The sequence below is a fragment of the Rhizobium sp. 25PS6 genome, assembly GCF_032464655.1.
In the GTDB taxonomy this organism is placed as follows: domain Bacteria; phylum Pseudomonadota; class Alphaproteobacteria; order Rhizobiales; family Rhizobiaceae; genus Rhizobium; species Rhizobium laguerreae.
This window is the reverse complement of sequence record NZ_JAWDIV010000034.1, coordinates 1-53,896: the sequence shown is the minus strand read 5'-3', so window position 1 is coordinate 53,896 and position 53,896 is coordinate 1. Positions and strand designations below refer to the sequence as shown.

Annotated in this window: 52 protein-coding genes; 34 read left to right on the top strand and 18 right to left on the bottom strand. The window is 61.6% G+C overall.

Annotated elements, in window-relative coordinates:
* Window positions 1-53: 53 nt before the first annotated feature.
* The 3 genes from RWK44_RS33470 to RWK44_RS33460 form a co-directional block, all read right to left on the bottom strand.
* Window positions 54-2,297, bottom strand: a complete 2,244-nt coding sequence (locus RWK44_RS33470; protein WP_316030042.1) for a glycoside hydrolase family 2 protein — start codon at window positions 2,295-2,297, stop codon at window positions 54-56.
* Between the two features lie 203 nt (window positions 2,298-2,500).
* Window positions 2,501-3,499 (bottom strand): LacI family DNA-binding transcriptional regulator, encoded by a 999-nt coding sequence (locus RWK44_RS33465; protein ID WP_025396137.1) that lies wholly within the window; start codon window positions 3,497-3,499, stop codon window positions 2,501-2,503.
* A 9-nt stretch (window positions 3,500-3,508) separates the two neighbouring features.
* The gene (locus RWK44_RS33460; protein WP_131664497.1) at window positions 3,509-4,516 is read right to left on the bottom strand and encodes a Gfo/Idh/MocA family protein; all 1,008 of its coding nucleotides are present in this window, start codon (window positions 4,514-4,516) and stop codon (window positions 3,509-3,511) included.
* A 202-nt stretch (window positions 4,517-4,718) separates the two neighbouring features.
* Between RWK44_RS33460 and RWK44_RS33455 the strand changes: the two genes are divergently transcribed.
* The 5 genes from RWK44_RS33455 to RWK44_RS33435 all read left to right on the top strand — a co-directional run bounded on the left by RWK44_RS33455 (window position 4,719) and on the right by RWK44_RS33435 (window position 9,827).
* Window positions 4,719-6,011: an ABC transporter substrate-binding protein gene (locus RWK44_RS33455; RefSeq protein WP_316030041.1), complete on the top strand. Its 1,293-nt coding sequence runs from the start codon at window positions 4,719-4,721 to the stop codon at window positions 6,009-6,011.
* A 106-nt stretch (window positions 6,012-6,117) separates the two neighbouring features.
* Window positions 6,118-7,005, top strand: a complete 888-nt coding sequence (locus tag RWK44_RS33450) for a carbohydrate ABC transporter permease (RefSeq protein WP_168256430.1) — start codon at window positions 6,118-6,120, stop codon at window positions 7,003-7,005.
* 1 nt (window position 7,006) lies between these two features.
* Window positions 7,007-7,918, top strand: a complete 912-nt coding sequence (locus tag RWK44_RS33445) for a carbohydrate ABC transporter permease (protein WP_027689374.1) — start codon at window positions 7,007-7,009, stop codon at window positions 7,916-7,918.
* 19 nt (window positions 7,919-7,937) lie between these two features.
* Window positions 7,938-9,020, top strand: coding sequence for an ABC transporter ATP-binding protein (locus RWK44_RS33440; protein ID WP_168283037.1), 1,083 nt, complete (start codon window positions 7,938-7,940; stop codon window positions 9,018-9,020).
* A 57-nt stretch (window positions 9,021-9,077) separates the two neighbouring features.
* Entirely contained in the window at window positions 9,078-9,827 is a 750-nt protein-coding gene (locus tag RWK44_RS33435) for a ThuA domain-containing protein (RefSeq protein ID WP_168283038.1), read from the top strand.
* 1 nt (window position 9,828) lies between these two features.
* Here RWK44_RS33435 and RWK44_RS33430 read toward each other — a convergent pair whose 3' ends face one another.
* The 3 genes from RWK44_RS33430 to RWK44_RS33420 form a co-directional block, all read right to left on the bottom strand.
* Window positions 9,829-10,740 carry an SMP-30/gluconolactonase/LRE family protein gene (locus RWK44_RS33430; protein ID WP_168283039.1) on the bottom strand — a complete coding sequence of 304 codons (912 nt, stop codon included), beginning with the start codon at window positions 10,738-10,740 and terminating at the stop codon, window positions 9,829-9,831.
* A 95-nt stretch (window positions 10,741-10,835) separates the two neighbouring features.
* Window positions 10,836-11,657 (bottom strand): SDR family oxidoreductase, encoded by an 822-nt coding sequence (locus tag RWK44_RS33425; RefSeq protein WP_168283040.1) that lies wholly within the window; start codon window positions 11,655-11,657, stop codon window positions 10,836-10,838.
* A 201-nt stretch (window positions 11,658-11,858) separates the two neighbouring features.
* A complete protein-coding gene (locus tag RWK44_RS33420) occupies window positions 11,859-13,046 on the bottom strand; it encodes a phytanoyl-CoA dioxygenase family protein (protein ID WP_316030040.1) in 1,188 nt (395 codons plus the stop codon).
* 95 nt (window positions 13,047-13,141) lie between these two features.
* On the opposite strand from RWK44_RS33420, the gene RWK44_RS33415 reads away from it, so the two are divergent.
* Both RWK44_RS33415 and RWK44_RS33410 read left to right on the top strand, forming a co-directional pair.
* Entirely contained in the window at window positions 13,142-14,167 is a 1,026-nt protein-coding gene (locus tag RWK44_RS33415) for a LacI family DNA-binding transcriptional regulator (protein ID WP_131664490.1), read from the top strand.
* A 60-nt stretch (window positions 14,168-14,227) separates the two neighbouring features.
* On the top strand, window positions 14,228-15,445 hold the full coding sequence (locus RWK44_RS33410; RefSeq protein WP_131642953.1) for an adenylate/guanylate cyclase domain-containing protein: 1,218 nt from the start codon (window positions 14,228-14,230) through the stop codon (window positions 15,443-15,445).
* Window positions 15,446-15,462: 17 nt separating this feature from the next.
* On the opposite strand, the gene RWK44_RS33405 is transcribed toward RWK44_RS33410, so the two are convergent.
* The 4 genes from RWK44_RS33405 to RWK44_RS33390 all read right to left on the bottom strand — a co-directional run bounded on the left by RWK44_RS33405 (window position 15,463) and on the right by RWK44_RS33390 (window position 18,842).
* The gene (locus RWK44_RS33405) at window positions 15,463-16,242 is read right to left on the bottom strand and encodes an SDR family oxidoreductase (protein ID WP_131664489.1); all 780 of its coding nucleotides are present in this window, start codon (window positions 16,240-16,242) and stop codon (window positions 15,463-15,465) included.
* An 80-nt stretch (window positions 16,243-16,322) separates the two neighbouring features.
* On the bottom strand, window positions 16,323-16,718 hold the full coding sequence (locus tag RWK44_RS33400) for a DoxX family protein (protein WP_025396124.1): 396 nt from the start codon (window positions 16,716-16,718) through the stop codon (window positions 16,323-16,325).
* Window positions 16,719-16,871: 153 nt separating this feature from the next.
* Window positions 16,872-18,020: a galactonate dehydratase gene (gene dgoD, locus RWK44_RS33395; RefSeq protein ID WP_011653629.1), complete on the bottom strand. Its 1,149-nt coding sequence runs from the start codon at window positions 18,018-18,020 to the stop codon at window positions 16,872-16,874.
* Window positions 18,021-18,086: 66 nt separating this feature from the next.
* Window positions 18,087-18,842, bottom strand: coding sequence for a FadR/GntR family transcriptional regulator (locus RWK44_RS33390; RefSeq protein WP_131629359.1), 756 nt, complete (start codon window positions 18,840-18,842; stop codon window positions 18,087-18,089).
* A 212-nt stretch (window positions 18,843-19,054) separates the two neighbouring features.
* Between RWK44_RS33390 and RWK44_RS33385 the strand changes: the two genes are divergently transcribed.
* From RWK44_RS33385 to RWK44_RS33340, 10 genes are all read left to right on the top strand, one after another.
* The gene (locus RWK44_RS33385; RefSeq protein WP_077979410.1) at window positions 19,055-20,038 is read left to right on the top strand and encodes an arabinose ABC transporter substrate-binding protein; all 984 of its coding nucleotides are present in this window, start codon (window positions 19,055-19,057) and stop codon (window positions 20,036-20,038) included.
* Window positions 20,039-20,108: 70 nt separating this feature from the next.
* Entirely contained in the window at window positions 20,109-21,614 is a 1,506-nt protein-coding gene (gene araG / locus RWK44_RS33380; RefSeq protein ID WP_131664511.1) for an L-arabinose ABC transporter ATP-binding protein AraG, read from the top strand.
* 17 nt (window positions 21,615-21,631) lie between these two features.
* Window positions 21,632-22,582 (top strand): L-arabinose ABC transporter permease AraH, encoded by a 951-nt coding sequence (araH, locus tag RWK44_RS33375; protein WP_131664488.1) that lies wholly within the window; start codon window positions 21,632-21,634, stop codon window positions 22,580-22,582.
* Entirely contained in the window at window positions 22,579-23,469 is an 891-nt protein-coding gene (locus RWK44_RS33370) for an aldose 1-epimerase (protein ID WP_168258617.1), read from the top strand. Before araH ends, RWK44_RS33370 begins: the two co-directional genes overlap by 4 nt.
* A 1-nt stretch (window position 23,470) precedes the next feature.
* A complete protein-coding gene (locus RWK44_RS33365) occupies window positions 23,471-24,250 on the top strand; it encodes an SDR family oxidoreductase (protein WP_131664486.1) in 780 nt (259 codons plus the stop codon).
* Window positions 24,251-24,460: 210 nt separating this feature from the next.
* On the top strand, window positions 24,461-24,892 hold the full coding sequence (locus RWK44_RS33360; RefSeq protein WP_017962203.1) for an OsmC family protein: 432 nt from the start codon (window positions 24,461-24,463) through the stop codon (window positions 24,890-24,892).
* Window positions 24,893-25,118: 226 nt separating this feature from the next.
* Entirely contained in the window at window positions 25,119-25,727 is a 609-nt protein-coding gene (locus RWK44_RS33355) for a TetR family transcriptional regulator (RefSeq protein ID WP_072640492.1), read from the top strand.
* 48 nt (window positions 25,728-25,775) lie between these two features.
* Window positions 25,776-26,915, top strand: a complete 1,140-nt coding sequence (locus tag RWK44_RS33350) for an efflux RND transporter periplasmic adaptor subunit (protein WP_316030039.1) — start codon at window positions 25,776-25,778, stop codon at window positions 26,913-26,915.
* A gap of 26 nt (window positions 26,916-26,941) precedes the next feature.
* The gene (locus tag RWK44_RS33345) at window positions 26,942-30,085 is read left to right on the top strand and encodes an efflux RND transporter permease subunit (protein ID WP_168283055.1); all 3,144 of its coding nucleotides are present in this window, start codon (window positions 26,942-26,944) and stop codon (window positions 30,083-30,085) included.
* Between the two features lie 213 nt (window positions 30,086-30,298).
* Complete coding sequence (locus tag RWK44_RS33340; RefSeq protein ID WP_316030038.1) at window positions 30,299-32,209, top strand: beta-N-acetylhexosaminidase; 1,911 nt, start codon at window positions 30,299-30,301, stop codon at window positions 32,207-32,209.
* Here RWK44_RS33340 and RWK44_RS33335 read toward each other — a convergent pair.
* The gene (locus RWK44_RS33335) at window positions 32,206-33,123 is read right to left on the bottom strand and encodes an ROK family protein (protein WP_316030037.1); all 918 of its coding nucleotides are present in this window, start codon (window positions 33,121-33,123) and stop codon (window positions 32,206-32,208) included. The genes RWK44_RS33340 and RWK44_RS33335 overlap by 4 nt on opposite strands.
* A gap of 275 nt (window positions 33,124-33,398) precedes the next feature.
* On the opposite strand from RWK44_RS33335, the gene RWK44_RS33330 reads away from it, so the two are divergent.
* The 9 genes from RWK44_RS33330 (at window position 33,399) to RWK44_RS33290 (ending at window position 43,351) form a co-directional block, all read left to right on the top strand.
* Window positions 33,399-33,977 (top strand): exopolysaccharide biosynthesis protein, encoded by a 579-nt coding sequence (locus tag RWK44_RS33330; protein ID WP_017995245.1) that lies wholly within the window; start codon window positions 33,399-33,401, stop codon window positions 33,975-33,977.
* Window positions 33,978-34,142: 165 nt separating this feature from the next.
* A complete protein-coding gene (locus RWK44_RS33325; RefSeq protein ID WP_025396111.1) occupies window positions 34,143-35,096 on the top strand; it encodes a sugar-binding transcriptional regulator in 954 nt (317 codons plus the stop codon).
* 147 nt (window positions 35,097-35,243) lie between these two features.
* Window positions 35,244-36,554 carry an ABC transporter substrate-binding protein gene (locus RWK44_RS33320; RefSeq protein WP_025396110.1) on the top strand — a complete coding sequence of 437 codons (1,311 nt, stop codon included), beginning with the start codon at window positions 35,244-35,246 and terminating at the stop codon, window positions 36,552-36,554.
* Between the two features lie 139 nt (window positions 36,555-36,693).
* The gene (locus RWK44_RS33315; RefSeq protein WP_017989489.1) at window positions 36,694-37,566 is read left to right on the top strand and encodes a carbohydrate ABC transporter permease; all 873 of its coding nucleotides are present in this window, start codon (window positions 36,694-36,696) and stop codon (window positions 37,564-37,566) included.
* 1 nt (window position 37,567) lies between these two features.
* Window positions 37,568-38,398, top strand: coding sequence for a carbohydrate ABC transporter permease (locus tag RWK44_RS33310; RefSeq protein WP_017962194.1), 831 nt, complete (start codon window positions 37,568-37,570; stop codon window positions 38,396-38,398).
* Window positions 38,399-38,416: 18 nt separating this feature from the next.
* On the top strand, window positions 38,417-39,415 hold the full coding sequence (locus RWK44_RS33305) for an ABC transporter ATP-binding protein (RefSeq protein ID WP_316030036.1): 999 nt from the start codon (window positions 38,417-38,419) through the stop codon (window positions 39,413-39,415).
* Window positions 39,416-39,499: 84 nt separating this feature from the next.
* Window positions 39,500-40,981 carry a mannitol dehydrogenase family protein gene (locus RWK44_RS33300; RefSeq protein ID WP_316030035.1) on the top strand — a complete coding sequence of 494 codons (1,482 nt, stop codon included), beginning with the start codon at window positions 39,500-39,502 and terminating at the stop codon, window positions 40,979-40,981.
* A gap of 97 nt (window positions 40,982-41,078) precedes the next feature.
* Window positions 41,079-41,768 carry an HAD family hydrolase gene (locus RWK44_RS33295; protein WP_025396107.1) on the top strand — a complete coding sequence of 230 codons (690 nt, stop codon included), beginning with the start codon at window positions 41,079-41,081 and terminating at the stop codon, window positions 41,766-41,768.
* Window positions 41,768-43,351 carry an FGGY-family carbohydrate kinase gene (locus tag RWK44_RS33290; protein WP_168258622.1) on the top strand — a complete coding sequence of 528 codons (1,584 nt, stop codon included), beginning with the start codon at window positions 41,768-41,770 and terminating at the stop codon, window positions 43,349-43,351. The genes RWK44_RS33295 and RWK44_RS33290 overlap by 1 nt, the downstream gene beginning before the upstream one ends.
* Window positions 43,352-43,409: 58 nt before the next feature.
* On the opposite strand, the gene RWK44_RS33285 is transcribed toward RWK44_RS33290, so the two are convergent.
* The gene (locus tag RWK44_RS33285; protein ID WP_025396105.1) at window positions 43,410-44,264 is read right to left on the bottom strand and encodes a MurR/RpiR family transcriptional regulator; all 855 of its coding nucleotides are present in this window, start codon (window positions 44,262-44,264) and stop codon (window positions 43,410-43,412) included.
* A 236-nt stretch (window positions 44,265-44,500) separates the two neighbouring features.
* Here RWK44_RS33285 and RWK44_RS33280 point away from each other — a divergent pair, with 236 nt between their 5' ends.
* Window positions 44,501-45,208: a sulfate transporter family protein gene (locus RWK44_RS33280; protein WP_077979424.1), complete on the top strand. Its 708-nt coding sequence runs from the start codon at window positions 44,501-44,503 to the stop codon at window positions 45,206-45,208.
* A gap of 3 nt (window positions 45,209-45,211) precedes the next feature.
* On the opposite strand, the gene RWK44_RS33275 is transcribed toward RWK44_RS33280, so the two are convergent.
* Window positions 45,212-45,637, bottom strand: a complete 426-nt coding sequence (locus RWK44_RS33275; protein ID WP_025396103.1) for a VOC family protein — start codon at window positions 45,635-45,637, stop codon at window positions 45,212-45,214.
* 82 nt (window positions 45,638-45,719) lie between these two features.
* On the opposite strand from RWK44_RS33275, the gene RWK44_RS33270 reads away from it, so the two are divergent.
* Window positions 45,720-46,298 carry a TetR/AcrR family transcriptional regulator gene (locus tag RWK44_RS33270; RefSeq protein ID WP_221985288.1) on the top strand — a complete coding sequence of 193 codons (579 nt, stop codon included), beginning with the start codon at window positions 45,720-45,722 and terminating at the stop codon, window positions 46,296-46,298.
* On the opposite strand, the gene nth is transcribed toward RWK44_RS33270, so the two are convergent.
* Entirely contained in the window at window positions 46,263-47,069 is an 807-nt protein-coding gene (nth, locus tag RWK44_RS33265; RefSeq protein ID WP_221985289.1) for an endonuclease III, read from the bottom strand. The two genes, RWK44_RS33270 and nth, sit on opposite strands and share 36 nt — an antisense overlap.
* Between nth and RWK44_RS33260 the strand changes: the two genes are divergently transcribed.
* Both RWK44_RS33260 and RWK44_RS33255 read left to right on the top strand, forming a co-directional pair.
* Window positions 47,068-47,565, top strand: coding sequence for a DUF2244 domain-containing protein (locus tag RWK44_RS33260; protein ID WP_017962185.1), 498 nt, complete (start codon window positions 47,068-47,070; stop codon window positions 47,563-47,565). The two genes, nth and RWK44_RS33260, sit on opposite strands and share 2 nt — an antisense overlap.
* A gap of 202 nt (window positions 47,566-47,767) precedes the next feature.
* Window positions 47,768-48,640 (top strand): bifunctional helix-turn-helix domain-containing protein/methylated-DNA--[protein]-cysteine S-methyltransferase, encoded by an 873-nt coding sequence (locus RWK44_RS33255; RefSeq protein ID WP_316030034.1) that lies wholly within the window; start codon window positions 47,768-47,770, stop codon window positions 48,638-48,640.
* A gap of 33 nt (window positions 48,641-48,673) precedes the next feature.
* Here RWK44_RS33255 and RWK44_RS33250 read toward each other — a convergent pair whose 3' ends face one another.
* On the bottom strand, window positions 48,674-49,699 hold the full coding sequence (locus tag RWK44_RS33250; RefSeq protein WP_131642932.1) for a sugar-binding transcriptional regulator: 1,026 nt from the start codon (window positions 49,697-49,699) through the stop codon (window positions 48,674-48,676).
* Between the two features lie 426 nt (window positions 49,700-50,125).
* Between RWK44_RS33250 and tal the strand changes: the two genes are divergently transcribed.
* From tal to RWK44_RS33230, 4 genes are all read left to right on the top strand, one after another.
* A complete protein-coding gene (gene tal / locus RWK44_RS33245; RefSeq protein ID WP_221985290.1) occupies window positions 50,126-51,091 on the top strand; it encodes a transaldolase in 966 nt (321 codons plus the stop codon).
* Between the two features lie 92 nt (window positions 51,092-51,183).
* The gene (locus tag RWK44_RS33240; protein WP_131664470.1) at window positions 51,184-51,852 is read left to right on the top strand and encodes a DUF1345 domain-containing protein; all 669 of its coding nucleotides are present in this window, start codon (window positions 51,184-51,186) and stop codon (window positions 51,850-51,852) included.
* A gap of 49 nt (window positions 51,853-51,901) precedes the next feature.
* On the top strand, window positions 51,902-52,351 hold the full coding sequence (locus tag RWK44_RS33235; RefSeq protein ID WP_025396096.1) for a DoxX family protein: 450 nt from the start codon (window positions 51,902-51,904) through the stop codon (window positions 52,349-52,351).
* A gap of 144 nt (window positions 52,352-52,495) precedes the next feature.
* Complete coding sequence (locus tag RWK44_RS33230; protein WP_260692873.1) at window positions 52,496-52,939, top strand: hypothetical protein; 444 nt, start codon at window positions 52,496-52,498, stop codon at window positions 52,937-52,939.
* Between the two features lie 80 nt (window positions 52,940-53,019).
* Here the strand turns inward: RWK44_RS33230 and RWK44_RS33225 are convergent, their stop codons facing one another.
* The 3 genes from RWK44_RS33225 to RWK44_RS33215 all read right to left on the bottom strand — a co-directional run.
* Window positions 53,020-53,193: a DUF1328 domain-containing protein gene (locus RWK44_RS33225; protein ID WP_316030033.1), complete on the bottom strand. Its 174-nt coding sequence runs from the start codon at window positions 53,191-53,193 to the stop codon at window positions 53,020-53,022.
* 4 nt (window positions 53,194-53,197) lie between these two features.
* Complete coding sequence (locus RWK44_RS33220; RefSeq protein WP_316030032.1) at window positions 53,198-53,371, bottom strand: hypothetical protein; 174 nt, start codon at window positions 53,369-53,371, stop codon at window positions 53,198-53,200.
* A 56-nt stretch (window positions 53,372-53,427) separates the two neighbouring features.
* A partial coding sequence (locus RWK44_RS33215) for a helix-turn-helix transcriptional regulator (protein WP_316030031.1) occupies window positions 53,428-53,896 on the bottom strand: 469 nt, incomplete at its 5' end.

Genomic DNA, 53,896 nt, shown 5'->3' with positions numbered 1-53,896 from the left:
TTAGAGCGCCGCACGTCTCGAAAGACGCGCTAAGGACGCTCTAACACTATCCGCTAGCCGGCCGTCACGCCGAGCGTCACCGGCGCGAACCGCGAGGAGACCGCTTCGACGGTGATTTCGCCAGTGAACCCCGTGGCCTCCAGCCAGAAACCGGCGGTGCCGCCCTGGAGTGGCACATTGGTCGGGCCGACGATCTTTGCCGGGCCGTGAACCTTCAGCGAAATGCTATCGTTCATGAAGGGCAGGCGCTGGCCGCGCTGGTCGAGGGCGCGGATGATGACGCGTGTGCTGTCGCGTTCGCGGGCTTTCAGCGTGGGGCTATCGGCAACCACTTCCAGCGTCGTCGGCAACGGATCGGCCACCAGCGTCAGGCTGGCCACCGGCTCGCCGCCGATATAACCGGTGAAGGTGCCGTCGATCCATTCGAGACCCCAGGTGCCAAGCTCATCGGCGGTAAAGTGCCGATGGTCGAGCACGACCGGCGGATGCGGCAGATGCGGGTAGTTCTCGCGGTCCGGACCGATGCGTTTGCTAAGCGAGCCATATTGCAGCTCCACCTCGTCGCAGTTGGTCAGGATGATCAGCGGCAGCACGCCGCCGATATTGCGTTCGCCGCGCGCCCAGAAGGTCACCGGCTTCATGACGATCTCCTCGGAAGGGTCGCACTGGCTGATATAGGCATAGGCCGCGAATTTCGGCTCGCGGAACATATCCATCACGCCGTGATAGCAGATGCGGTCGCCGGAGCCGAAATCCTTGTGGGTGTTGTAATCGAACATGCACCAGCCGATGGCGCCGGAGATATCGGGATCGCCATAGGCGGCATTCAGCACTTCCAGGTGCCGGCGCACATGCTCGGCCTGGCGCTGCTCCTGGTCATAGATCTTCGTCGGGTGCATGTGGCCGTTGAACTCGGTGATGAGGTACGGCACCTTGTGCGATAGTCCGGTATTTTCCTGCTGGGCGCGTAGCGCTGTGCGCGGGCGGTTGGCGCCCGGCAGCTCTTCATTGCCGAGGATGAAGTCGTTCATCGTGTAGACGTCTTCGAGTAGCTCGCTCTCGGTGAGATAACGCACGCCGCCGGTCTGGCGGGTGCTGTCGAGCTCACGGGCGAGGCGATTGGTCTCGGCGTAGAAATTGTGATCATCCTGCGATTCGTTGATGCGCACGCCCCAGATGATGATCGAGGGATGGTTCCAGTCGCGCTCGATCATGCGGCGGACGTTCTCGATCGATTCCTGCTGCCAGTCGGCGTCGCCGATATGCTGCCAGCCGGGGATCTCCTCGAAAACCAGCAGGCCGATCGCGTCGCATCGATCGAGGAACCATTTCGACTGCGGATAATGCGAAGTGCGGACGATATTGCACTTCAGCACCGTCTTCATGATGTCGGCGTCGCGCTCCTGGGCGGAGCGGCCGGCGGCATAACCGACATAGGGGAAGGCCTGGTGGCGATTGAGGCCGCGCAGCTTCAATGGCTTGCCGTTCAGGAGGAAACCTTCCGGCGTGAATTCGGCGGTGCGGAAGCCGAACCGGGTGGAAATACGGTCGGAGCCGTGTTCGGTCCTGAGCTCGACGGTGACGTCATAGAGCGTGGGATCGGTGATGTCCCAGAGGGCGATGCCGGTGAGGCCGCCAAAGGAGAGCGTGGTGCGGCTGCCGATCGTTTCGGTCGCGGCAGTGGCGACCACCGTGCCATCGGCCTGTTTCAGCGTGGCGGTGACGGTCGCCGAGAAGCTGCGGCCCTCGGGATTGGCGATGTCGACGCGGATGGTCGCCGATTTCTCCGGGCGCAGAACGTCGGTGGTTTCGATCTTGAGATTGCGGATCGAGACCGGGTCGGTGACCTTCAGCCAGACGTCGCGGTAGATGCCGGCATAGGTCAGATAATCGATGCGGCCGCCGAAAGGTGGAATGTCAGGGTTCTCGCTGCCGTCGATCTTGACGGTGACGAGGTTCTCGCCCTTGACGAGCTTGCCGGTGAGGCGGGCCTCGAAGGGCGTGTAGCCGTCCTTATGGGCAATGATTTCTTCGCCGTTCAGATAGACGACGCTGTCGGCCATGGCGGCATCGAAGACGAGCGAAACCTCGCGGCCCTCGAATTCCGGCAGCCAGCGCAGCACCTTCTGATAGGTGAAGGCGCGCTGATAGCTGGTCTCGTCGAAATAACTGAAGGGCAGTTCGACGGCGGTATGCGGCAGGCTGACCGACCTGGCAGCATCAAAAGCTTCGAGCAAACGCTGGCCGAAGCCCTCATGGAAACTCCAGCCTTCGTTGAAAGATACGACGGAACGCATTTCAGGCTCTCCAGGTTACGGCATCAGGGACATTGCGGCGCCTCTCGGCGCGTGAAAATCTGGTCATCGGTATTCCTCCTGGACGCAATGGATGAGCGAGCAGCTAAAGTACGTCACAGCGAATTCGATTCATGCGACGCGCTTTAGCTTTTTTCATGCATGTCGTCACCCCGCAACCGCTGTACAATTCCAGGCAACATGCTTCAGGCGGTCGAGCCCCAGCGGGCGGTGCAGGTGAGCGTGATGCTGTGCGGACCTTCGATCTCGGCGTCATGCCGTTCGATCAATTCGACGACGGCATCGATGAAGGCGACGTGGTCGAGGCTCAGCGTGGTCAGGTCGTTGCAATCCCAGGCGGCCATGGCAATGCCGTCCTGGCCGACGATGGCGATATCATCAGGCGTGTTCTTGCCGAGCACCCGGCGGGCTGCATCGCGCGCACCGATCGCCATGACATCGTTGCCGCAGATGATGGCGTCGACCTTATCCCTGTGCAGCAGGAGCACGGCTTCCTTGAAGCCGGAATCATAGGAGTAGTCACCGAAGGCCTGGACCTCGAAGGCAAGGCCGCGCTTGGCCAGCGCATCGGCGAACCATTTTCGCCTGAGCTTGTCGATCCAGCTTGAATTGGTGCCGGAGAGGTAGGCGAAACGCTTTTTGCCGTCGCGGACGATCTTGTCGATGATCTCGTCGGCGGCCTCAGCGCCGTCGATGCGAATGCTGGAGACGTTTTCGTTTTCGAGCGGCTCGAAGGAGACGATGATCGGCTTCGTCGTATGGAAGATATCGACGGCATCCTGCATCGACACCATGTCGGAGAAGACGACGACGTGATCGACCTGATAAGTCGAGGCAAGGCGCATCAGCTGCAGCCGGTCGGAATGATCGGCGCAGCAGAGGATGATCGGCAGCAATTGTCTCGCCTGCAGGCGGTGGACGAGAAGCTGCTGCTCCTCGGCCTCGCAAGGGTTGCCGATCGCATTGACGACCAGGGCGACGAGCCGCGAACGCTGGTTGTTCAGCGAGCGGGCGATCGCGTTCGGCTGGTAGCCATGTTCACGCGCGACGGCGAGGATGCGGTCGCGCGTGGCGCTGCCAATGCGCGAATCCGGCGAGAAGGCGCGGGAAATGGTGGCGGAGGAGACGCCTGCGAGTTTCGCCAGTTCCTTCGAGGTGATCCGCCGTCTGCTCATACCGCTCATCTTCAGCGCCTATTGGGCGACGATCCTGACGGAAGCGCCGTCGGCCGCTGCCGATTCCTTGATTGCATCCCATAGCCTAGCGAATCTGAGGCCCATTTCAACGGAGCCGGAGTTTTCCATCTTTCCCTCGCGAATGGCGAGGAAATTCTTCATCGGGTTGCCGAGAATCTCGGCTTCCTCGCGCGGCTCGGCGATCCGCCCGATACTGATCTCGCGCCAGCCACCCCAGGCGTCGATGCGCACGATCGCCTTCGAATAGAAGAAGGTGATGTAGGAGGCGCAGCCCGGAGGGCCTTCGCCGGCGGCCGTCAGTGTCGCCAGCGCACCGTTTTTCAGCCGCGCGGAGACGGCGGTGGCGATATCGACCCGTCTGCCATGGTTGTTCATGTAGGCCGACACGCTGTCGAAATCCGAATTGGCGAGTAGGCAGACGGTGTTCATCATGTGGGCGCCGGTATCGAACATGAAGCCGCCGCCGGAGATGTCAGGCTGCTGCTTCCAGTGGCCGTCGTAGTTGGACGACCAGCTTTCCCAGATCATGCCCGAAATGGCGATCAGCTCGCCGAATTCGCCGGTGAGAGCCCGCCGGCGCGTGTCGAGCACCAGCGGCGACAGGCCGCCCTGAAAGGCGGTGACGATGGTGACGCCACTCTTTTTCTGCGCGGCGATCAGCCTCTCGGCTTCAGTGACTGTCGTCACCATCGGCTTTTCCAGGAAGAGGTCGAGGCCGGCCTCGGCGACGGCGGTTGCCTGTTCGGCATGGAAGGCATGCGGGGTGGAGACGTAGACGATGTCGAGTTCGCCCCGGCATTCGGCAAGCATCTGGCGATAATCCTCGAAGCTCTTCGGTTCTGGTGCGCCAGCGGCGAGGCAGACGTCGATCAGGCGCTGGCGCGAAGCCGCCGTGGTGTCGGCGAGTGCAGCAAATTCGATCTCCGGCATCTTGACCCAGCTCTCGGCATATTCCGCCGCCTTCAAGCCGGCGCCGATGACGCCGAGGCGTAATTTCCTAGTCATGAAAATTCCTCCCTGAATGCATTGTGCACACGATTACACAAACGGTATAGTGATGGCAATATCTAAATAAATCAGTAATATCAGTATATTAAAACTCGCATTCGAATCTTTTCAAAAACCATCTTGTCAGTATTTGGAATGCGTGTACATTTTCGCAACCGGTGCTGGAGGGCGCCGTGTCTCTAAAAAGGGAGGACTTCCATTGAAGAAGATGGTTCTTGGCGGCCTGTGCGCCGTTCTGCTGAGCGCGGTTTCGACGCTGGCGCAGGCTGAAACAATCCGAATTGCAAACCACGGTCAGGCCGGCATCGATGCGATGAAGTCGACGGTCGAGCGGATCGAAAAGAAATATGGCGTCACCGTCGAGGTCATCGAATATCCGGCGCCCGACAAGGACTACCTGACCAAACTCCTGACGGAGCTCGGCGCCGGCAACGCGCCCGACCTGTTCTCCATCCCGACCACGGCTGCCGTCGCCGACATGGTGGAAGCCGGCTACCTTGCGCCTGTTACCAAGGAGTTCAAGGCTTGGGATGGCTACGCCAACCTCTATGACGTCGCCAAGGAGCTTGCCGTCAGTCCGGATGGTGAAACCTATGTGATGCCGTTCATGCTCGGCATCCAGGAAATCTATTACCGCAAGGACGTTCTCGAAAAGGCCGGCATCTCGACCGAGCAGCCGAAGACCTGGCAAGAGCTTCTCGACCGCGCGGCCGAAATCAAGCAGAAGACCGGCGCCTACGGCCTGCTCTTCCCTGCCGGCGTCTCCTGGGGAAGCGGCGCCTTCGACGAAGGCTTCCAGCATCTGCTCGTCGGTTCCAAGACGCCGCAGCTGGTCGATGCCGACGGCAAGCTCGATCTGAATGGCGAAGGCATCAAGGATGTCTTCAATGTCTACAAGGAACTGATCGACAAGGATCTGATGCCGACGCAGCCGCTGCTCGGGCCTGAGCCCTGGGTCGTGCCGAAGTACCAGATGTTCCCGGAAGGCAAGCTCGCCGCGACCACCTGCGGCTCCTGGTGCTATATTTTCGACTGGGGTCGCGAAAGCAAGAACCCAATCCCTGACGTGACGAAGGTGGTCGGCACCTGGACGGTTCCCGGCCAGAGCAGCGGCCAGTACGTACTTGCCAATCTCGCTGCGCCGTGGGCCGTCAATTCCAAGTCGGCCAATACGGAGCTGGCGATCAAGGCGCTGATGGAGATCGGCTCGATCGAGACGCAGGTTTCCTACGCCGCCCGTATCGGCAATATCCCGGCCAGCAAGGATGCGGCTGACAATGCCGAGTTCCAGAAGCTGACGGAACTGGTTCCGATCCATGCGGCGGCCGGGAACGGCGTGTTCCTGAAACAGGCCTCCGGTTTCGGTACGGTCTCGGAAGGTGTGGCGCGCGCCACCGAAGCGCTGCTCCGCAAAGAAACCGATGCCGCCGGCGCCCAGAAGATCCTCGTCGACTACGTCAAGGAAACGCTTGGCGACGACATGGTCAAGTAAGCTCCGGCACCCTCTCTTCCGCCAGGACGGGGACGCGGCGCCAACGCCCGCGTCTTCCCGCTTTCATTCGATAAGCCGGTTCCATCGATAAGGTTTGTGAGCTTCCATGGCCCGAAACTCTCATGAAAAGCGCGCCGAGCGGCAATGGCTGCTGATCCTGCTGCCCTCGCTGGTGCTGCTTCTGGCCTTCGTCATCTATCCGGCCCTCTACTCGATCTATCTGAGCTTTACCAATGAAGCGCTGACCGGGGCTGCGGCCCTTCGGCCCCGCTTCGTCGGTCTCAGGAATTACACACGGCTTTTCAACGACGCGAAGTTCTGGAATTCGCTGTTCGTCACTTTCGTCTTCGTCATCGGTTCGGCGGTGATCGGCCAGTTCGTGCTCGGCCTGATCTCGGCAATTGCGCTGCGCCGGCCGATCCGCTTTCGGCGGGTGTTCTCGTCGATCATCCTGTTGCCGAATGCAGCCCCCGAAGTCGTCGCCGGTTTCATGTGGATCTCGATGCTGGCGGGCGGTGACAATGCCACGCTCAGCCGCATCGTCAGCTTCTTCGGCATCACGCCGGCCGACTGGCTGCAGGTCTTCCCGCTGTCGATGATCATTGTCGTCAACACCTGGCGCGGCATCGCCACGGCGATGATCCTGCTAACGGCCGGCCTCAGTACCATTCCGGCGGAGATCTATGAGGCGGCGCGCATGGACGGCGCCACCCCATCGCAGATGTTTCGCCGCATCACCCTGCCACTGATGATGCCGACGATCCTGCTCTATATGCTGATCTCGGCCGTCTCCACCATCGCCGTCTTCGGCCTCGTCTATGCGCTGACGCGCGGCGGACCGGGCGGGGCGACCGAGGTGGTCAGCATCTACATCTACAACCAGTCCTTTACGTCGTTCCAGCTGGGTTATGGTGCTGCGGTCGCCGTCGTCGCGCTCGTCATCTCGCTGATATTAGGTATCGCCTATGTCCGGGCCATGAAGGTGGAGGTCTGACATGGCCGTCGTTTCCCCAAGCGAAACTGCAAACAAGGGTCGCTCCGACCTCATCGCCTATGCGACGCTGTCGCTGATCTCGATCTTCTGCGCGGTGCCCTTCTTCTGGGTGCTGCTTGCCTCTCTCGACGGCAATGCGCAGCTCTTCCTGCATTGGCCGGAGCAGTGGACTTTCGCCAACTATATCAGAGTCTTCACCAAGGAGGACGGGGCGAAGTGGCTGTTCAATTCGCTCTTCGTGGTCGCTAGCGCGACGCTGCTCGTCATGGTGCTTTCCGGGCTCGGCGGTTATGCCCTGTCGCGCACCCGGGCTTGGTGGAAGCTGCCCTTCCTCTACGCGATCCTGCTCATCCGGGTGCTGCCGCCGACGGCGCTCGTCGTGCCGCTCTACAAATTCCTGCTGACGCTGAACAATGCGGAAGCGGCGGTGCTCAGGCCGATCTTCGGCAGCTATGCCCGCGACATCATGCGCTGGACCGGCTTCATCGACGGTTATCTCGGGCTGATCCTGGTGCTTGCGACGATGCAATTGCCGCTGGCGCTCTGGATCATGAAGACCTTCTTCGACGGGCTGCCGAGGGACTACGAGGAGGCGGCCCTGATGGATGGGGCAACACTGATACAGCGCATTCGCCGGGTGCTGATCCCGCTGGCGCTGCCCGGGCTTGCCGCCGCCGGGCTCTTCGCCTTCATGTCGGCCTGGGGCGATTTCCTGCTGCCGCTGATCTTCCTGTCGTCACCGGAGCTGCAGACGCTGCCGCTCGGTCTCTTCCGCGCCTTCCTGCGCATCAATGAGATCGATTACGGCCTGCTGACCGCGCTGGCATTCATCTATCTGCTGCCCGCCGTCGTCGCCTTCGGTTTTGCGCGGCGCTTCCTCGTCCAGACGTTTTCGGGCGGCGTGAAGGGCTGAGATCAAGAAAGAGAAACAGATGATCAATCTCAGAAACGTTCGCAAATTCTACGGCGCGCTCGAGGTCATCAAGGGCGTCGACATTACCGTGGAAGACGGCGAGTTCGCGGTTTTCGTCGGTCCGTCCGGCTGCGGCAAGTCCACGCTGCTGCGGATGATCGCCGGCCTCGAAGGCATCGACGAGGGCGACCTCATCCTTAACGGCAAGCGCATCAACGACGTGCCGCCCGACAAGCGCGGCATCGCCATGGTGTTCCAGTCCTATGCGCTCTATCCGCATATGAGCGTGGCCGAAAACATCGGCTTCTCGCTCAGTCTGAAGAAGGTGCCGGAGGTGGAGATCCGCCGCCAGGTGGAAGCTGTAGCCGAAATCCTGCAGCTCACCGACTACCTCGATCGCCGCCCGGCCGCCCTTTCCGGCGGCCAGCGCCAGCGCGTGGCGATCGGCCGCGCCATCATCAAGAAACCGGCGCTGATCCTGTTTGACGAGCCGCTGTCGAACCTCGATTCGGCGCTGCGCGTGCAGATGCGCGCTGAGCTGCAACGCCTGCACCGCGAGCTGAAGGCGACCGTCGTCTACGTCACCCACGACCAGGTGGAGGCGATGACGATGGCAGACCGCATCGTCGTGCTGAACAAGGGTCTCGTGGCACAGGAGGGCGCGCCGATGTCGCTTTACCATCAGCCGGACAATGAATTCGTCGCGACCTTCATCGGCTCGCCGAAGATGAACATCATTCCCGTCACGGCGACGCGGCCGTCGGCGGGCAAGCTGCATCTCAACAGCCCGATCGGGCTTTCGCTCGATCTCGTCGATGCCAGTGGCGCGGTGCAGCAGGGCGAGGCCAAGCTCGGCATCCGGCCGGAGCATCTGAAGATCGCAGCCGAGGGCCAGGGACATTTCACCGCCGAGGTCGTCATCGTCGAGCGGCTCGGCGTCGAGACCTACATGACCGTCGGTTCGCAGCAGCAGCCGATCGTGGTGCGCGCCGAAGGCGATATCGCGGTGCGTCCGGGCGACCGCGTGCCGCTGACGGCCGATCCCGCCGCCTGCCACCTGTTCGATTCCGCCGGCCGGGTCATCCGTCCGGCAACCGCCTGACAATTTCGCCCGACACATCAAGACCTAAACATCGAGGCCCAAACATCGAGGAATGCCATGACAATCAAGGTCACCATCTGGAACGAGGGACGCCACGAGCAGCTCCATAAAGAGGTTCAGGAGATCTATCCTGATCGTATCGATGGAGCGATCGCATCAGGCATTGCCCATCCCGATTTCGAAATTCGCCGCGGCACGCTCGATGATCCTGATGAAGGCCTGCCGGACAGCGTGCTCGATGATACCGACGTGCTACTCTGGTGGGGGCATATGGCGCATGAGGAGGTCAGCGACGGGCTGATCGACCGCGTGCAGCAGCGCGTGCTGAAGGGCATGGGTTTGCTGGTGCTGCATTCCGGCCACCATTCCAAGCTCTTCCGCCGGCTGATGGGCACCAATGCCAACCTGTCCTGGCGGGAGACGCCGGAAGGCGACCTGGAGCGGGTCTGGGTGGTCAATCCCTCGCATCCGATCGCCGAGGGGCTGCCGCCCTATTTCGAGGTCAATGCCTCGGAAATGTATGGCGAGCCCTTCGATATTCCGCAGCCGGACGAGCTGGTGTTCATTTCCTGGTATTCCGGCGGCGAGGTGTTCCGCAGCGGCTGCACCTTCCAGCGCGGGCGTGGGCGCATCTTCTTCTTCAGCCCCGGCCACGAGACCTATCCGATCTATCACGACAAGACTGTGCACAAGGTGATCTCGAACGGCATCCGCTGGGCGCGGCAGAAACACGCCGATGGCCGCATCCTGGAAAACTGGCATCGGGCCGAACCGCTGCACGGCCGCCCCGACAAAGTGAAGGCCTGATCTATGGATGTTGCGCGCCGGTCGTCTTGATATAAATCGAATAGACCGAACGCGTCGCAGTGATGAAGAGCCGGTTTTTCTTGGGGCCGCCGAAGGTGAGGTTGGACACCGTCTGCGGCACCCTGATCTTGCCGAGCAGCGCTCCCTCGGGTGAAAAGCAGTGCACGCCGTCGGAGGCACTCGTCCAGAGATTGCCGGCGACATCGAAACGGAAACCGTCGGGATGGCCGACATCGAGGCTGCAGAAGTAGCTGCTATTCGCAAGCCTCCGGCCGTCGATGACGTCGAAAACGCGGATATGGCGCGGCACTTCATGTTTTGCGGAGCCGGAATCGGCAATATAAAGCTTCGTCTCATCGGGCGAGAAGGCAAGGCCGTTCGGCTGGATGAAATCCTCGACGACGGCGTCGATCGCTCCGCTTGCCGGATCGATCCGGTAGACGTTGCGCGTGGGCTGCTCGGGCTCGGCCTTGTGGCCCTCGTAATCCGACAGGATGCCGTAGGTCGGATCGGTGAACCAGATCCCGCCGTCGGAGTGCACGACGACGTCGTTCGGCGAGTTCAGCCGCTTGCCTTGGTAGCTGTCGGCGAGAACCGTGATGGTGCCGTCCGTCTCGGTACGGGTGACGCGGCGGCCGCCATGTTCGCAAGAGACCAACCGGCCCTGCCGGTCGCGGGTGTTGCCGTTGATGTAGTTGGAGGGCGAGCGGAAGACGGAGACGGTCCCATCCGGTGTCCAGCGCATCATGCGTTCATTCGGGATATCACTCCAGAGAAGGCAGTTCAGGTCGGAAAACCAGACCGGGCCTTCCGTCCAGCGGCAGCCGGAATAAAGCTCCTCGAGGCAGGCGCTGCCGATGACCATTGCACCGAAGCGTTCGTCGCGGATCTCATAAATCGGATTGTCGCCCATGCCAGTTTCCTCCCTGAATGCTGCCGTTCTTTTCCTAGCGGCAAAAAGCTGGAGGTGCCAGAGCCTGGCGATGGAAATGCCGGGCTCCGGTTTCGTCAGAGGGCCGCGACCGGATGCGGCGAGCCGTCGTAAGCGCCCCAGATCGACTGGTCGAAGCAGATGACCGAGCCGGTCATCAGACCGGATTCGCAAGACGACAGGTAAGCGCAGGCGCGCGCCACCTCGTGCGGATCGACGAGGCGGCCGAAGGGCTGGCTTGCCGCCGCCTTCTCCAGCCAGTCGGCAGGGGCATCGTGATATTCACGCTGAATCCGGTCCTCACCCTCGGAGGCCATCCAGCCGATGTTCAGACCATTGACGCGTATGCGGTTGCGCAGGAGCGCATAGGCGGTGTTCTTCGTCAGCGTTTCCAGCGCGCCCTTGGAGGCGCAATAGGCGGCGATGAAAGGCTGGCCGGCTTTGGCCGACATCGAGCCGATATTGACGATCGTACCCTCGATTTTTTCGCGGCGCATGACCTTCACCGCCTCCTGCATCAGGAAAAACGGCGCACGAACATTGACGGCGAACATGGCGTCGAAGAGTTCCGGGCTGGTATCGAGAATGGTGCCGCGATCGGTGATGGCGGCGGCGTTGACCAGCGCGTCGACGCGGCCGAAGTTCTCGTCACAGGCGCGCACGACATGCTGTGCTTCCTCGACTTTGCCGAGGTCGGCTTTGACGTAGACGATCCTGGCGCCGGTCGCAGCCGAAATCTCCGCCGCCTTCGCCTTGCCCTTGGCTTCGTTGCGGCCGCAGATGACGATGCCCTTTGCACCGCGTTCGGCGAAGAGGCGGGCAATGGTCGCGCCCAACCCTTGCGTGCCGCCGGTAACGATGGCGATCTTGCCATCGAGGCGGCCGTGGTCTGTGCTCATGTGGTTCCTCCTTTGTGATGACGTACGAATGGCCTCCCGCGGGTGCGAGAGGCTTTTATGTCGTGCGGATGCTCCCTCATCCGCCCTACAGGCACCTTCTCCCCGCTGGGTAGAAGGGGGAATCGAGACGTTGCGGCATATCCCTTCTACCCTCGGGGAGAAGGTGCCGGCAGGCGGATGAGGGGGCCTCCAGCCTCCAAATCAGCTCAGCTTCTTCTGCGTCTGCTCGGCAAGTGCTGCCGTAAAGGCTTCATCGCTCCAGCCTTGCTTCAGCGCCTCGTGCATCAACTGCGCCTGTGTCTTCGGCGCCAGTCCGCCGAGCGGCGGGTCGCGGTCGAGGTTGGTCGGGAAGGAGTAGCCTTCGGCGCAGGCGGCGACGGCGTTGGCGATTTCGTCAGGCGAGTGCCTGCCCTGCAGGGCCTTCAAGGCGGGGAACAGCCTGGCGCTCATCCTCTCACGGTTGACGGTTTCCATTGCCCGGCCGAAGGCGGAGGAGACCTGCAAGAGGTTGGCGACACGCTTGATGTCCGCCGAGCGGTTGGTGCCGGCGGCATGGAAGAGGGCAGGATTGAAGAAGACGACGTCGCCTTTTTCGAGCGGCAACTGGACATGGTTGGTCTCGAAATAATCCCGGAACTCCGGCCGCTTCAGCGCGAGATAGCCCGGTACATAGGTCTGGCTGTACGGCAGGAAGAGCGTCGGACCGCTTTCGAGTGGCATGTCGCAATGGGCGACCGCACCCTGCAATGTCAGCACCGGCGAAAGCCGATGCACATGTGCCGGGAACTGCTCGATCACCTTTGAGGACTGAAAGCCGAGATGGTAGTCGCGGTGCGCCGACTGCGCCGAACCGCCCGGATTGACGCGGTTGACCTGCGCCGTCATCTGGTAGCTCGGGCCGAGCCAGGCTTCGCTTGCCAGCGCGACGATGGCGTTGCCGTAATATTCGGCGAAATTTGCCGGATCGGCGAGGCAATGTTTTTCCAGCGAGTTCCAGATGCGGTCGTTTGCACCGGGCTTGGCGAAGTGGTCGCCGCCGCCGGTCGCGGTGCGATGCTGTTCCTCGATGATCGCATCGAAGATCGTGCTGGCGCGGTCGACGATGCCGGTGTTTTCGTAGGCGCGCTTGAACACGACGACACCAGGACCCTCGCCAAAGGCGTCGCAGATTTCCGCCAGGACGGCGCGTCGGCCTTCTGGCGTCGCGGCCGCCGTCATCACCTTGCGGCTGTCATAGATCAGCACGTTTTTTTCGACCGTAGACGCCGTGGGGTAATCGGCAAGCGCCGTCGTCTTTTCCGCAAGGGCGCGAAAATCATCGAGATCGCAGGCGTCTTCGCTCAGCCAGACGCGATCGGCGCGCAGTTTCTGCTGGTTGTCGGTTTTCATGGCGGGCTCCTCCCTCTTTCCAATGGAGGCACTATACGCCGCGATGCCAGGTGATATAGATCAGAAATCCATCAAAAAACCATCAGGCCGGTCGCATGGCACACCTCTTTCTTGTCAAGGATATCGCCTTCCAGGCGGGGCTCAGCACCGCCACCGTCGACCGGGTGCTGAACGGCAGGCCGGGTGTGCGCCGGCAGACCGAGATGCGGGTGAAGGCGGCGATCGCGGAGCTGCAGAAGCAGCAGGCCGGGGCAATGGGCAGCGGCCGCATGCTGGCCATCGATATCGTCATGGAGACGCCGCAGCGTTTCAGCGATGCGGTGCGGGCAGCCTTCGAGGCGGAGATGGCGACCTTCCTGCCGGGCGTCTTCCGCTGCCGGTTCCATTTCGCCGAGGTGATGAAGCCGGCCGAGCTGGTGCAGCTTCTCGATCGCATCCGGCTGCGCGGCACGCACGGCATCGTGCTCAAGGCGCCTGACGTCGCCGAGGTGGCCGCCGCCGTCGCGCGGGCGGATGCGGCCGGTATTCCCGTCGTGACGCTGGTGACCGACCTGCCGAATTCGGCACGCATCGCCTATGCCGGCGCCGACAACCGGGCGGCGGGAGAAACCGCCGCCTATCTCATCGGCGAATTCCTCGGGGCTGGCGGCGGCAAGGTGCTGGTAACGTTGTCGAGCGGAAGGTTCCGCGGCGAGGAGGAGCGCGAAATCGGCTTTCGCCGCGTCATCCGCGCCCGTTATCCCGAGATCGGCATTACCGAAATCAGCGAAGGGCACGGCACCGATGCTGCGACGGGAACGCTTGCCGCGGCAGCGCTTGCGGCCGATCCCGCCATCAACGCCGTCTATTCGATCGGCGGCGGCAACCGGGCGGTGCTTGCGGCCTTCGACGCGGCCAAACGCCCCGTCCGGGTTTTCGTCGCCCATGATCTCGATGCCGATAATCGCGCCCTGCTTGCGGCGCGTCGGATCGGCTTCGTGCTGCATCATGATCTCAAAACCGATGCACGTTCGGCCTTCCGGGCGATCATGAGCCGGGCGACTGCCTTGCCGCGCGCGGTTACGCCCTCGCTTTCATCAGTCGAAATCGTCACGCCCTACAATATGCCCGCGGCCGATTGAGCCAATTGACTTTCCTTCGATGCCGAATTCGGGCTACAGCTTTGACACGAGGTGAGCGGCATGGATTACAGCGACGTCAGCACGATTGCAGCCTGGATCACGGAGCAGGGACTGAAAGGCGCTTCGGAGGCCGAACTCATGACCGGTTTCTGCTCGGCTTGCCGGGATGCCGGCCTCCCGCTCGACCGCGGCCTGGCGCTGATGGATACGCTGCATCCGGTGCATGAGGGCCGCGCCTTCCGCTGGGACAGCGTCGAGGAAGTCCAGACCGAATTCGAATATGGTCCGACGATCTCGGGGGAGGCGGCGTCGAACTGGCAGCGTTCGGCTTTCTTTCATCTTTGGTCTCGCAACGAGCGGGAGATACGCCGGCGTCTCGGCTTCGGCGATCCCATCGATTTTTCCATGCTCGATACGATCGCTGAAGCCGGTCACACCGACTTTGTGGCGATGATGCATCGTTTCAGCGAGGCCGGCACGATCGGCGAGATGGATTGCTTCTTCTCGCATTTCGCGACGAAACATCCTGAGGGCTTTTCCGATCACGACCTCGCCATCCTGCGCAAGCTGGTGCCGGTGCTGGGGCTGGCGATCAAATGTATCGCGCTCGGGCGTATCGCCCGCACCATCGCCGAGGTCTACCTCGGCGAGGACGCCGCTCGCCAGGTGATGGAAGGCAAGATCAGCCGCGGCAAATCGGAACGGATTTCCGCGGCACTCTGGTTTTCCGACCTGCTGAACTACACCAAGATCTCCGACAGCGTGCCGCCGGAGGAGATCATCCCGCTGCTCAACGACTATAGCGAGGCGGTTATCACGGCGATCCACGAGTCCGGCGGCAACGTGCTGAAGCTGATCGGCGACGGTGTGCTCGCCATCTTTAAGGGCGAGGTACCGGCGGAGACGTGTCGCGCGGCGCTGAGCGCCGAATCGCTGCTGCGGGAAAAGCTCACTACGCTGAATGCCGCGCGTGCGGCTGACGGCCGGGCGACGACCGACGTCTATATCGGCCTGCATATCGGTGATGTCTTCTACGGCAATATCGGGAGCCAGGATCGGTTGGACTTCACCGTCATCGGGCCTGCTGTCAACGAGGTCAGCCGGATCGCCTCGATGTGTCGTTCCGTTGATCTCAACCTGTTGATCTCCTCCGATTTCGCCGCGGCGATTCCGGAGCAGCAGCGTACCGCCCTCGCCTGCGTCGGACGCTATGCGTTGCGCGGCGTGCAGCGGGCGCAGGAACTGTATACCCTCGACAGTGCCCAGCTGAACGGCTGAGTTCTTGACTGCAAGGGCTATCGCAACAGGCCCTGGCCGCCGTCGATCCAGATCGGCGTACCGGTGATGTGCCGTGCGCGGTCGGAGGCGAGGAAAAGGATTGTTTCGGCGACATCCTCGCTCTTGCCTGCCTTGCCGCCGGCAATCGGGATATCGCCCTCAGGCCAGATGACCGGAACCTCCGTCTCCTCGCGGTGGCGGCTATCGGTATTGGCGCCGATATTGGTCTCGATCTCGCCGGGGCAGACGGCATTGACGCGGATGCCATGTCGACCGAGTTCAAGGGCGAGTTGCTGGACCATGGCGACCTGGCCCGCCTTGGTTGCGGTGTAGGCGGTGGCGCCCGGCGTGGTGAAGGTGCGGGTGCCATTGATCGAAGAGACGACGATGATCGAGCCGCCGTGGCGCTTCAGATGCGGAACCGTCAGATGCAGGGTCAGATAGGTGCCGCGCAAATTGACGGCGATGGTCTTGTCCCATTCATCCGGCTTCAGATCGTCGATCGGCGCCCAGACGCCGTTGATCCCAGCATTGGCGACAACGATATCGAGGCCGTCGAAGGTGTCGGTCAGTTGCGCGACCGCGCCCCGCATTTGCGCTTCGTCGCTGGTATCTGCCGTCAACGCGATCGACTCGCCGCCGGCGGCATTGATTTCGGCGCAGGTCTTTTCGACCTCGTCGGCGGTGCGGCTCAGTGCTGCGACCCTTGCACCCTCGGCAGCGAGCCGCAACGCGGCCGCTTTGCCGATGCCGGAACCGGCGCCTGTTACCAGTGCGATCTTTCCCTTCAGCTCCATGGGGGGCTCTCCTTGCCGTTTTGCCGACATGCCAACTGTTCGGCGCGGCAGTTGGTTCCGGAAGAGGCGGGTCGTCGCGGTTATCTTAGAAGCGTTTGCTTCAACGCCCATCTCTCCGGTCCGTGGACGGCGGCAAAGAGCAGACCGGCAAGGAAGGTAAAATGATCGATGAAGAAGCCGAATTCGGCCTGGTTCTGTTGCCAAAGGGACGGACCGTGGAAGGCGAAGGCGAGGAAGATCACATAGATGGCTGCGAGCAGGCTGGCCTCGGTGAAGAAGGCCCCCGATATGAAAGCGAGCGCCAGCGCGATCTCGAAGAAGGCGGCGATCCAGGTAAGGAATGTCGCCATCGGAAAGCCGGCGGCAGTGATATAGCCCGCCGTTGCGCCGATATCGGCGAACTTGAAGCCGGCGGCCATGAAGAAGACGAAGCTGAAGATGATGCGGGCGACGATGATTGCGATTGCTCTGGCCATCCTGAAATCTCCTCTTTGAGCTTCCACTATGACGGACGGGACACGCGATATCCTACACGGGGAATGAAAAAGGGCCGCTCGCGCGACCCTGTCACTTTGAGTTGCGCATAATCCTTTCCGAAAATCGGCTCCGATTTTCGGGGTTATGCGCGTTCACCACTCGGCGAAGCTGCCGTCGGCATGCCGCCAGATCGGGTTGCGCCAGCGGTGGCCCTCCTTGGCGCGTTCGATAACATAGGCCTCGTCGACCTCGATGCCGAGCCCTGGACCCTGCGGGATCGAGACGAAACCATCGGCATACTGGAACACCTCCTTGTTGGAGATATAGTCGAGAATGTCGTTGCCCTTGTTGTAGTGGATGCCGAGGCTCTGTTCCTGGATGAAGGCATTGTAGCTGACGGCATCGACCTGCAGGCAGGCGGCAAGCGCGATCGGACCCAGCGGGCAATGCGGCGCCAGCGCCACGTCGTAGGCTTCGGCCATCGCTGCGATCTTGCGGCATTCGGTGATGCCGCCGGCATGGGAGAGATCCGGCTGGATGATGTCGACGTAGCCGTCCGAAAGGACCTGCTTGAAGTCCCAGCGCGAAAAGAGCCGTTCACCGAGCGCAATCGGCGTCGAGGTGTGGTTGACGATATCGCGCAGCGCTTCCTTGTTTTCGGAAAGCACCGGCTCTTCGATGAACATCAGCTTGTAGGGATCGAGCTCCTTGGCGAGAACCTTCGCCATCGGCTTGTGCACGCGCCCGTGGAAATCGACGCCGATGCCGATATGCGGGCCGATCGCCTCGCGGATGGCGGCGATGGTCTCGACCGCTTTCTCCACCTTCTCATTGGTGTCGACGATCTGCATTTCCTCGCAGCCATTGAGCTTGATCGCCTTGAAACCACGGGCAACCACTTCCTTGGCATTGTTGGCGACATCCGAGGGCCGATCGCCGCCGATCCAGGAATAGACCTTGATACGATCACGAAGCTGGCCGCCGAGCAGGGAATGGATCGGTTGGCCGAGTGCCTTGCCCTTGATGTCCCACAGCGCCTGGTCGATGCCCGAGATCGCGCTCATGTGGACGGCGCCGCCGCGATAGAAGCCGCCGCGATACATCACGGTCCAGTGGTCTTCGATCAGGAAAGGATCCTTGCCGATCAGGTAGTCTTCCAGCTCATGGACGGCGGCCTGAACGGTGAGCGCACGGCCTTCGACGACCGGTTCGCCCCAGCCGACGATGCCCTCGTCGGTCTCGACCTTCAAAAACAGCCAGCGCGGGGGGACGATATAAGTGGTGAGTTTGGTGATCTTCATCGCTGTTCTTTCAGTCTCTTCCCGGGTTTGCGATCGGCGGCGCGTCCGTAGATTTGTCGTGATCGGTTATTTCGTTCTGCCGATCGCTTTTTCGGCGGCGGCAAGATCGCGCACCGCTAGATCGAGCATGCGGTTGGCGCATTCGCGGGCGCCAGCCTTGTCGCGCATGCGCAGGGCCTCGACCAACTGGCCATGAACGAGCACCGCATCCTCGCGATTCTCGACACCGATATTGGAGGCATGCAAGGCATATTTCAGCGCCGCGTGAATGGCGCTCGACAGGCGGCGGAAGACCTGATTATGGCTGGCGGTGAGCAGCACCGTGTGGAACATGACGTCGGCATCGGTGAAGCTTTCCGGGTCGCGGGCGCTGTCGCGCATCTGCCGCCAGGCATTGTCGAGATCGGCGATCTCCTGGGCGCTGGCGCGCTCGGCGGCATATTCGGCGGCTGCCGGCTCGATGGTGCGGCGGGCTTCGAGAATGCAGCCGAGCAGGTCGAAATCCTTGATATAGGGACCCATCCATTGAAGCACGTCGGCGTCCAGGATATTCCAGTCGTCCTTGTCGCAGACGGTGGTTCCGATGCGCGGCTTACCGCGGACCAGGCCCTTGGACTCCAGCACTTTCAGCGATTCGCGAATGACGGTGCGGCTGACGCCGTAGAGTTCGCAGAGATCGTTTTCGCGCGGCAGCGGCGAGCCCGCGGGATAGCGGTCCGCACAGATATCCTGAGCGATCGCCGCCGTGACGTTGCGGCGTACGCGCGGCCGGCGTTCGATGCGGCGGCTTTCGGCCCCGCTCTGTCGCTCGATTGTTTCCAACTCACCTCTCCGCTCTGTCTCGCGTGCTAGGCAACCGAACCTGATTATCCGAATTCGATCCGCTTTGCGACGCTTCCTCCCGGCATCTCGTCAATAATCCTATTATTCCAATCATCATACATTGGCAATTGACTGGTATGATGATTTATCATAATTCAGTGGACGTTGCCTGGGAGGCAGCGGCTCGGTTTTTGAGAGTTAGGGAGAGAGACATGCGCTTGTTCAAAGCAGCCATTTTGGCTGGCACTTTCGCCATTCTGGCAGCCGGCTCGGCATTTTCCGCGGACGTCAAGATAGGGTTCATCGTCAAGCAGCCCGAGGAGCCTTGGTTCCAGGACGAATGGAAATTCGCCGACCAAGCCGCCAAGGAAAAAGGCTTCACCGTCGTTAAGATCGGCGCCGAAGACGGCGAGAAGGTCCAGTCGGCGATCGATAATCTCGGCGCCCAGGGTGCGCAGGGCTTCATCATCTGCACGCCCGACGTCAAGCTCGGCCCCGGCATCGTCGCCAAGGCCGAAGCCAACCAGCTGAAGCTGATGACGGTCGACGACCGCCTCGTCAGCGCCGACGGCAAGCCGCTGGAAGACGTGCCACATATGGGCATTTCAGCCACCAAGATCGGCGAGACCGTCGGCCAGGCGATCGTCGACGAAATCAAGAAGCGCGGGTGGGACATGAAGAATGTCGGCGCCGTGCGGGTCTCCTATGACCAGCTGCCGACGGCCGTCGACCGCGTCGAAGGCGCGATGTCGGTGCTGAAGTCCGCCGGCTTCCCGGTCGAAAACATCTATGATGCGCCACAGGCGAAGACGGATACGGAAGCGGCGCTCAACGCGGCGACCACCGTTCTCAACAAGCATGCCGACGTGAAATACTGGGTCGCCTTCGGCCTCAACGACGAAGCCGTCCTCGGCGCCGTCCGTGCTTCCGAATCGGTCGGCATTCCGGCGGCCAACGTCATCGGCGTCGGCATTGGCGGCGCGGAGTCGGCAATCAACGAGTTCAAGAAGCCGGCGCCGACGGGCTTCTTCGGCACCGTCATCATCTCGCCGAAGCGTCATGGCTACGAGACGGCGCTCAACATGTACGACTGGATTGCCAACGACAAGGAGCCGGCAAAGCTGACGCTGACCTCCGGTTCCCTGGCACTGCGCGACGATTACGAAAAGGTCCGCAAGGATCTTGGCATCGAGTGATCGTCCTTCCAAGATGATATCGTCCGGCGGCCGCTCAGCGTGCCGTCGGGTCTTTCTCGACGGAGCGATGATGGCTTTCCTCGAATTCAGCAATATCTCCAAGGGTTATCCCGGCGTGCAGGCGCTGGCGAATGTTTCCTTCACGGTCGAGAAGGGCGCCGTCCACGGCCTGATGGGCGAAAACGGTGCCGGCAAATCAACGCTGATCCGCGTACTGTCAGGCGATCAGGCCACCGATGGCGGCAACATCCTCATCGACGGCAGGGAGCAGAAATACGGGTCCGTCCGCGACGCTTTCCATGCCGGCGTCATCGTCATCCATCAGGAACTGCAGCTCGTTCCGGAGTTGACGGTCGCCGAAAATCTCTGGCTTGGACGCTTTCCCGCCAAGGGCGGCATCATCCATTCGAAGGCGCTGATCGAGACGGTGCGGTCGAAGCTCGAGGAGATCGGCATCGATGTCGATCCACAGACCAAGGTCGCCGCCCTTTCGATCGGTGCGCGGCAGATGGTCGAGATCGCCAAGGCCGTCATGCTCGATGCGCGGGTGATCGCGTTGGACGAGCCAACCTCCTCGCTTTCCTCGCGTGAAAGCGAAATCCTGTTTTCACTCATCGACAGGCTGAAGGCGAAGGGAACGGTCATCCTCTACGTCTCGCATCGTCTCGACGAGATCTTCCGTCTTTGCGACAGCCTGACGGTGCTGCGCGACGGTAAACTTGCCGCCCACCATCCTGACATCGCTGAAACCACGCGAGAGCAGATCATCTCGGAAATGGTCGGACGCGAGATCAGCAATGTCTGGGGCTGGCGCGAACGTCCGCTCGGCGGCATACGTCTGGAGGTCAAGGGCCTGTCGGGACCGAGGCTACGCCATCCGATCAGCTTTTCCGTCCGCCAGGGCGAGATCCTCGGTTTCTTCGGCCTGATCGGCGCCGGCCGCAGCGAGATGGCGCGGCTGCTTTACGGCGCCGACACCAGGCATCAGGGCCAGGTGACGATCGATGGCGTTGCCGTTTCGCCGAATAATCCGAAGGCGGCGATCAATGCCGGAATGGTGCTCTGCCCCGAGGACCGCAAGTTCGACGGCATCATCCAAGGGCGATCAATCGAGGAGAATATCGCGATCTCATCGCGCCGGCATTTTTCGCCTTTCGGCATTCTGAGCCCGAGACGAGAGGCGGCGCTGGCAGATCGGTTCATCGCCAAGCTTCGGGTGCGGACGCCGTCGCGCAAGCAGGACATCATCAACCTTTCGGGCGGCAACCAGCAGAAGGTCATTCTCGGCCGCTGGCTGTCCGAGCAGGGGATCAAGGTCCTCGTCATCGACGAGCCGACGCGGGGCATCGACGTCGGAGCGAAATCGGAAATCTATGAAATCCTCTACGAGCTTGCGGCCGGCGGCATGGCGATCGTGGTGATATCAAGCGAGTTGCCCGAAGTCATGGGCATCTCCGATCGCATCATGGTGATGTGCCAGGGCAGGGTGGCGGCCAATGTCGCCCGCCAGGATTTCGACGAGCGCAGCATCCTGACAGCAGCGCTTCCCGACAAGAATGCCGCAGGCACCCTTTAGGACCAGGAATACGGACGATGATTTCGTTGAAAAAAATTCTTCTCGGCGAACAGGGGCTGGTGGTGATCTTTGCTGCCGCCTTCGTGATCGTCTCGCTCTTCGTTCCGAACTTCCTGACCGAGCGAAACATGCTGGGGTTGCTGCAGTCGGTCGTTACGATCGGCATCGTCGCCTGCACGATGATGTTCTGCCTGGCTTCGCGCGATTTCGACCTTTCGGTCGGATCAATCGTCGCCTTCTCCGGCATGATCGCGGTGATGGTCTCCAATGCGACAGGCTCTATTCCCATTGGGCTGCTCGCCGCCCTGCTGTGCGGCGCCGTCGTCGGTTTCGTCAACGGTATCGTCATTGCGCGTTTTCGCATCAATGCGCTGATCACCACGCTTGCGACCATGCAGATCGTCCGCGGGCTGGCGCTGATCGTGTCCGATGGCCGCGCCGTGGGCATCAACGATCCGGCCTTCTACCAGCTCGCCCTGTCGCGATTTCTCACGGTGCCGACGCCGATCTGGATCATGTTGGTCCTTTTCATTCTCTTCGGTTTCGTGCTCAACCGCACCGTCTTCGGCAAAAACACCCTGGCGATCGGCGGCAATCCCGAGGCCTCGCGGCTTGCCGGCGTCAATGTCGTCAACATGCGGGTCTGGATCTTTGCGCTGCAGGGGCTTGTCTGCGGCATTGCCGGCATCCTGCTTGCCTCGCGCATCACCTCCGGCCAGCCGAATGCGGCGACAGGGCTTGAGCTTTCGGTGATTTCTGCCTGCGTCCTCGGCGGCGTTTCGCTGGCCGGCGGCCGGGCGGCAATGAGCGGCGTCATTGTCGGCGTGCTGATCATGGGCATTGCCGAAAACGTCATGAACCTCTTGAATATCCAGGCGTTCTATCAGTATGTGGTCCGCGGGCTGATCCTGTTGATCGCAGTGTTGCTCGACAATTTGAGGTCTTCGGCTGCGGGACGGCGCGGATGAACCAGGGACAAACCGGCGATGACATCGAACTGAGGCACGGCGATCTCGCCGTTCGGGTCAGCCGTCGGGGTGCGGCCGTCACCGCCGCGACCTATCGAGGCGTGCCCTTTCTCGTGGCGGCTGGCGGGCCGGATGGAGCGATGGCGAATTTCGCGATGGTGCCGTTTGGCAACCGCGTGGAAGGCAATACCATGTCCTTTGCCGGACGCGACTATGCCTTCCGGCCGAATACTTCCGATCCGCTCTATCGGCACGGCGACGGCTGGCTCAGCCTCTGGCAGCTTGAAGACTCCAGCCCGGAGCATGCGCAATTCTGCTTTTCCCGCAGCGCCGACAGGGTTTCACCTTATGCCTATCTCACCCGGCAGGAGATCCGTCTCGCCGGCGATGCGCTGGTGCTGACACTTTCCGTGGAAAACCGCGGCGAAGCCGCCCTTCCTTTCGGGCTCGGTCAACATCCCTTCTTTGCGCGCACGCCAAAGACGCGGCTGACGATTGCGGCCGATCGCTATTGGAGCGAGCGGCCGGACCACCTGCCGGAGATGCCTGGCCCTGTGCCGGGTTATTTCGATTTCAGATCCGAAAAGCTTTTGCCGCAGAGATGGATGAACAATGCCTTCGAGGGTTGGAATGGGCGAGCTGCGATCGCCTGGCCGGAACTTGGAATTCAGACGGCGCTGGAAGCCGGTGGTGCGCTCGATCGCTTCATGCTGTATATGCCGGTCAACCGGAGCGACTTCTTCTGCCTTGAGCCGATGAGCCATCTGCCGAACGGCCACCATCTGCCTGATTTCGGTGGGCTCACGTCGCTTGCGCCAGGTGAGGCGCTTGCCGGCACGGTGACGATCCTGATGTCGGCGCTGCCGGTTCAACCGAAGGGATCATAAGATGGGCAGCCGTCTGCAGGGCAAGAACATCCTGATAACAGGTGCTGCGCAGGGTATCGGGCTTGCGATGGCGAAGGCTTTCATGCGGGAGGATGCCGCCGTCTTTCTCGTCGATCGCGATGCGGCGCTGCTGGCGCAGGCAGCGAAAGAGCTCCAGAGCAGCGGCGGCCGGCTTGGTTATCTGCCGGCCGATATTACCGATGCCGGCACGATCACGATGTTGGTCGCCCAGGCGAATGAAGAGATCGGACAGCTGAACGCGCTCGTCAACAATGCCGGGGTGAATGTCTTCGCCGAACCGCTCGAGACGACGGACGAGGAATGGAACCGCTGCTTCGACATCAATCTGAAGGGCGCATGGAACTGCTGCAAAGCGGTATTGCCGGGCCTGATCGAGCAGGGCGGCGGCGTTATCCTCAATATCGCCTCGACGCACGCTTTCACTATTATCCCGCACACATTTCCCTATCCGCTGGCCAAACACGCCCTGCTTGGAATGACGAAATCCTTAGGGCTGGAATATGCCGCCCGCAATGTCCGCGTGAACGCGTTGGCGCCGGGCTACGTCTCGACGCAGAAGGTGATCGATTACTGGAACGGCTTCCCTGATCCGAAGGCGGCAAAGGCCGAGACGATGAAACTGCATCCCGGCGGGCGCATCGCGACACCGGAGGAGATCGCCATGGCGGCCGTTTTCATGATTTCCGACGAGTGCCCGTTCATCAATGCCACCTGCCTGACAATCGACGGCGGCCTCAGCGTCCTGCAGCATCCCGTTTGAACGGGCTTCGACCGCGGCAATTTTTACATGCCTGTCGTCTTCTCGGCATAGAGCATTATATTGCCCATCGGGAAGGCTATCTGATCTCCCGCAGGCACAGAGCGGCGCCCTGCCGCTTTCTACAAACAGTTGGAGCATGATGTTGTCCGAAAACCGCGCACACTTTTCGGCATCATGCTCTGAAAACACAATCGAAAACAGGAGGACGGCATGCAGATCAATCGCACGGCTTCGGCCCATTGGACCGGTGGCCTCAAGGACGGCAAAGGCCTGATCTCGACGCAGAGCGGCGCCCTGAAGGACTATCCCTACGGCTTTGCAAGCCGCTTCGAAGGCATCCCCGGCACCAACCCGGAAGAGCTGATAGGTGCCGCCCATGCCGGCTGCTTCACGATGGCGCTGTCGTTGATCCTCGGTGAAGCCGGCTTTACCGCCGAGCATATGGAAACCTCCGCCAAGGTGACGCTCGAAAGCGTCGAGGGCGGCTTTGCCATCACCGCCATCCATCTCTCGCTCTCCGGCCGTATTCCCGGGGCCGATGAAGCGACCTTCACCGAACTTGCCAACAAGGCGAAAGCCGGCTGCCCGGTTTCCAAGGCTCTCGCCTCCGTTCCGATCACACTCGACGTCAAGGTCGTCTGACTCGTCACTCCATCAACGAAGTGCCGCGTGCTTGTCGCCGCGGCGCTTTGTATTTGGTGCACCCATTGTCGGCGTCCCCTATTCCGGCTCGAGTTGTTGCTTCCGCCGGACTGCGCTCGTTTCGCAAAGCCTTATGCTGCGCTACAGCATGTTGACAAGTAACGCCTGATATTTTACGACTGACGAAATTCGAAAATCGTCAGTCGTAATTCAGGTCCCGAAACTTATGAACGACATCGCGGAAAATACGCTGGACATCGCGCGGCAGGAGAATGTGACCCGCATTCTCGACGCGGCCGAGCGGCTGTTTCGGCACTATGGCTACAGCAAGACGACGGTGGCCGACATTGCCCGCGATCTCGGCATGTCGCCAGCCAATATCTATCGCTTCTTCGCCTCCAAAGTCGAAATTCACCAGGCGCTCTGCGGGCGCATGCTCGCCACCGCTTATCAAATTGCCTACGACATTCGCCATCAGCCGATCAGCGCCAGCGAGCGGCTGCGCCGCTATGTCGAGACCCAGCATCAGTTGACGCTCGATCTGATGCTGGACGAGATGAAGGTGCACGAGATGATCGTGGTCGCCATCGAGCGCGACTGGCATGTCATCGAAAAGCATATGGATCGTGTTCATGATCTCATTGCCGAAATCATCGCCGAAGGCATTGCAGCCGGGGAATTCGCCGAGCAGGACCCGGTGGTTGCCTCGCGCTGCTTTGGTGCTGCGACGAACACTCTCTGCCATCCGCAAATGGTGGCGCAATGTCTTGCCAAAACGAACCGCGCAAGCGTCGACGAGCTGATCAGTTATGTGATCAGGGCGCTGAAGAAATAATGGACGGCAGCCGCCACCGAAACCCCAAACGATCCAGGAGTGCGAAAGATGTTTTCGCTCAAGACCCTCAGCCATCGCATGCCGTCCGTCGCCAGTCTCATGCTCTTCGGCGCCATCGGCATCGGCGTTTCAGCCTGCTCGGAAGAGAAGGCTGAGGTCAAGCAAGTCATCCGGCCGGTGAAGGTCGTCGAGATCGCCAAGGCCGGCGACACCCGCAAGCTCGACTATTCGGGCTCGGTCAAGGCGCGCACGGAGATGAACCTCGGATTTCGCGTCGCCGGCAAGATCACCGAACGCCTCGTCGATATCGGCGACAAGGTGAAGCCGGGCGACGTGCTCGCTCGGATGGACTCCACCGATTACCAGTTGGCGGTCAAGACGGCGGAAGCCAATCTCGCAGCCGCTGAAAAAGGCGTGGAAACCGCCGATCTCGTGAACAAGCGCAATCAGCAGCTGTTCGACAAGAATGTTTCGCCGAAATCCCAGCTCGAGCAAGCGTCGCTCAGTTACGATCAGGCCGTTTCAAGCCGCGATGCCGCCGTCTCGGCGCTCGATCAGGCGAAGAACCAGGTGAGTTATGCGGAGCTGAAGGCCGACCACAACGGGATTGTCACGACGATCAATGCCGATGTCGGCCAGGTCGTTGCGTCGGGCACTCCCGTCGTCGCCGTTGCCGTCGACGGCGAAAAGGAAGTGCAGATCGCCGTTCCGGAAAACGACATTGCCGAATTCAAGCCGGGTAAGACAGTCAAGGCAAGCTTCTGGGCCGACGACAGGCTGGTGCTCGACGGCAAGGTGCGGGAGGTTTCCGGAAGCGCCGACCAGCAGTCGCGTACCTTTGCGGTCCGCGTGAGCCTGCCGAACGATCCGCGCGTCTTGCTCGGCATGACGGCGACGATCGAGGCCGACGTCAGCAATAGCAACAGCTATGTCTCGATTCCGCTCAGCGCACTGGCTGAAAAGGACGGCAAGCAGATGGTCTGGACCGTCGACCGCGACACGGCGACCGTGCATGGCCGCGACATCAAGGTCGCCGATTTCACCGGCGACGGCGTGCATGTGACTGAGGGTCTCGATACCGGCGATCTCGTCGTTTCAGCCGGCACGCAGTTCATGAGCGAAAACCTGAAGGTGAAGGTGCCGGACCAGCAGTCGGCCCTGGCTGCCACGGACCAGACCGTCCGCTGAACGCGCGATAAAGAGAGAACAGGACCATGGACGCCACCACCGAAAAGCGGCCCTTCAATCTGTCGCGCTGGGCGATCGGACATCCGAGCATCGCCCGCTTCCTCTTCGGACTGATCATCATCACCGGCGTGCTCGGCCTGATGCGCATGGGCCAGCGCGAGGACCCCGAATTCACCTTCCGCGTCATGGTCGTTCAGGCGATCTGGCCGGGCGCTTCCATTCAGGAAATGGAAGATCAGGTCGTCAACAAGATCGAGCGCAAGCTGCAGGAAACACCGCATATCGACTGGGTCAAGTCCTATACGCGTGCAGGCAGCGCGATCATCACCCTGCAGGTCAAGGGCGACACGAATTCGGAAGAAGTGGCGGATGCCTTCTACCAGGTACGCAAGAAGGTCGGCGACATATCCAGCGAGCTGCCGCAGGGCCTGCTCGGCCCCTATTTCAACGACGAGTTCGGCGACACCTTCATCACACTGCATTCGATCAGCGGCGACGGTTATTCCTATCCGGAACTGAAGAAATTCGCGATCCAGGCGCGCGACATGCTGCTGACGACGCCGGGCGTCGAGAAAGCCGTCATCATCGGCGACCAGCCTGAGAAGATCTATATCGACGTCTCATCCAAGGCGCTCGCCGAGCGCGGCCTGACGATCCTCGATCTGCAGAACGCCATCAAGGGCCAAAACAATGTCGATCCGGCCGGCTCGGTCGATACCGGCCTGCGCTCGGTGCGCATCTCGGTCGAAGGCGACGTGAAGAAGGCGGCCGATATCCGCGAGCTGCGCCTTCGCGCCGGCGGCCAGGTGACGCGCCTCGGCGATATCGCCACCGTCAGTCCCGGTCTCGAAGATCCCTACCAGCGCAAGTACCGTTTCAACGGCCACGACAGCGTTCAGGTCGGCGTCGTGATGGCCAAGGGCTTCAATGTGACCGATGTCGGCAAGGGCGTAGAGGCGACCTATCAGCGTTTCGAAGAGGCGCTGCCCTACGGCGTCGCCGTCGATCAGATCGCCAACCAGCCCGACGTGGTGACGGATGCGGTCAGCGAATTCATGCATGCGCTCGGCGAAGCTCTCATCATCGTGCTGGTCGTCTCGTTCGTGTCGATCGGCTGGCGATCGGGTCTCGTCATCGCCATCGCCATTCCACTGGTGCTCGCAGCCACTTTTGCGCTGATGTACGAACTCGGCATCGACCTGCAGCGCATCTCGCTCGGCGCGCTGATCATCGCGCTCGGCCTGCTTGTCGACGATGCGATGATCGTCGTCGAGATGATGGAGCGAAAGCTGGAGGAGGGGCTCGTCAAGATCGAGGCGGCAAGCTTTGCCTATTCCTCGACCGCCTTCCCGATGCTGACCGGCACGCTGATCACCACGGCCGGCTTCATTCCCGTCGGCTTCGCCGCCTCGACGGCCGGCGAATATGTGCGGTCTCTGTTCTACGTCGTCGGCATCGCGCTCGTCACCTCGTGGTTCGTCGCGGTCTACTTCACGCCGTGGCTCGGCTATATGATCCTCAAGCAGCGCCATCACGCTGGCGAGCATCACGACGCCTTCGACACCGGCTTCTACCGTCGGCTGCGCAGCACGGTCGGCTGGGCGGTGCGCCACCGAGTCATCGTGCTGTTGCTGACGCTTGGCACCTTCGTCACCAGCCTCTGGGCCTTCCAGTTCATTCCGCAGAATTTCTTCCCGCAATCTTCGCGGCCGGAAATTCTCGTCGATCTCTGGCTGCCCGAGGGCACCAGCATCAAGGAAGTCGAGGTGCAGGCAAAGGCGCTGGAAGCCAAGATGATGGATGATCCCGACAAGCGGTTCATCGCCACCTATATCGGCGAAGGCGCGCCGCGCTTCTTCCTGCCGCTCGACCAGCAGCTGCGCAATCCGAACTTCGCTCAGCTGCTCGTCATGGCCAATGACGAACCGGCACGCGAGCGGCTGATCGTCAGGCTGCGGACGATCCTTGCGGAAGACTTCCCCGATATTCGCGGCAAGGTCGACCGCCTCTTCCTCGGTCCGCCGACCGGCTGGCCGGTGCAGATGCGCGTCATGGGGCCCGACCGCCAGGAAGTCAGGGAGATCGCCGATCAGGTAAAGGCGCGCTTCCAGGCCAATCCGATGCTCGGCGCCATCCATGACGACTGGCTGGAAGAGGTGCCGGGGATGAAGCTAGTGATCGACCAGGACCGCGCCCGAGCACTCGGCGTCACCTCGCAGCGCGTGCGCCAGATGCTGCAGACCGCCATGTCGGGGGCTGCGCTCGACGATTTCCGCGACGGCGAGGAGACGGTCTCGATCGTCGCCCGCGAGCCGGATGCCAGCCGCTCGCTGCTGTCGGCGGTCAACTCGGTCTATGTGCCGACGGATTTCGGCGGCTTCGTGCCTGTCTCGCAGGTCGCCAAGGTCGTGCCCGTCATGGAGCAGGGCATCGAATGGCGGCGCAACCGCCTGCCGACGATCACCGTGCGCGCCACGCTGCCTGACGATGTGCAGGCGAACGACGTGGTGATGAAGATGTATGCCGACATGAAGGACCTGCGCGACAGCCTGCCTGCCGGCTACAATGTCGAGATCCAGGGCGGCGCCGAAGATGCGGCGGAGAGCCAGATGTCGATCGCCGCCAAGGCGCCGATCATGCTCGCCGTCATCATCGTGCTGTTGATGGTGCAGCTGCAGCATTTCGGCAAGGCGATGCTGGTGCTCGCCACCGGTCCGCTCGGGATCATCGGTGCTGCTGCCGCATTGCTGGTCAGCGGCGCGCCCTTCGGCTTCGTGGCGATCCTCGGGGTCATCGCGCTGCTCGGCATCATCATGCGCAACTCGATCATCCTGGTCGATCAGATCGACCAGGATATCAAGGCCGGCATGCACCGGCAGGAGGCGATCGTCGGCGCGGCCGTACGGCGTTTCCGGCCGATCATGCTGACGGCGCTGACCGCCGTGCTGGCGCTGATTCCGATTTCGCGCGGTGTCTTCTGGGGTCCGCTCGCCTACGCGATGATGGGCGGCATCCTGGTTGCGACCGTGCTTACCATTCTGGTTCTGCCCGCCGGTTACGCCCTTTTCTTCGGCCGGGAGCCGAAAGCAAGGGACGAGCCAGGCCAGCATGCCGACGCCATCCAGGAAGAGGCGGATGACAGACATCCGCCGGCGTTGGCAGCAGAGTGAGGACGGCGCGGCGAAAGCCGCGCCGTTTTCCTTCCAGGTCAAAGCTTCCTCATCAAAGCGCGTCGCTGCCTCAGCGCCGCGCACTCTTTACTGCCTGCTCCGTCTTGGAGTTGCGCGCCGATTCCATTGCCGCCTCGAAAAAGCTAAGCTGCGAACGCATGCCGGGAGACCAACCGCGATCCCGGCCACTCAGCGACGAGGCAGCGCACGACCATGGCCGATTACCATCTGGACGCAAGCTGGAGCCCGATCGAGGGCAGTTTCGGGCGCCTCACCGTCACGCTTTTCAATCTTTCGACCGAGCCGCTGTCCGGCTTCTTGCTGGCCTATACGTCAGAGACGCGGGTTGCCGACAAACATGTCTGCGACGGCGGCAGCCTGAAGCGGCGGGTCGCGCATTTCCACGAATTCCTGCCGCCCGAGGGGCTGAGCGTGCCGCCCGGCGGGCGCTGGCGGTTCAGCGTCGAGGGGCTGACCAGGGCGCCGAAACATATGACATCGGGCGTCAAATCGGCCTATCTGACACTTGGCGACGGACGCCACGTTCCTGTTGGTTTCGGCGATCTCATGCTCGAAGGCCGGGATGGTGGCGTGGCGCCGCCGCTTCTGCCGCCGGGCCGGGCCGAGGAACCTTATTCGCTGCTGCCTTGGCCGCTGGCGCTCGGGCTGAAGGCGGGAGAGCTGCCGGTCGTCCTTTATCCGGCCGAGCGGACGCGGCCCGATGCGGTCAAGGCGCTCTCGCTGGTTCTGGAGCTTTACCAGCGGCTCTATCCGGCCGACAATATGCCGTTTTCGCTCAGTGCCGTCGAAGGCGGGCGGGCCATTCGTTTCGTCACCGAATCGTCGATCGCCGCCTTCGCCTACGAATTGCGTTTTACCGGACATGAGATCGTGCTTTCGAGTGCGGATGCCGCCGGGCGGCATTACGGGCTGATCAGCCTGGCGCAGCTGCTACACGGCGCCCGCGCCGATCGCGAGCGCTTCAAATTCCCCAGTTTCGGCACGATCGCCGACCAGCCGCGTTATGACTGGCGCGGCTGCCACCTCGATGTGTCCAGGCAGTTCTATCCGGTGGCGGACGTCGCGCGGCTGATCGATATTCTCGCCTGGAACAAGCTCAACATCTTTCACTGGCATCTGACGGACGACGAAGCATGGCGGCTGGAGATCAAGGCCTATCCCGCGCTGACGGAGATCGGCGCCCGGCGCGGGCCGGATGAAGTGCTCGTGCCGCAGCTTGGCGACGGAGCGCAAACGCGCGCCGGCCACTACACGCAGGAGGACGCCAGGCGGGTCGTTGCGCATGCAGCCTCGCTGCATATCGAGGTGGTGCCGGAAATCGATATTCCGGGCCACAGCATGGCGACGCTGTTCTCACTGCCCGAGCTCGTCGACGGGCAGGAGGCGCCGGATAGTTACCGCTCGGTGCAGGGTTATCCGAACAACGCCCTCAATCCGGGGGTGGAATTCACCTATGAATTTCTCGGCAAGGTGTTCGACGAGATGGTGACGCTGTTTCCCGGCGAGTACCTTCATATCGGCGGCGACGAAGTGGCGCATGGCTCCTGGCTCTCCTCGCCGCTCTGCAAGGCACTGATGGAGCGGGAGAAACTTGCCGGCACCGCCGAGCTGCAATCCTATTTCCTCAAGCGTATCAAAGCCATGCTGTCGGAGCGCGGCAAGAAACTCGTCGGCTGGAACGAGGTCTCGCACGGCGGCGGGGTCGATCGCGACGGCACGTTGCTGATGGCCTGGGAAAAGTCCGAGGTCGGCATCGAGCTGGCACAGGAAGGCTACAACGTGGTGATGACACCGGGGCAAGCCTATTATCTCGACATGGCGCAGGCGGAGGTCTGGGCCGAGCCGGGCGCCAGCTGGGCGGGCCACGCACCGCCGGAACATACCTACGCTTACGAGGCCGAGGGCGAGCTGCCGGAGGTGCTAAGGGAGAAGATGCGCGGCATCCAGGCATGCATCTGGACCGAGAACTTCCTTTCCCGCGCCTATTTCAACCGGCTGGTTTTTCCGCGGCTCCCGGCAATCGCCGAGGCTGCCTGGACGCCTTCTGCACGCAAGGACTGGGATCGATTCGCCGCGATCATCCGGATGTGGCCGATACTTTAAGGAGCCGCTGCTTCCGCCTTCAGCCCCAAAAGTGCCGCGCCGATCAGGCCGGGTTCGATGCGGCATTCGCTGCGCACCACCAGCGGGCGATCGAACTTGCGCAGGATGCGGGCGCGCACGGCGTGGTCGAGCTCGGCAAGCAGCGGCTCGACATTGGAAAGCCCGCCGCCGACCGGCACGATGGTCGCGCCGGTGATGTTGATCGTCAGCGCCAAGGGCGAGGCGACGAGATCGACATAGACGTCGATCGTCCGTGTCGCCTTCTCCTCTCCATGGCGCCACTGAGCGATAATCTCCTCGCTGGCAAGGTCGAGATCGTGCAGCGTCTTGTGCAGGCGCTCCAGGCCGCGGGCGCCGCCGACGGTGTCGACGCAGCCCCTCTGGCCGCAGCCGCAGGCATAGGCGGGAATGGCGACGGGCGGATTGCCGGCTGCAGATGCGATGATCGGCCCGTGACCCCATTCGCCGGCAAAGCCGCCGGCCTCGTTGACGAGGCGCCCGTCGGCAACCAGGCCGCCGCCGACGCCGGTGCCGAGGATGGCGCCGAAGATGATGCGGTGGCCGCGGCCGGCGCCGAGACCGGCTTCGGCCATCGCGAAACAGTCGGCGTCGTTGGCGATCAGCACCGGCAGGCCGAGCTCGGCTTCGAGGTCGGTGCCAAGCGTACGGTCGTGGATGCAGGGAATGTTGGCGCAGATCAGGCGCTGCGTATCGGGATCGACGACGCCGGCGATGGAAAGGGCGATGCGGCTTGGCTGCTCACCGGTCTCGGCGATGATGCCGCGCAGGGCTTCGACGAAAGCTGCGAAATCATCCCTGGGCGTCGGGCGGCGGCCGAGGGGAAGGATGTCTGTCGCGGAGCGGGCGATGCCGCCCTTGATGGCGGAGCCGCCGATGTCGAATGAAATGATCATTGCCACTCTGCCGTTTTTCTGGTCTCCGAGCGTCTGCTCGCACTGTTGGCCGGGAATTTCAAGCCTTCATTCGGCTGCGGTGTCGTCGGGTTTAGGGTCGTGCCCTGTGGCACCCCAATTTCTAACCCGACAAGTCATTCAATTGGCATATTGCATCGCCAGAATTCGACCCTAGACTTCCATCAGTTCCCGGACCCATGACGATCGAAAACGCCGACACCGACAGACGCAGAAGCCGAAGACCACGTCCCAAAGGCCGCCGCCTCTCATCCATCCTGCGGCAGATGGCCGCCGATCAGAGCCGCGAACGGATCTCGATCGGCGATCTGTTCGATACGATGGGTGACAGGGCGATCAGCGCGTTGATGCTGATCTTCGCGCTGCCGAACGCCTTTCCCACTCCGCCCGGCACCTCGGCGGTGCTCGGGGCGCCCTTGGTCTTCCTGGCAGCGCAGCTGACCTTCGGGCTGAAACCCTGGCTACCGAAGGTGATTGCCAACCGTTCGATGCGGCGGGAGGATTTCGAGACGATTGTCGGCCGCATCCACCGCTGGCTCGCCTGGGCGGAGCGCATGCTGAAGCCGAGGCTTGCGATCTTCGCCGAGCCGCCGGCGGAATATCTTGCCGGGGCGGCATGCCTGCTGCTGTCGATCGTGCTGCTGCTGCCGGTCCCGCTCGGCAATATCCTGCCGGCGGTCACGATCTCGGTCTTCGCTTTCGGGATCTTGGGCCGTGACGGGCTCTTCGCGCTCATCGGCTTCGTGATGACGGCCGTGTCGCTCGTCGTTGCCGGCGGGGTGATTTACGGTCTGGTGAAGGCGGCGATCTATCTCGTCGTGCAATGGTTTGCCTAAACGGAGTTTGCCCAAGCAGGATTTGCTTGAGTGATGGCGGTTATTTGGCCGACCTCTTTGCAACAGGCTCGACATTTGCCGGAATTTTGTTTTGATCTGGCGCGATACAGACTCAAATCATGTTCGGCGGCGGCACGCCGGCTCATTTTGCGCGGTAGGCAATAGATGGTAAAAAGATCCGAGACCCCTGCACGGCTGGACGATGCGGCGCGTGCCGGCTGGCTCTACTACGTTGCCGGGCGTACGCAGGATGAAATCGCCGCTGCGATGGGCATCTCGCGGCAATCGGCGCAGCGGCTGGTGTCGCTGGCGGTCGCCGAGCGTCTGATCAAGGTGCGGCTCGATCATCCGATCGCTGCCTGCCTGGAGCTCGGCAGTCAGCTGCGTCGGAAATTCGGGCTGAAACATGTGGAGGTGGTGCCGAGCGATCCCGTGTCGACGTCGACGACGGTCGGTATCGCCGAGGCAGCCGCGGCCGAGATCGAGCGGTGGCTGAAACGGGCCGAGCCGATCGTGCTCGCCATCGGGACCGGCCGCACGCTGAAGGCGGCCGTCGACCAGCTGCCGGCGATCGAATGTCCTAATCACCGCATCGTTTCGCTGACCGGTAATATCGCTCCGGACGGATCGGCGGCCTATTACAACGTCATCTTCAGCATGGCCGATGCCGTAAAGGCGCGACACTATCCGATGCCGCTGCCGGTGCTCGTCACCTCGGCGGAGGAGCGGGAGCTGCTGCATGGCCAACAGCTGGTGCGCTCGACGCTTAACATGAGCGCGCAAGCCGATGTCACCTTCGTCGGCATCGGCGAGCTCGGCATCGATGGGCCGCTCTGCGTCGACGGTTTTCTGGAGAAGGACGAGATGATGGAGCTGATGCGCGGGGGGGCTGTCGGCGAAATCTGCGGCTGGATCTTCGATGTCGACGGCAGGTTGATCGACAACCCGATCAACGAGCGCGTCGCGTCCGCGCCGATCCCGTCCCGCGACGCGTCGATGGTCATTGGGCTGGCCAAGGGCAAGCGCAAATTCAAGGCGATCAGGGCTGCCGTTGTCGGCCATCAAATCAATGCTTTGATCACCGATGAAGAGACGGCTGAGTTTTTGCTCAGGAATTGAGCAAAAATTATTCTAATTAAAATCAAATGGATGGCTATCGCCTTCGGCATCGCAGCAACGATTGTCGATTGACATTCTTTGTTGTTTGTTGAGTAATTGCCCATGAGCGAAGCGAATGCTCACACCCCATCTTCTGGGAGGAAGATTATGACATTGAGAACTTTTCTGCTGGGCGCCTGCTCAGCACTGGCGTTTGCCGGTATGGCTTCGGCCGAAACGCTGACGATCGCAACCGTGAACAACGGCGACATGATCCGAATGCAGAAGCTGACGGATGATTTCAAGGCGAAGAATCCCGGTATCGACCTTGAATGGGTAACCCTGGAAGAGAACGTACTGCGCCAGAAGGTCACGACCGACATCGCGACCAAGGGTGGCCAGTACGACGTCTTGACGATCGGCACTTATGAAGTTCCGATCTGGGCAAAGCAGGGCTGGCTGGTGCCGCTCGACAATCTCGGCGCCAATTACGACGTCGACGACCTGCTGCCGGCGATCCGCAGCGGCCTGACCATGGACGGCAAGCTTTATGCGGCGCCGTTTTACGGCGAAAGCTCGATGGTCATGTACCGCAAGGACCTGTTCGACGCTGCCGGCCTGAAGATGCCGGACGCCCCGACCTGGGACTTCATTGCCGACGCTGCCCGCAAGATCACCGACAAGGACAAGGAAGTCTACGGCATCTGCCTGCGCGGCAAGGCCGGCTGGGGCGAGAACATGGCATTCCTGACGGCGATGTCCAACTCCTTCGGCGCCCGCTGGTTCGACGAAAGCTGGAAGCCGCAGTTCGACCAGCCGGAATGGAAGGACACGCTCGACTTCTACGTCAAGCTGATGAAGGATGCCGGCCCTCCGGGCGCTTCCTCCAACGGCTTCAACGAGAACCTGGCGCTCTTCCAGACCGGCAAGTGCGGCATGTGGATCGATGCCACCGTTGCCGCATCCTTCGTAAGCAACCCGAAGGAATCGACCGTCGCCGACAAGGTCGGCTTTGCGCTGGCTCCCGACAAGGGTCTCGGCAAACGCGGCAACTGGCTGTGGGCCTGGAGCCTTGCCATCCCGGCAGGTTCGCAGAAGGCCGAAGCCGCCGAGAAGTTCGTCGCGTGGGCCACGAGCAAGGATTACACCAACCTCGTCGCCGAGAAGGACGGCTGGCTGAACGCACCTCCGGGCACCCGCGCCTCGCTCTATGCGAATGCGGAATACCAGAAGGCGGCTCCCTTCGCCAAGACGACGATCGACTCGATTAACTCGGCCGATCCGAGCAAGCCGACCGTCAAGCCGGTCCCCTATGTCGGCGTCCAGTTCGTGGCGATCCCGGAATTCCAGGGTATCGGCACGGCGATCGGTCAGCAGTTCTCGGCAGCCCTTGCCGGCCAGCTTTCGGTCGATCAGGCGTTGCAGAGCGCACAGCAGCTGGCCACCCGCGAAATGACCAAGGCCGGCTACATTAAATAAAACCTCCTGAGCAAGAGGCGGATCCTTGACAATCCGCCCCTCTGGGCCGCCGATTGCCCGAACTGCATCGGCGGCCGCTTTTTTCCAGACAAAGCTGCCTTGCGGCCGCTCCCCGCTTCAGTCCAGATCGGTGATTGCCATGGCAACCTTACATACCCGCTCCTCCGCGCGCCTGATGATTGCGCCCTCCGTGCTGTTGCTCTTTGCGTGGATGATTGTCCCGCTGGCGATGACGATCTATTTCTCGCTGCTGAACTACAATCTGCTCAGCCCCGGCATGGAAAGCTTCGTCGGTTTTCTGAATTATCAGTACTTCCTGACGGATCCGGCCTTCTTCGCCGCGCTGATCAACACGCTGCTGCTTGTCGCCGGCGTGTTGTTGATCACCGTCATCGGCGGCATCGCCTTTGCGCTGCTGCTCGACCAGCCGATGTACGGCCAGGGCATCGTGCGCATCCTGGTGATTGCGCCGTTCTTCGTCATGCCGACGGTGGCAGCACTCGTCTGGAAGAACATGTTCATGAACCCGGTCAACGGGTTGTTTGCCCATCTTGCCAAGGCGCTCGGCCTGCAGCCGATCGACTGGCTGGCCAATGCGCCGCTGTTTTCCGTCATTCTGATCGTCGCCTGGCAGTGGCTGCCGTTTGCCACCCTCATCATGCTGACGGCGCTGCAGTCGCTCGACGAGGAGCAGAAGGAAGCCTCCGAGATGGACGGCGCCGGGCCGATCTCGAAATTCATCTACATCATCCTGCCGCACATGGCCCGTGCCATCACCGTGGTGATCCTGATCCAGACGATCTTCCTGCTTTCGGTCTTTGCCGAAATCCTCGTCACCACCAATGGCGGGCCGGGCACCGACAGCACCAACCTCACCTACCTCGTTTATGCCCAGGCGCTGCTGCAGTTCGATATCGGCGGCGCATCGGCCGGTGGGATCGTGGCTGTTATCCTCGCCAATATCGTCGCGATCTTCCTCGTGCGCCTCGTCGGCAAGAATCTGGAGGCTTGAGATGGCCAGAAAAGTCACAACCAAGCGCAAGCTCATCGTCACCGCGATCGCCTGGACGCTCGGTATCCTGATCTTCTTCCCGATTCTCTGGACGTTTCTCACCAGCTTCAAGTCGGAAGCCGACGCCATCGCCTCGCCGCCGCAGTTCCTGTTCTTCCACTGGACGACGGAGAACTACGCGGAGGTGCAGAGCCGGTCAAACTATCTCGGCCACTTCATGAACTCGGTAATCATCTCCTTCGGCTCGACGCTGATCGGCCTGATCATTGCCATTCCTGCCGCCTGGGCGATGGCGTTTTCGCCGACCAAGCGGACCAAGGACGTGCTGATGTGGATGCTGTCGACCAAGATGATGCCGCCGGTCGGCGCATTGATCCCGATCTATCTGATGTTCCGCAATTTCGGCCTGCTCGACACGCGCACCGGCCTGGTGATCGTGCTGACGCTGATCAACCTGCCGATCATCGTCTGGATGCTCTACACCTACTTCAAGGAAATCCCCGGCGAGATCCTCGAAGCTGCCCGCATGGACGGGGCGTCGCTTGCCAAGGAAATCATCTATGTGCTGACGCCGATGGCGGTGCCCGGCATTGCCTCGACGCTGCTCTTGAACATCATCCTTGCCTGGAACGAGGCGTTCTGGACGCTCAACCTCACCGCCTCGAAGGCAGCACCACTGACGGCCTTCATCGCCTCCTATTCCAGCCCCGAGGGCCTGTTCTACGCCAAGCTCTCGGCGGCATCGACGATGGCGATCGCGCCGATCCTGATCCTTGGCTGGTTCAGCCAGAAACAACTCGTCCGCGGCCTGACCTTCGGCGCTGTGAAATAACATAAAAGGGAGAGAAACATGGGCAGCATTACCCTTCAGAAGGTTTCCAAGGTCTTCGGCGAAGCCAAGGTCATCCCTTCGATCGATCTCGACATCAAGAACGGCGAGTTCGTCGTCTTCGTCGGCCCGTCGGGCTGCGGCAAGTCCACGCTGCTCCGGCTGATCGCCGGACTCGAGGATGTCTCCGGCGGCAAGATCGTCATCGACGGCAGGGACGCCACCGAAAAGGCGCCGTCCGAGCGCGGCCTTGCCATGGTGTTCCAGTCCTATGCGCTTTATCCGCATATGAGCGTGCGCAACAACATCGCCTTCCCGCTGAAGATGGCGGGCCTCGACAAGGCGGAGATCGACCGCAAGGTGAGCGATGCCGCCCGCGTGCTGAACCTTACCGACTATCTCGAGCGCAAGCCGCGCCAGCTGTCCGGGGGCCAGCGCCAGCGCGTGGCGATCGGCCGCGCCATCGTGCGCCAGCCTTCGGCCTTCCTGTTCGACGAACCGCTGTCGAACCTCGATGCCGCTCTCCGCGTCAACATGCGCCTCGAAATCAGCGAGTTGCATCAGCAGCTGAAGACGACGATGGTCTACGTCACCCACGATCAGGTCGAGGCGATGACCATGGCCGACAAGATCGTCGTCCTGAACCGGGGCAATATCGAGCAGGTCGGATCGCCGCTCGAACTCTACAGCCGTCCCCGCAACCTCTTCGTCGCCGGCTTCATCGGATCGCCGAAGATGAACTTCATCACCGGCCAAAACGCCGCCGCGCTCAACGCTCATACCATCGGCGTCCGGCCAGAACATGTGCTGCTGTCGATGGAGAGCGGCGACTGGAAGGGCAGGGTCGTGGTCGCCGAACATCTCGGTTCCGACACCTTCCTGCATATCGATGCTGATGGCATCGGCATGCTGACGGCGCGCGGAAGCGGCGATTTCGCCGCCAAAGCGGGCGATACGGTCTTCCTGACGCCGGACCGTTCGCGTATTCACAAATTCAACGAGGGCGGCCTTGCCATCTGAGGCAGGCGGCCGGGCTGGGGGCAGGCATGCGAGCCGGACGATATCGCCCGGCCGTCTCGGCAAGACCTTCAAGAGGACTGAAACATGACGTGCAAACTATCGCTGGCAACGCTTTCGGATGTGGCGCGCACTGCTGCCATCCCTGGATATGACAGGGCGTCGCTGAAAGCCGGCATCGTGCACTTCGGCGTCGGCAATTTCCACCGTGCCCATCAGGCGATCTATCTCGACGATCTCTTCAACGCCGGCACGGATCATGACTGGGCGATCGTCGGCGCCGGCGTGCTGCCGTCGGATGCCGCGATGCGCGAAAAGCTTGCGGTGCAAGATTTCCTGACGACGGTGGTCGAACAGGACAACAACAAGACGGCGGCGCGCGTCACCGCACCGATGATCGACATCCTGCCGGTTGGCGATGCCGTTGCGATCATCGCCAAGCTTGCCGATCCCGAGATCCGCATCGTCTCGATGACCATCACCGAGGGCGGATATTTCATCGATGCATCGGGCACCTTCAATCCGCAGCACCCGGCCATTGCTGCCGATGGAGAGAATCCCGGTGCGCCGAAGACTGTGTTCGGCCTGATCGTCGCCGGCCTGAAGGCGCGCAAGAGCAAGGGCATTGGACCCTTCACCGTCATGTCCTGCGACAACATTCCCCATAATGGCATCGTCACCGCCAATGCCGTCGTCGGCACGGCAGCCCTTTCGGACCCCGCCTTTGCCGACTGGATCCGGGCGAATGTCGCCTTCCCGAACGCCATGGTCGACCGCATCACGCCGGCGACCAGCCAGCGCGAGGTCGATTTCCTCAGGGACAATTTCCAGATCGAGGACAGTTGGCCGGTCTATTGCGAGGAATTTAAACAATGGGTGCTCGAGGATAAGTTCACCGCCGGCCGGCCGGCACTGGAAAAGGTCGGCGTCACCTTCGTTGCCGATGTCACGCCCTACGAGCATATGAAGATCCGCATCCTCAACGGCGGACATGCCGCGATCGCCTATCCGGCGGCGCTGATGGACATTCATTTCGTGCATGATTCCATGGAAGACCCATTGATCCGCGCCTTCCTCGCCAAACTCGAGAAAGACGAGATCATTCCGATCGTGCCGCCGGTGCCGAACACGTCGCTGACGGATTATTTCGCGCTGATCGAACATCGCCTGCTCAACCCGAAGATTGCCGATACCATTCCGCGGCTGGCGCAGGACGGCTCGAACCGCCAACCGAAATTCATCCTGCCGTCGACGCTCGACAATCTGCGTCAGGGCAGGGACGTCGTCGGTCTGGCGCTGGTTTCAGCACTCTGGTGCCGTTATTTCGCCGGCAAGACCGACAGTGGCAAGGATATCGTCTTCAACGACGCGAACGCAGAGCGCCTGCATGCGGCAGCGCTGAAAGCCAAGGACGATCCTTCGGCCTTCCTCATCTTCGACGATATTTTCGGCGAAGTGGCGAAGTCCGAACTTTTCCGCAAGCGCTTCGCCCATGCTCTCAAAACCCTGTGGGAAAAGGGTACGCGGGAGACGCTGCAGCTCTATCTCGATGGCAAGCTCGCAGTGTAAGGAATCCGGATGGCGGTCTCTGCTGCCGCCATTCATCCGGCCTTGCGAGTGAAGCGGGACGGTAACGCGTTCGAATTGAACTCAGGTTGGGTCTTGCATGGCTGATGCTGAAACACGGCTGGTGATCTTCGATTGCGATGGCGTACTCGTCGACAGCGAGCCGATCTCAATCAGCGTGCTCGTCGGGGCGATGAACGATCTCGGCGTCTCGATCACCGAGGACCAGGCCTATGAGCGTTTTCTCGGCCGCAGCCTGTCGACTCTCATCGATACGCTGGAAACCGAATTCAACGTCCATGCCGACGAGGAATTCCTCGAGCGTATCCGCATCGAACTCTATGCCCGTTTTGGCACGGAACTGAAGCCGATCGACGGTATCGCCGCGGCGATCGACGGGCTTGGCGTTCGCTGCTGCGTTGCCTCCTCCAGCCAGATGGAACGAATCCGGTTGTCGCTGTCGGTGACCGGGCTTCTCGACAGGCTGCCCGACATCTTCAGCGCAACGATGGTCAAGCGCGGCAAGCCGGCGCCCGATCTCTTCCTGCATGCGGCGCGTGAAATGCAGGTCGAGCCGGCTCATTGCCTTGTCGTCGAAGACAGCCCGGCCGGCATTGCCGCCGCCAAGGCGGCAGGCATGACGGTCTTTGCCTTCACCGGCGGATCACATGCCAATTTCACCGGATATCGTGCCGAACTCGACCGCCTTTCGCCTGATGTGGTGTTTGACGCCATGCCGGATTTGATACACCTTGTCCGCAACCATAAGCTGGACGGGACCAAGACTTGATGCGGGATCATGTGGTTGCGGTGGATATCGGCACGGGCAGCGCGCGCGCCGGCGTCTTCGATGCACGTGGCCGTCTGCTCGCCAAGGCCGAGCATCCGATCGTGATGAACCGGCCGCGCGAAAACCATGCCGAGCATGATTCCGAAGATATCTGGTCGGCCGCCTGTAGGGCAGTGCGCAGGGCGATGGAGCAATCCGGCATCGCCGCCGCCGCGGTCGGAGCGATCGGCTTCGACGCCACCTGTTCGCTCGTCGTCCGTGACCTCGAGGGCCGGCAGCTCAGCGTTTCCACAGGCGGCGACCGGCGTTTCGACACGATCGTCTGGCTCGATCACCGGGCGCTGAAGGAAGCCGATTTCTGCACGGCGACGGAGCACAGGGTGCTCGAACATTCCGGCCACGTGATGTCGCCGGAAATGGAAATGCCGAAGCTGATGTGGCTGAAGAAAAAGCTGCCCGCCACATGGGAAAAGGCCGGCTACTTCTTCGACCTCGCCGATTTCATGACGTGGAAATCGACCGGATCGCCCGCCCGTTCGCGCTGCACGCTGACGGCGAAATGGAACTATCTCGCCCATCTCGAAAAGGGCTGGCAGCAAGACTTCCTGGAGCGGATCGGTCTCGAGGACCTTCAGGCGCGCGGCCACTTGCCGGATGAGACCACGGCTGTCGGAGACAGCGTCGGCCGGCTGACTGAGGAAGCGGCGGAAGCGCTGGGGCTGACTGTGGACTGCCGTGTCGCTGCCGGGATGATCGACGCCTATGCCGGCGCACTCGGCGCGCTCGGCGGTTATGCCGCCGATCCTGTCAAACGCGAGCACCAGCTGGCGCTGATTGCCGGCACATCGAGCTGCCTCGTTACCTTCTCGCGGGAGCGCAAGCCGAGCCATGGCATGTGGGGTCCCTATTACGAGGCTGTCTTCCCGCAATCCTGGCTGGTGGAGGCCGGGCAATCGGCGACCGGCGCGCTACTCGACCACATCGTGCGCATGCATGCGGCAGGCGGTGAGCCGACGGCGCCGCTGCATCAGAGGATCGTCGCGCGGATCGCCGAATTGCGGGCCGAGGAGGGCGATGCCTTCGGTGCGCGGATCTTCGTGCTGCCGGATTTCCATGGCAACCGCTCGCCGCTCGCCGATCCGCATGCGGTCGGCGTCGTCAGCGGACTGACGCTCGATACGTCCTTCGACGGGCTCTGCGCGCTTTATTGGCGCTCTGCGGTGGGGATTGCGCTCGGCATCCGCCATATCCTGGAAATGATGAAGGAATACGGCTACATGACCGATACGCTGCATATCGCCGGCGGGCACGTGAAAAACCCGGTACTGATGGAGCTTTATAGCGATGCGACCGGCTGTAAGGTCGTGGTGCCGAAGATGAACGAGGCGGTGCTGCTCGGTACCGCGATCGCAGCATCCGTCGCTTGTGGCTTGTACAAGGATCTGGCGGCGGCCGGCGAGGCGATGTATCCGGGCGCCGACGAACGGCTTCCCGACAAGGCGAAGCAGGCGCTCTACGACCGCGACTACCGCCGTCTTCTCGCCATGCACCGGCACCGCGTCGAATTGGAATCGATGCAATAGATTTTGGTTTTACGCATGTCGTTGTCGCAAAACCGCCGGCCGTTTTGGGCGACATGCTTTAGTGACTGGCGGTCTCGCCGAGGACGGTCGCGAATTCCATCATGCGGCGGCGGCGAAGTGCCGCCTCCTCTCCGACTTGGAGGATGACGGATTCCGACAGGCAATCGAGCAGCGCGATCAGCGGCGGGAGATTGTCGAGATCGGGGGCGCGCGCGGGCGGCAAGGACAGCATGACGTTCGACTGGTCCGCCATCCAGTCCGCCTGCTGCGGCGAAATGAGTACCACCTTATAGCCGTAGCGCCGCGCCGTTCTGGCAAGCAGCCGTGCCTTGGCGAAGCGGCGGCAATCGATGATGACGAGCAGCGCGTCGTCGACCGCCAGCCGGGCGAAGAGTTCCGCAAAACGGTTGTCGGCGGCGTCGAGCGTGCGCACGCCGTCGCGGGCTTGTGTCAGCCGCTGGCAGAAATGATTGGCCAGGCTTGCGAGCCGCGCATGAGTGGCGATCGACACTTCGCGGGCAGTGCTGATCAAGCCGACGGCTTCCGACCAGTGCGGCTGCGCCGTCAGATGATAGATATGATGGAGGGCCTGGATCTGTTCGGCAACCAGCACGGCGAGCGGTTTGCCCTCCGCGGCGTCGGCATGCAGCTCGCTCATGGCGCTCTGCAATTGCGCCGGCGATGTCGTCACGGTCTCGCGAATCTCCACCTTGACGCTGTCCAATCCCTGATAACCGAGCGAGCGCAGGAAGCGCCCGACGGTCATCGGCGAGAGATCCAGCCTGTCGGCAACGGACGCAGCCGTCTCGAACGGCAGGTCGTTCAGATGTTCGGTAAAATATTTCGCGATACGTCGCTCGGCCGGTGTGCCGGTTTTTGCGTATTGCCTGAGTTTTTGCACAAAGTCTTCCACGTCAGCCTCCCCCGTGTTCCTCAGAGGCGTTCCGTGGATGCGCTGTTGCGACCCCTTGTCTTTGCAACTATTTCGGAAGCTGCTTCTCAGGCTCGTGCGTATTTCATGTATGTCACAATATTATATTAGTATTTAGTTTTCGACAAGTTTTCTATTACTGAATGCAATTTTATTCTCTCTTGTCGGTGGCCTCCATCTTTCCTACATCTTCGGCGCAACCCGGAGACGCCTGAGACATGATTCTTGACGCCGCTCGACTTTCGCTCGCCAACCTGTTCGCATCGGAAACGCGTTCTGTCTTCTGGAAGGTGCTCGGCCTGACGATCCTCGTGCTTGTCGGCCTCTGGTTCGCGCTGCGCGGAGCCTTCATGACCTTTCTCCTTCCCTGGCTCACGAGCTTCTTTCCCGATATGCCGGATTGGGCGGGGTGGTTCGCTCTCATCTTCGCAATTCTTGCCGGTATCGGCCTTGCCCTCATGCTGGCGTTGCTGCTGTCGCCGGTGACGGCGCTGATCGCCGGCCTGTTTCTCGACGACGTCGCCGATGTCATCGAAAAGCGCGACTATCCCAAGGACACGCCGGGCACCGCCATGCCGCTCGGTCCGGCGATGGCAAGCTCGATCAAGTTCCTCGGTGTGGTGATTCTCGGCAATATAGTGGCATTGCTGTTGCTGTTCATCCCCGGCGTTAATCTGGTCGCGTTCTTTCTGGTGAACGGCTATCTGCTCGGACGGGAATTTTTCGAATTCGCCGCCATGCGCTTCCGTTCGCCGGATGAGGCGCGGCTCTTTCGCGCCAAGCATGCCTCCACCGTCTTTCTCGGCGGGCTGATGATCGCCCTTTTCCTGGCGATCCCGATCGTCAATCTTCTGACGCCGCTTTTTGCCGCCGGCATGATGGTGCATCTGCACAAGCTGGTCTCCGCCAAGGATCCCGGGTTGTGAGGCTCAAGCGGGCAGGGCGGAGGTGTCATACATCGCCGCGAATTCGGCGCTCGGCGGGATCGGCTTGATGATGTCGATCAGCACGCCGTTTGGATCGGCGGTGATGAAATGCCGCTGGCCGAATTCCTCGTCGCGGATTTCTCTCAGAATTGGCAGGCCGGCGCTCCGGCAGGCTGCATAGATCGCATCGACATCGCCGACCTCGAAATTGAGGAGCAGGCCGGACACCCTGCCGCGGGCTGTGGCCGGGATGGTCTCGTGGCTGCCGTCAAGGATGGCAAGCGCGATATGCTCCTCCTCTGCCGATTGCAGGTGAACATACCAGTCGCTTTCGAACAGAGCTTTGAAGCCGAAATGCGTGCAATAAAAGCTGGCGGTGCCGGCAACGTCGTCGGTCATGATGACAGGATAATAGCTCGTCGATTTCATCTCGTTTTCCTCCTTTTTTTACATACAATCTGTATGTTTTTATCTCTTAACATACATTCTGTTTGTATGTACAGAGATCAGCATGAGCCGCAGCAATCGCGAGAGAACCGAGCAGACGAGACAGGCACTGATCGATGCCGGTCGACGTCTCTTCGTCGAGAAAGGCTATGCAGAAACCGCGACGCCGGAGATCGTCACGGCGGCGGGAGTGACGCGTGGCGCGCTCTATCATCACTTTGAAGACAAGAAGGCGCTGTTTCGGGCGGTTATCGAATGCGAGGCGCGCGCGGTGGCCGCTGCGATCGAGGCGCGCTCGGCGTCCTACGGCGCGCCACGTGCCATGCTGATCGCCGGTGCCTCGGCCTATTTTGATGCGATGATGGCGCAAGGGCGCACGCGGCTGATGCTGATCGAGGCACCTGCCGTTCTCGGACCGCTGGCGAGTGCGACAATCGATGCGGAGAATGCGGAAGCGACGCTGCGGACAGGGCTTGCAGCGATGCTTCCAGAGGCCGGCGCTATGCTCGAACCGCTGACGTCGCTGCTATCGGCGGCCTTCGATCGCGCGGCGATCGCGATCGAGGCGGGCGCCGAAAGGCGGTATTACGAGCAGGCGATCGCTGTCCTACTCGACGGCCTCGCCGATCACCTGCGGCGGTAGCTCGACGAGCGGTGCCGGCACATCCCAACTCTTCTCCGGCGATTTGCAGAGATCGGCGATGATACAGCGCTCGCATTCGGGCCGGCGCGCCTTGCAGGTGTAGCGACCGTGCAGGATCAGCCAGTGATGGGCGTGATAGAGGTAATGGCTCGGGACCACCTTCATCAGCCGCGCCTCGACCTCGTCGGGCGTCTTGCCGGGGGCAAGCCTGATGCGATTGGCGATGCGGAAGATGTGCGTGTCGACGGCCATCGTCGCTTGGCCGAAGGCCATGGAAAGCACGACATTGGCGGTCTTGCGGCCGACACCCGGCAACCTCACCAACTCGTCGCGGGTCTCCGGCACCTTGCCGCCGAATTGGTCAACCAGCATCTGCGAGAGCGCGATGACGTTTTTCGCCTTGTTGCGGTAGAGGCCGATCGTCCTGATGTAATCGCGCAGCCGCTCTTCGCCGAGGTCGAGCATCTTTTCCGGCGTATCGGCGACCTTGAAGAGCGCGCGCGTCGCCTTGTTGACGCCGACATCGGTCGCTTGCGCCGAAAGTGCCACGGCGACGACGAGCGTGAAGGGGTTGGTGTGCTCGAGTTCGCCTCTCGGTTCCGGCCGCTGTACCGAGAAGCGGCGGAAGATCTCCTCGCGCTCGGCCAGCGAATAGGCCGTGCGCACCGCTCCCGCCGGTTTGCGGCGGGCGATCACATTCGCGTCCTGCGGCGTCTTGGTAACGGATTTGAGTTTCGGATTCGCCATGGAAACTCTATAATCGGCAGCCATGACGGAAAGCAACGCCGACAGCTTCAATGAGCAGCCTGTTTTCGCTGCCGAGCTCTTTCCCCACCGGTCGCTCGGCCGCCGGGGCTTCAAGGTGCTGCTTGCCCTATCCGGTGCCGTCTGCTTGCTTTACGGCACGTTCTTCATCGCGACAGGGGCCTGGCCGATCGGCTTGTTCTTCGGAGTGGATTTTCTGCTTCTCTACGGCGCCTTCTGGCTGAATTACCGCTCCGGGAAAGCGCGCGAACAGGTGACGGTATCGCGCACGGACGTGTCGGTGCGCAAGTTTGCGCCCTCGGGACGGATGGTGGAGCATCATTTCAATCCGTTCTGGACGCGCTTCCTTGTTCGCCGGCACCAGGAGATCGGTATTCTTTCCATGCATATCTTCGGCGAAGGCCGGCGCACGGATATCGGCTCCTTCCTCAATCCCGATGATCGCGAAAGCTTCGCCAAGGCCTTCAAGGGGGCGCTGGCGACGGTCAAGCAGCGGATCTGAACTAGAGCGGTTCAGCTTTTCACGGAAGCGCAGAACCGCTCCAGCTTTTGTTTTTACGCAATTCCCGGCAAAAGCGCTTCGCGCTTTGCCTGGGAAAACCGCTTCGCACTTTTCCTGGCATTGCTCTATCCAGCGGATGCGCAAGAATCGGGTGGTTTGCTCACCCCCACTTGACTATCTCCTTGTTACAAGGAGAAAGACGATGAATATGATTGCCAACCTGCAGACAGACATCACGCCTGACGGCCCTGATTATGACATTGTCCGTCGGGTGATCGAACTCATCACCGAGGATTACCGTGACCAGCCTTCGCTGGAGACGATCGCGGCGCGGCTCAACCAGTCGCCGACCCAGCTTCAGAAGACCTTCACCCGCTGGGCCGGCCTGTCGCCCAAGGGCTTTCTGCAAGCGGTGACGCTCGACCACGCCAAGCGGCTGCTGCGCAAGGAAGACATGCCGCTGCTCGAGACCTCGATCGAGGTCGGCCTCTCCGGGCCGAGCCGCTTGCATGATCTCTTCGTCACGCATGAGGCGATGTCGCCCGGCGAATGGAAGGCCAAGGGCGGCGGTCTCATCATCCGCTACGGCTTCCACATCTGCCCCTTCGGCGTGGCGCTGATCATGGTGACCGACCGCGGCCTTGCCGGCCTTGCCTTCAGCGATTCCGGCGACGAGAGGGCCTGCCTAGAGGATATGACCTGCCGCTGGCCGAACGCCTGTTATGTCGAAGACCTGCAGGCGACGGTTCCCTACGCTGCCCGCATCTTCGAGCCCGGCAAATGGTCCTCCCACCAGCCGCTGCGTGTCGTGCTGATCGGCACGGACTTCCAGGTGCGCGTCTGGCAGAGCCTGCTGAAAATCCCGTTCGGCAAGGCCGTCACCTATTCTGATATCGCCAACGATATCGGCAGCCCGACGGCGCAGCGCGCCGTGGGTGCGGCGGTCGGGGCAAACCCGATCTCCTTCGTGGTGCCCTGCCATCGGGCGCTCGGCAAGAACGGGGCGCTGACGGGCTACCATTGGGGCCTCACCCGCAAGCGGGCGATGCTCGGCTGGGAATCGGCGCACGCCTGAGGGGTTTCCAGGACGGAGCGGCGTGGTCGCCGCTCATCGCTCCGGCACTTCTCCCCGCTGGGGAGAAGAGACGGGCGGCGAGGCTTCTGCCAATTCCAGCAATGCGCGTGCAGCGCTTTCATCGGTGATCAGCGTGTTGCAGCCGATGCGCTTGATCGTCGCACGGATTGCCACGGCCCGATGGGCGCCGCCGGAGGAGAGCACGATGTGCTTTGCCTCTTTCAGCGTGTCGAGATCGACGGACATGACGCGCCGATTGATCGAATGGTCGACCGAATTGCCGTCCTTGTCGAGGAAGTTGAACATCGTGTCGCAGACGCAGCCGGCATCGATCAGTTCCTGCAGCTCGGCCTTCGAGATCCAGCCCTCCGACAGCGAGGTCGAATGCGGGCCGATATCGCCGCAGCTGACGATCGCCAAATCGAGGTTCTCGGCGAGGCGGTAAATCGTGTCCAGCCCGCATTTCTCGATCAGATTACGCTTGGTCTCGATGGAATCGACCAGAAGCGGCGCCAGGAACATGTAGCATTCGGCGCCGAGCTGGTTTGCCAGCCGCCATGTGTAATCGATCGGGTTCGTCTGGTGCACTGCAACGATGCCGCCCAGCAGCGAGACGACCTTGCAGTTGGCGCGGCGCGGCGGCCGGAAGCTCGACAGCGAGGCGGTCATGGTGCGGCCCCAGCCGACGCCGATGGTGTAATCGTCGGGGATGGCTTCGGACAGGAACTGGCCAAGCGCCAGACCGACATTTTTAGCAAGCGAATTGACGTCGCCATTGACCGGCGCAGGGACGACGATCGCCTCGTCGAGGCCGTAGGCGTGCTCCAGCTTCACCGAAAGTTCAACGCAGTCGCCGATGGAATCGTTGATCCAGATCTGGACTTCGCTGCGCTTCATCGCCTCGTCAAGCAGACGGATCACCGTGGTGCGGCTGATGCCGAGCTGTTCGGCGACGTCCTTCTGAGTCAGACCCTCGTTGTAATAAAGCCACGCCGCCCTTAGCCGCAGCGAGGATGCCTCCGAATAGGCCGTGTGCGTGCCGCGTTTGAGCTTGACCACATCTCCTCCGCACGATTTTCTGCCCTAGATCCCTGATGGGATGAAAGGCCTTAGCGACGCTTTTGTTGCCGGGGATAATGACGAGTGTGACACTTATGTCAATTGAAATGCACAAATGTCCTTGACTTTTCGTAAGGCGAATGGCGATAGTCCGGGTGACACACGTCGTTCTTGTCCGTCCGAGGAGGACATAGTGCGGGCATTCCGAAAATCACGACCGGCCTTCCAGCCGCAAGCGGTATCGCTTGCGTTAGAGCAGCCGTTCGTTCGCGGCCGGAACACGGCCACTGTCCTTCACGTTCATGAATCATCCGTGACGGATGCGCGCATTTTCGCCTGCAGCATGCAAACAACCTGTCGGTAGATCACCTTTGCCCGGCGGAACTCGCGCCGGTCGCAGCCCAAGTTCAACAAGGATTATTGACCATGACATCCAAGCTTGACCAACTTCGCGAGATTACCACCGTGGTCGCCGATACTGGCGACATCGAAGCCGTCGCCCGCCTGAAGCCGGTCGATTGCACGACGAACCCGAGCATCGTGCTCAAGGCTCTCGGCACGCCGATGTTTGCCGACGCCATCAAGGAAGCCGTCGCCTGGGGCAAGAAGCAGGGCGGCAATCCCGAAGCCGTTTCTTCCGCCGTCGCCGATCGCCTCGCCATCTCCGTCGGTGCAGCCCTGGTGAAACTCGTCCCGGGCCGCGTCTCGACCGAAGTCGACGCCGATCTTTCCTTCGATACCGAGGCTTCGCTAGCCAAGGCGCGCGCAATAATCGCCGCCTACAAGGATCGCGGTATCGACCAGGACCGCATCCTCATCAAGCTCGCTTCCACCTGGGAAGGCATCCGTGCTGCGGAAGTGCTGCAGAAGGAAGGCATCGATTGCAACCTGACGCTTCTCTTCAGCAAGGCCCAGGCGATCGCTTGCGCCGACGCCAAAGTGTTCCTGATCTCGCCCTTCGTCGGCCGCATCCTCGACTGGTACAAGAAGTCGACCGGCAAGGACTACACTGCCGAGGAAGATCCGGGCGTCATCTCCGTCCGTGAAATCTACAACTACTACAAGGCGAACGACATCAAGACGATCGTCATGGGCGCCTCCTTCCGCAGCGCCGGCGAAATCGAAGCCCTTGCCGGCTGCGACCGCCTGACCATCAGCCCGAACCTGCTCGACGAGCTGGCCAAGGATGAAGGCAAGCTGGAGCGCAAGCTCTCGCCGGAGAGCCGCAAGCCGGACCCGAAGGTCTCCGTCGATGAGAAGACCTTCCGCTGGATGATGAACGAAGACGCGATGGCGACGGAAAAACTCGCCGAAGGCATCCGCGCCTTCGCCAAGGATCTCGGAACGCTGCGCACCATGGTGCAGAAGGAACTGCAGCTCGCCGCCGCCTGATAAGGCCCGGCCACAATCGGAGGCGCGGCTGCCGGCTGGCAGGCGCGCCTTTTTCATGCTGTTATCAAGGGCATATGCTGTCGGAGACCGATATGGCGGATGAAGAACGGGCAAATTCGCTTGCGGTATTTGCCTACAAGCATGCGAGCTTCATCATCGCCGTTATTGCCGGACTGGTGGTCTTCTTGGCGCTGACCTCACGCGAAGTCAGCGCCGGCAATATCCTGTTCGGCTGGAATGTCAGCGCCGGCGTTTTTGTCGCGCTCAGTTGGCGCAAGATGCTGCGGGCGACGGTTGAAAGCATCCGGAAACGTTCCGAGGATCTCGATTTCTCCGATACCGTCCTGCTGGCTCTGTCGATCGGTGCCGCACTTGCCAGCATTGCCGGGATCGGCCTCGAGCTTCATTCGATCAAGGAGGCTGCACCTGATGTCGCGCTGGCGCGGGCAGGTGTTGCGGTTCTGACGATCCTGATCTCCTGGATCTTCCTGCATACGCTCTTCACCATCCACTATGCCCATTATTTCTACGGCGGGGCGGACGAGGAGGGTGGGCTGAAGTTTCCGGACGGGATAGAAGAGCCCGGCTACTGGGATTTCCTCTATTTCTCCTTCACCATCGGCGTTGCCGCACAGACGGCGGATGTCGCGGTCAGTTCGACCAGCATGCGCAAGCTGACGCTGCTGCATGCCGTGCTGTCGTTCCTGTTCAACACGACGATCCTGGCGCTTGCGATCAATGTCGGGGCGAGCCTGCTATAATGCGCCTTGCTTTGAGCGGGCTAACCACCTGCTCTTCAAACCGGAGGGTATGATGGAAAGCGCCTCAAGCCGGCCCCGACTGGCCGATCTCATTCTTCTCCTCGGCAGGCTTCTGCTGTCGCTGATCTTCCTGCACGAAGCTTGGTCGCTCGCGGCAGATATCACCGCGACTTTCGACATTTTCGCAAAACTGGGCCTGTCGGCGCCAGTCGCGCTTGCCACCATTGCCCTTCAGATCGGCGCCGGCCTTTCCGTTGCGGCCGGCTTCCTCAGCCGGCTTGGCGCATTGGCGCTGGCACTCTTCTGCCTGGCGACCGCCTTGCTCTTTCACACGAATTTTGCGAGCCAGAACGAACTGTTGCATTTCGAGAAGGACCTGGCGATTGCCGGCGGCATGTTCGTGCTTGCGGCTTCGGGTGCGGGATCGATATCGATCGACAAGCTGCTGAGAAAGCGAACGAACAGAATGCATCCCTGGCTCAGGGCGGTGTTGTCGTGAATGCCCCCGAATTCGAAGGTCTTCGGCGCTGAATTTGATGAATTTCGCAGGCCCGCCCTGGCGCAATAAAACCGAATAAAACCGAACAAACAGAAGCGTCGATGCGGGCTACACTTTTGGCGACAGGTCAGGAGTGTGCCAGTGATGTCTTCCGCGCAAAACAATCAGCAAAAGCCAATTCTCGTCTTTCTCGGAAAAGACGCAGCCTGCGATATCGTCTCGAAATTGAATGAGAACGGATATGTCGCGGCGGCTGTGTCCTCGGTGCCGGAACTCTTCGACGCCTTGCGTTCGGACCGATATTTTCTGGCCGTAACGATGCGATCGGATATCGACATGGTCCGAAACATCAAGCCGATACCGGTCATCAATCTCGAGGTGTTTTTCCATACTGTCCACTCGGCCACGAAGTCCGTCCGCTCCTCGAAGGAGTTCGACAGCGACGCATTTCTAAGAAGGATCGCGGCCCTTACCGGGTCAAGGACAGGCAGAATTGCTGCGGTCCAGAGAGCCCCTGCTGCGAACGAGACGCTGATTGCAGGCACGGCGAAGGCATCCCGTTGGCGTGCCGCCACATCCTTCTTTTAAGCCGCCGCTCCCAGCCATACCAGACGGCGAAGCCGCAAGTGCAAGATGCGCCTCAATATTTTCAAGCGGCCGCGCAACCACTACAAGATCGCCTGGCCGGCCATCAGCGCAAGGACGAGGAAGATCAGGAAGATCACCAGGGCGATGCCGAAGAGAACGCGGGCGATCGTCGCGGTGGCGGCGGAGACGCCGGAGAAACCGAAGAAGCCGGCGATGACCGAAATCACGAAAAATATCAGAGCCCATTTCAGCATGACGTCATCCTTTGCGTTGCCTGAGAAAGACGCGGTAACCGGGAAATTGTTCCAGATCGTTTGAAACGGGATGGCGTTCAATTCGGAGAAATGCGGAAGAAGTGCAGGTCTTCAAAACCCGCATGATCTGTTTCAAGGAACTATCGATTTGCCCCATCGATGAAAGCTCCGTCATCATGCTAGCCTTTCTGGACCAGCATACGATTTCCGGCCACACGGTCTGAGATATTCCCATTAGATCTTCAGGCCGAAGAGAAGCGAGATCAACTGCGACTGGCGCTGCGTTCCGGTCTTGGAGAGCACCTTCTTGACGTAGCCGCGCGCCGTTTCATAGGTTAGACCGCAGATCTCGGCGATTTGGCGAGGGGAGGAACCTTCCATCAGCAGGCGTGCGACGGTCGCCTCCTGCGGCGTCAGGGCGAAGAGCCGCCGCAGAAGATCGCCGTCCGCTCTTGCGCGTTCGGAAAGGTCGGTAACGATTGCAACAGCGTGCGAATGGGCGAAGAGATCCGCCGGCAGGCCTCGCAGGAGCTGGGCACGAATGACGAGCGGTGCCTTGCCGGGGCGTGAGAACAGCACCGGCGTCGACACGGCAGGACTGAGGAAAGTGTCGCCGCCGAGAACCGCCTTCAGATGTCGTCGCAGCAGGCCGGTCTCCTCCTGGCTGCCGGACGTGAGTTCGCGATCGACGATGCGGATATCG

Bases quoted from the DNA above. Each gene is read 5' to 3' on its own strand.
- RWK44_RS33355 (WP_072640492.1), top strand. From the start codon at position 25,119: ATGAACGACATCGCGGAAAATACGCTGGACATCGCGCGGCAGGAGAAT.
- RWK44_RS33325 (WP_025396111.1), top strand. From the start codon at position 34,143: ATGGTAAAAAGATCCGAGACCCCTGCACGGCTGGACGATGCGGCGCGT.
- RWK44_RS33460 (WP_131664497.1), bottom strand. From the start codon at position 4,516: ATGACTAGGAAATTACGCCTCGGCGTCATCGGCGCCGGCTTGAAGGCG.
- araG (WP_131664511.1), top strand. From the start codon at position 20,109: ATGGCTTTCCTCGAATTCAGCAATATCTCCAAGGGTTATCCCGGCGTG.
- nth (WP_221985289.1), bottom strand. From the start codon at position 47,069: ATGGCTGCCGATTATAGAGTTTCCATGGCGAATCCGAAACTCAAATCC.
- RWK44_RS33295 (WP_025396107.1), top strand. From the start codon at position 41,079: ATGGCTGATGCTGAAACACGGCTGGTGATCTTCGATTGCGATGGCGTA.
- RWK44_RS33385 (WP_077979410.1), top strand. From the start codon at position 19,055: ATGCGCTTGTTCAAAGCAGCCATTTTGGCTGGCACTTTCGCCATTCTG.
- RWK44_RS33275 (WP_025396103.1), bottom strand. From the start codon at position 45,637: ATGAAATCGACGAGCTATTATCCTGTCATCATGACCGACGACGTTGCC.
- RWK44_RS33335 (WP_316030037.1), bottom strand. From the start codon at position 33,123: ATGATCATTTCATTCGACATCGGCGGCTCCGCCATCAAGGGCGGCATC.
- tal (WP_221985290.1), top strand. From the start codon at position 50,126: ATGACATCCAAGCTTGACCAACTTCGCGAGATTACCACCGTGGTCGCC.
- RWK44_RS33445 (WP_027689374.1), top strand. From the start codon at position 7,007: ATGGCCGTCGTTTCCCCAAGCGAAACTGCAAACAAGGGTCGCTCCGAC.
- RWK44_RS33340 (WP_316030038.1), top strand. From the start codon at position 30,299: ATGGCCGATTACCATCTGGACGCAAGCTGGAGCCCGATCGAGGGCAGT.
- RWK44_RS33440 (WP_168283037.1), top strand. From the start codon at position 7,938: ATGATCAATCTCAGAAACGTTCGCAAATTCTACGGCGCGCTCGAGGTC.
- RWK44_RS33470 (WP_316030042.1), bottom strand. From the start codon at position 2,297: ATGCGTTCCGTCGTATCTTTCAACGAAGGCTGGAGTTTCCATGAGGGC.
- RWK44_RS33405 (WP_131664489.1), bottom strand. From the start codon at position 16,242: ATGGAGCTGAAGGGAAAGATCGCACTGGTAACAGGCGCCGGTTCCGGC.
- RWK44_RS33260 (WP_017962185.1), top strand. From the start codon at position 47,068: ATGACGGAAAGCAACGCCGACAGCTTCAATGAGCAGCCTGTTTTCGCT.
- RWK44_RS33365 (WP_131664486.1), top strand. From the start codon at position 23,471: ATGGGCAGCCGTCTGCAGGGCAAGAACATCCTGATAACAGGTGCTGCG.
- RWK44_RS33400 (WP_025396124.1), bottom strand. From the start codon at position 16,718: ATGGCCAGAGCAATCGCAATCATCGTCGCCCGCATCATCTTCAGCTTC.
- RWK44_RS33360 (WP_017962203.1), top strand. From the start codon at position 24,461: ATGCAGATCAATCGCACGGCTTCGGCCCATTGGACCGGTGGCCTCAAG.
- RWK44_RS33290 (WP_168258622.1), top strand. From the start codon at position 41,768: ATGCGGGATCATGTGGTTGCGGTGGATATCGGCACGGGCAGCGCGCGC.
- RWK44_RS33435 (WP_168283038.1), top strand. From the start codon at position 9,078: ATGACAATCAAGGTCACCATCTGGAACGAGGGACGCCACGAGCAGCTC.
- RWK44_RS33240 (WP_131664470.1), top strand. From the start codon at position 51,184: ATGGCGGATGAAGAACGGGCAAATTCGCTTGCGGTATTTGCCTACAAG.
- RWK44_RS33310 (WP_017962194.1), top strand. From the start codon at position 37,568: ATGGCCAGAAAAGTCACAACCAAGCGCAAGCTCATCGTCACCGCGATC.
- RWK44_RS33320 (WP_025396110.1), top strand. From the start codon at position 35,244: ATGACATTGAGAACTTTTCTGCTGGGCGCCTGCTCAGCACTGGCGTTT.
- RWK44_RS33465 (WP_025396137.1), bottom strand. From the start codon at position 3,499: ATGAGCGGTATGAGCAGACGGCGGATCACCTCGAAGGAACTGGCGAAA.
- RWK44_RS33300 (WP_316030035.1), top strand. From the start codon at position 39,500: ATGACGTGCAAACTATCGCTGGCAACGCTTTCGGATGTGGCGCGCACT.
- RWK44_RS33415 (WP_131664490.1), top strand. From the start codon at position 13,142: ATGGCACACCTCTTTCTTGTCAAGGATATCGCCTTCCAGGCGGGGCTC.
- RWK44_RS33280 (WP_077979424.1), top strand. From the start codon at position 44,501: ATGATTCTTGACGCCGCTCGACTTTCGCTCGCCAACCTGTTCGCATCG.
- RWK44_RS33370 (WP_168258617.1), top strand. From the start codon at position 22,579: ATGAACCAGGGACAAACCGGCGATGACATCGAACTGAGGCACGGCGAT.
- RWK44_RS33220 (WP_316030032.1), bottom strand. From the start codon at position 53,371: ATGATGACGGAGCTTTCATCGATGGGGCAAATCGATAGTTCCTTGAAA.
- araH (WP_131664488.1), top strand. From the start codon at position 21,632: ATGATTTCGTTGAAAAAAATTCTTCTCGGCGAACAGGGGCTGGTGGTG.
- dgoD (WP_011653629.1), bottom strand. From the start codon at position 18,020: ATGAAGATCACCAAACTCACCACTTATATCGTCCCCCCGCGCTGGCTG.
- RWK44_RS33315 (WP_017989489.1), top strand. From the start codon at position 36,694: ATGGCAACCTTACATACCCGCTCCTCCGCGCGCCTGATGATTGCGCCC.
- RWK44_RS33255 (WP_316030034.1), top strand. From the start codon at position 47,768: ATGAATATGATTGCCAACCTGCAGACAGACATCACGCCTGACGGCCCT.
- RWK44_RS33235 (WP_025396096.1), top strand. From the start codon at position 51,902: ATGATGGAAAGCGCCTCAAGCCGGCCCCGACTGGCCGATCTCATTCTT.
- RWK44_RS33430 (WP_168283039.1), bottom strand. From the start codon at position 10,740: ATGGGCGACAATCCGATTTATGAGATCCGCGACGAACGCTTCGGTGCA.
- RWK44_RS33270 (WP_221985288.1), top strand. From the start codon at position 45,720: ATGAGCCGCAGCAATCGCGAGAGAACCGAGCAGACGAGACAGGCACTG.
- RWK44_RS33450 (WP_168256430.1), top strand. From the start codon at position 6,118: ATGGCCCGAAACTCTCATGAAAAGCGCGCCGAGCGGCAATGGCTGCTG.
- RWK44_RS33345 (WP_168283055.1), top strand. From the start codon at position 26,942: ATGGACGCCACCACCGAAAAGCGGCCCTTCAATCTGTCGCGCTGGGCG.
- RWK44_RS33225 (WP_316030033.1), bottom strand. From the start codon at position 53,193: ATGCTGAAATGGGCTCTGATATTTTTCGTGATTTCGGTCATCGCCGGC.
- RWK44_RS33425 (WP_168283040.1), bottom strand. From the start codon at position 11,657: ATGAGCACAGACCACGGCCGCCTCGATGGCAAGATCGCCATCGTTACC.
- RWK44_RS33420 (WP_316030040.1), bottom strand. From the start codon at position 13,046: ATGAAAACCGACAACCAGCAGAAACTGCGCGCCGATCGCGTCTGGCTG.
- RWK44_RS33350 (WP_316030039.1), top strand. From the start codon at position 25,776: ATGTTTTCGCTCAAGACCCTCAGCCATCGCATGCCGTCCGTCGCCAGT.
- RWK44_RS33230 (WP_260692873.1), top strand. From the start codon at position 52,496: ATGTCTTCCGCGCAAAACAATCAGCAAAAGCCAATTCTCGTCTTTCTC.
- RWK44_RS33410 (WP_131642953.1), top strand. From the start codon at position 14,228: ATGGATTACAGCGACGTCAGCACGATTGCAGCCTGGATCACGGAGCAG.
- RWK44_RS33305 (WP_316030036.1), top strand. From the start codon at position 38,417: ATGGGCAGCATTACCCTTCAGAAGGTTTCCAAGGTCTTCGGCGAAGCC.